Here is a 43,455-nt window from a genome sequence, read left to right as displayed (position 1 = left end):
GTCGTAGACAGTAGCATCCGGATCCGTCCGGGGAAAAATCGTCCCTCCACCGTCCCGCAGCCCTCCCGACCTGCTCACCCGCACACACGCCCAGAGCAGGACGTCCGGGCCCGGAAGCCACGGGCTACGGGTGTCGGGAGCGACCAGCCAGTGCGGCCCGGAATCACGCGAGGCGCAGGTCAGCGGCGGTACGGTCACCGCGTCGCCGGTGCCGTGGCAGAGCAGCGGCGGCACCGCGCTCCGCTGCTCGGCGGACCGCTCCGGACCGCCGGAACCCCACTCCTCCCAGGCCAGCAGCGAGGGCAGTCGCTGAGCCGTGCCCGGGGCGGCGAACAGCAGCAGCCTGCCCCGGTGGGTGGCGACCGGTCCGGTGCCGGGGCCCTCGGCCCAGAGCTGCTCCAGCATCCGGCGGCCGAAGAGCGCGGGCACGTTGACGACGTCGAAGGCGGTGCCGCACGGCAGCACGCCGGGCGCCGCGGGGTCGTCCTGCCACTGCGCGAGCGTGCTGCGCGGATACGCCGAGGCTCCCGCGAGCCACGCGACTCCGGCGGCGGTGACCTGGGCGGCCCGCTGCCCGGCCAGGTCCTGCGGCAGGGTGAAGAGGTCGACGCCGTGGTGCGCGGCGGCACCGGCCTGCGGGGTCGTTTCGTCTTTCAGCCATGCGCTCATGGAAAAAGGTCTACCGGGAGTGACGGAACTGATTCCGAGAGTTGCCGGAAACCGGGACACGGCGTGAGGGGAAGGGGTATCTTGCCCGGCGGAATATGCCAGGGGACCTGACCTCCGGACCGGCCCGGCGGCACCCTCCGCGCCCCCGGACCGGCGCGGGGACCGGCCCGGCCCCATCAGGCCCGGTCAGCCCGGTCAGGCCCGGTCAGCCCGGTCAGGTCCGCTCAGCCCTGTCAGGTCCGCTCAGCGTGGTCAGGCCCCGGGGCCGCCAGCAGGGTCCGGCCGAACTCGATCATCTTCTTCGCGTAGTCCTCGGTCCACTCCGCGCGCTCCGCCACGTCGGCCGCCGTCAGCCGGTCGAACCGGCGCGGATCGGCGAGCTGCGCCGCCGCCATCGCCTGGTACTCCACCGACCGGTCCGCCGCCGCCCGGAAGGCGTGGGTCAGCTCGGTCGCCCGGCTCAGCAGCTCGCGGGGGTCCTCCAGGGACTCCAGGTCGAAGAAGTGCTCCGGGTCGGCCGCCGCCTGAGACGGCTCGAAGAGCAGCGGCGCGGGACGCAGCCGCTGCCGTTCGTTCCGCTCGGACTGTGACATGGGCGTTCCTTCCTCGGGCGACCGGACGGCCACCCTCCATTGTCCAACCCCGCGCAAGAGGGCCCGGGGCCAGGGGGCCCGGCGATCCGGCCCGGCCCGGTCGGGGCCGCCGGTCAGGGCCGCCAGGCCACCCGGTGCTCGGCGAGGTGCGCGAGCACCGCGTGGTTCGCCTCCCACCCGTCGGGGAACTTCACCGTGACGCCCAGCCGCACCGGCTCCGTGGACGGATGCTCGTCCAGCAGGTCCGCGACCCCTTCCCGGCACACCACCACGCAGGCGTGCCGGTGGCGCGAGGCCAGCACGCACAGCCGGCCGGTCTCCAGGTGGAACGCGGTCGCGTCGGGCCGGCCCGACAGCGGATGCAGGACCACCGTCACGTCGAACTCCCGGCCCTGGAGCCGGTTGGCCGTGTCCACGGCCACGCCCGCCACCCCCAGCTCCGCGAGTGCCGCACGCACCGCCGCCGCCTGGTCGCGGTGGGCCGTGCCGACCGCGACCCGGTCCGCCGTCACCGGCACCGGCTCCTCGGACCGCTCGCTCGTCGCGACGCCGCCCCGGTCCAGCAGCCGCCGGACCACCAGCGCCACCGCCCGCACCGCCTCCGGGTCGGTACGCGGGGTGCGGCGGGCGGGCAGCTCCAGCAGGCCCCACCCCGAGGCGGCGGCCTCGTCCAGCACCCGGTCCGGCCCCGAGCCGTCCGACGCCGTCCCGAACGAGAGCCGCCGGTCCCCGTGGTCCGTACCGCTGCGGAACGGGGTGTACGGGTAGAACGCGGCCGACACCAGCGGAGCCGCCGACGCGGGCAGCCGCCAGGACACCGGCAGCCGGTGCTGCGGCAGCTCCGGATTGTGCGCCAGCAGCGTGGAGACGGCACTCGCCGACGGGTCGTAGCTCAACCCGGCCCACTGGTCCGCGCCCACGATCGAGAACGGGTCCAACTGGCCCGGGTCCCCGACGAACAGCGCCCGCTCGAACAGCCCGGCCACGGCCAGCAGCGCGTCCGACCGCATCTGGTACGCCTCGTCGACGATGGCATGGCCCCACGGCTCCACGTTCTTCACGTGCGCCCACTTCGCGGCCGTCGAGATCACCACGGGCAGCCCGGCCAGATCGGCCGCCTTCGCCGACGTCACGACCTGGTCGAGGCCGTCGAGGATCTTGTCGTACGGGTCGGAGTCGCTGCTGTGCAGCCGGCCCACCGGCAGCTCCGGCTCCTTCTCCGCGAGGCGCACCACCAGGTCGTCGACCTGCGCGTTCGTCTGCGCGACCACCATCAGCGGACGCCCGGCGGCGGCCAGCTCCAGCGCCGCCCGCACCACCAGCGTCGACTTCCCGGCGCCCGGCGGCGAGTCCACGACGATGCCGCGCGCCGTGCCGCGCAGCGTGTCGTCGAGGATCGCGGCCGTGGCCCGCCCCGCTGCCGCGCCCGGATCGAAGACGGTGGTCACAGCAGGTCCTCCGGGGTCACGGGGTCGGGGTGCTCCGCGCGGGCGGCGTCCGCGCCCGGCGGGCCGCCGTGGGTCCACGGCGTCTCCTCCGGGTCCGGCAGCTTCGGGCCGCCGCGCTGGTCGTGCTCGAACAGGGTCCACGCGATCCGCTCGCCGGGCTCCGGCAGCGAACCGGGCGCGGGTTCCCTGCCCCGGCCCATCCGGTCCAGGATCCGCAGCACCAGCAGAATCTCGCCGCTGCCGCTGCTGTCGGGGGCCTCCTCCGCGTACCGCACGAACTCGGCCGCCTGCGGCTTGCCGTCCAGCGAGCGGTACACCCGGGTCCGCTCGCCCAGATGCGGGCGCTCGTCCGTGCGGAGGGTCACCAGCGGGCGCGGCGCGGGCCGCTTGGACTCGCTGTACGCCATCTCCACCTCCGTCACCCGGCCGAGGAACGCCTCACCGGCCAGCCGCCGTCCCGCCAGCACCAGCGGATCGTCCAGCGCCTCCTGGGCCTCCAACTGGGCCTGGGCCGTCTCGCGGGAGGCCAGCTTCTGCGCCGCCGTCACCGCGTCGTCGCGGCGCGGCTGCGGCGGCTCGCCCGCGGCGACCCGGTCCCGGTGCGCGGTGAACGACCAGCGGTCCCGGGTCCACCGGTCCGCGGCCCTGGCGCCCTCGGGCAGCTCCCGCAGCAGGTCGAGCCCCCGCCACACCGCGTCCCAGGTCGGCAGCATGACCTGCGCGAGCAGGGAGCGGATCTCCCGCTCGGCCCGGCTCAGCTCGCCCAGCCGCGCGTCCGCCGCGAGCCCGTCCTCGGCCGACGCCAGTGCCGAGCGGGCCCGGTCGTAGCGCTCGATCGCGGGGGCCAGCAGCCGGTTGTCGAAGTCCGGATCGGTGGCCGGTCCGGCCGGCGGGCACAGCAACTGGCCCTCCGGGTCCCGGGCCAGCTCGGCCCGCAGCGCCGCCTCGGCCCCCGAGCCGCCGTCCGGCGGGTCGATCCAGGAGAGCAGCGCGCCCAGGTGCTGGTCCTCCAGGCTGCTCTGGCCGGTGGCCCAGTGGCGGTTGAGCAGATCGGTGGCGGCCAGCAGCAGCGAGGAGCCGGGCACCCGGGCCCGCTCCCCGTAGTGCGTCAGCCAGCGGCCGAGCAGCGGCACCCGGCGCGGAGCCGGATACGGCGTCTGCGGATCGTCCTCGGCGGTCCGCCGGAACCGCATCGACCGCCCGAGCAGCCGGACGAACTCGATGCCCGCCCGGCTCGGCACGACCAGCTGCGGCGCGTCCGCGCACAGCTCGACCTCGACCTTGGTCCTGCGGCCCGTCGCCGGATCCGTCTCGTTGCGCTCGGCGGCCTCGACGACGTCCGCGTACGCCTCGATGTGCGGCAGCACCGCCTCCGCCAGCTCGGCCAGGAACGCGAACCGCAGGTCGCGGTCGCGCGGCTGCGCCACCGCCAGCAGCCGGGGCGACGCGCGGTCCGTGCCGACCAGGGCACCGAGCGGCGCGCCCGCCTCCCCGGCGGTGGTCAGCGGCACGAGCACCAGCGGGCGGTCGGTGAGATGGCGGTGGCGGACTGTGGCCAGCGGCTGGGCGCGGCCCGTGTCCACCGCCTCCAGCCGGGCCAGGGTGGTGATCAGCGACATGCGGCGGCACCCTCCAGCGCCTCGGCGCGCAGTGCGGCGGCCCGGCGCAGCGCGGCGACCGTCGGATCGGCGGGATCGCCCTCCTTGCCCGCCGCGGCGGCCAGCACCCCGGCCACCGTGCTCAGCCCGCCCAGCTCGCCCCGCACCCCGCGGCCCAGCGTCTCCACCGCGCCCTCGGCCCGGGACTTCGCCCGGCAGTGGAACGCCAGCTCGCAGGCGGCCAGGCACTCCGGGGCGTACGCCGCCGCGACCGACCCGACGGCGGCGTCCAGCTCCCCCGGCGAGCAGGCGGGGTCGAACGTCGTCCCCTCGGGCAGGGCCGCGGCGATGTCCTCGACGCGCGTCAGCCGGGTCAGCTGACGGCGGGTGACCGCCCGCTGCTTGCGCACGTCCACGACCGAGGCGGTCGGCAGGTTGGAGAAGTCCTTCGGGCAGACCAGCAGCACCCGGTGGCCGACCTCGGCCCCCTCGGTCACCGCCGCCACCCGCTCCAGCGCCAGCACGTACACCGCGGCCTGCCGGGCCGCCGCGCCCACCTTGGCCGCGTCGGCGGACGCGTCGATCATCGGAAAGGACTTGATCTCGACCACCGTCCACCGGCCGTCGGGATGGACCACCACCGCGTCCGGCTCCAGATAGGCGGGGGAGCCGGCCACCTCCAGGGCCAGCATCGGGTGGTCCAGCAGCGCCCAGCCGCCGACCGCCGTCGCCTCCCGCAGCGCGAGCGCGGTCCTGGCGGCCCGGCCCTCGGGCCCGGCGGCGCTCAGGTCGGGCGTCGGCACCGCACCGGCCGGTGCGGGCGCCCCGTCCCCGAGGCGTTCGTACAGCAGGCGCAGCAGCTCCGCGCCGCCGTCGGCCTTGACCTTCGCCTCGAAGGCGTTGCCCCGCATGAAGGCGAACTGCGACTGGCCGAACGGGGCGGGGGAGCCGAGCGCGGTGGCGAGCACACCCTTGTCCACTCCGGCGCCGTCGAGCAGGGCGCGGCGCTTGCAGCCGGGGTTCGCGGCGAGGGCGGCGAGGGCGCGCGCGTCGAGCGGGTGCGGTGCGACGGAGGGGCCGCGCAGCTCAGCGAGCCGCTGCCGGAGCGTCGTCGCTCGCTGCGGCGCCTCGGGCGGGCGGGCCGCCGGCAGCCGCGTCGGGGGAGTCTGCGGAGGAGGTCCGCTGGCCGGGGATTCGCTCACCCGCGGAAGTCTTGCATCCGGCACTGACAATCGGGGACTTCACCGGTCGGGACGTGCGGCGGACGGCGTCCGCGGCGGTCCGCGCACGGTCCTTGATCCGGTCGGCCAGTCGCATGACCGGCCTGGTCAGAAGGGCTCCGAGGCCCATCACGGCGGCTCCGGCGACCGCGTCCAGGAAGTAGTGGTTCGCGGTGCCCATCACGACGACCGTGGTGATCAGCGGGTAGGCGATACCCGCGGCCCGTATGAGGGGGTGGCGGCCGTACCGCCACAGCAGGATTCCGCACCACAGCGACCAGCCGACGTGCAGGCTGGGCATCGCCGCGTACTGGTTGGTCATCCCGCTCAGACCGCGCGGGGCGCTGGCCCCCGTGCCCCACCAGCCGTAACCGCTGTACTGCGCCATCGTGTCCACGAAACCGTGGCTCGCGTCCAGCAGCCGGGGCGGGCAGGTCGGCATCAGCGTGAAGCCGACCAGACCCAGCAGGGTCGAGTTCATCAGCCAGGTGCGGGCCGCCCGGTACAGGGTCGACCGGCGGCGGAACATCCACACCAGGACGGCCGGAGTCACCAGGTAGTGCAGGGAGGCGTACGCGAAGTCGGCGGGTATCCCGAGCGACGGGGTGCTGGTGAAGAGCCGGTTGAGCGGGTGCTCGGCGTTGAGGTGGAGAGCCTGTTCGAGCCGGAGGATCGCCAGCCCGTGGTCGACCGCCGTCGACACGTCGCCGCGCACCAGCAGGCGGCCGAGCGAGTACAGGCCGTACACCACCGCGATCAGTGGCAGTTCCGTCCACCATCTGGGCCGGTGACCGGTCGCGGGCGGCGCGGTGGCGTGCGGCATCCGGTGGCTCTCCCCATGTTCGTTCGGCCGACGGCGGGCGTTCAACCGTACGGCGGGTGAGGGCCGCCGACTCCCCCGGGGGTCCTCTTCCGGACGTCCCGTACGCGGTCGCCCCGCCGCGGTCGGTGACGCGGCGGGGCGGCTGCTCCAGGAGGGACGCGCCAGCCGCCCCGAAGGTTGACCGCCGGGCCCGTGCGGGATGATGGAGCGGACGTTCCGGCCGTCGCCGTCCGGGGCCGTTCATCGCACCACCGTTTCAGGGAGAGCCGTCATGGCACCGCGAATCCTGCTCGCCCGGCATGGCCAGACCCAGTGGTCCGTCCAGGGCAACCACACCGGCCGGACGGACATCCCGCTCCTGGACGCCGGCCGCGCGGGCGCGAAGCTGCTCGGCGAGCGGCTGCACCGCGCGCCGTGGGCGGGCCTGCCCGGCGTCGAGATCCGCACCAGCCCGCTCGTCCGGGCCGCCGAGACCTGCGCGATCGCCGGGTTCGGGGACCGGGCCGAACCGTGGGACGCGCTGATGGAGTGGGACTACGGGGCGTACGAGGGGCTGACCCCGGCCCAGATCAAGGCGGACCGGCCGGACTGGCTGATCTGGCGCGACGGGGTGCCGGAGGGCGAGTCCACCGCGCAGGTCGCCGCCCGCGCCGACGAGATCGTCGCCTGGGCGCGCTCGGCCGACCGGGACGTCCTGGTCTTCGCCCACGGGCACATCCTGCGGGCGCTCGGCGCGCGGTGGCTGGGCGAGGACCTGTCCTTCGGCGCGCGCGTCCGGCTGGAACCGACCTCGCTGTCGGTGCTCGGCTGGGCGTACGGGATGCCCGCCGTGGAACGCTGGAACGACACGGGCCACCTGGAGCGTTAGCCGCGCGCCCGCGCCGCGTCGGCCCCGCCCGCCCGGCTGCCGTCAGCCCGCCCGGCTGCGGTCAGCAGGCCCGGTGCGGGGATGGCGGCGGCGGCGCGGACTCCCGGTGGCGGGCCAGGAAGCAGGTGACGCCCGCCGTCTCGTCGCGCCCCTCCAGCACCCGGGCGGCTCCGGCCAGCATCGCGCGGATGCGCGAGGACTGGACCCGGCCCAGCAGGTCGAGCACCTGGTGCCCCGTCGCCGCCGCCTCGTCGGCCAGCCCGGCGCGGGCCAGGTCGCCCGTCAGCTGCGTCCGGTACAGCGCCAGGTTCCGGGTGAAGTGCGGGTCCTGGAGCGCGACGGCCCGCCGCCCGTGCCGCGCGGCACGGGCCCAGTCGCCCAGCGCCGACCAGCACTGCGCCTCCAGCAGGGCCAGTTCGGCCTCCCGGAAGAAGCTCATCCACTCCGGATCGGCCGCCGCCGGCCCCCGTTCGAACGCGGCACGGGCCCGTCCGATCGCCCGGTCGCACCCCGTCCGGTCGCCGAGCCCCGCCCGGCCGCCCGCCTCGCGCAGCGCGAGCAGCGCCATCAGCCGCGGCGAGCCCAGGGTGCGGGCCGCCCGCTGCCCGGCCTCCGCCGCCCGCACCGCCTCGCGGGGCCGCCCCGCGTCCCTGGCCAGGAACGACGTGTTGCAGAACGCGTGCGCCTCCAGCGCCGCGTCACCGGACAGCCGCGCCGTGGCCAGCGCCTCCGCGTAGTGCGAGCGCGCGTCGTCGAAGCGGCCCGAGTCGTGGGCCAGCCAGCCCACCGAGATCGCCAGCTCGCCCGCGCCCGCGTGCAGCCGGTCCGAGGTGGCGCGCCGGGCGGTGGTCCCGGCGTCCAGCATTTCGTACGCCGCGCGCAGCGGCTGGGCGGCCCGCCGGTACAGGCCGTCGGCCCCGTGCCGGTCGTCCAGCACGCGGATGTCCCGTACGGCCTTCTCGACGGCGCTCACCTCCGCCTCGCCGACCCGGCGCTGCACCGGCAGCGAGACGGACGCGGCGGACGCGGACGCGCCGCCGAGGCCCAGGTACGCGGACGCCACCGTGGCGGTACCGCCGGTCATGAACACGCGACGCAGCACGTCGCTCTCCTCGTGGATGTCGCTGGGGAGCGTGGGGGTCGGGAAGGGGGACGGGGGTGCGCCGGAGCCCGGCGGCGGGAGCGCGGGCTCCGCCGCCGGGGGAGGCTCCGAGACGACGCGGGCCGCCCGGCCGCGCACGCTCTCGCGGGCCGAGAAGCCCAGGTCGGCCAGGGAGGCGCCGGGGAACATGTGCCGGAAGACCCGCTCGTAGGCGTAGTTGGGGCAGCGGATCTCCCCGGACTCCACGCGTCCGACGTACCGGGCGTCGCACGCGACCTGCTCACCGATCTCGCGCGCCGCTCTGCGGACGGCCGCCGCGAACTCCCCTGCGGAGCGCTGCCCGCGCAACTGGCGGAAGACGAGGTTGGGAACTGCCCCTGTCGACACCATGGCCGGCCCCTCTCTGGTGCAGCCGGGTTGTCGCTGTCCGGTGTCCCGGCGAGCAAGAACGTACCTGTTGTGACGGGTCCCACACGCGGCGATTAGTCGTAAAAAGGGCATCTCCCCCTTGATCCGCCATGAACTGCCACCCTTTGCGGCGGTGTGCCCCCGTAGCCCTTGACGCACCCACGGCGTTGGTCCATGTGGAGACGGAGTGTGACTCCGTCCGGCGATGAGAGGAGGGGTTCCCTTGCTGCATCCCGGCACGGAAACCGGCTCACGGACGACCGCGACGAACCCGACGACATCCCCCGCGACCCCGACACCGCCCCCCGCGAGTCCGGTGGCGCCTCCCGCGAGGCCGACACCGCCCCCCGCCGGGCCCGTGGCGGAGGAGGCGTCCTGCGACCTGGTCACGGTCCCGGCCCGGCAGGGCCTGGAGGCCGTCGACATCCTCCGCCGCCGCAAGGAGCCCGAGGCCGTCGGCCCGGTCCTGCACGACGGCACATGCGACACCCTCGGCTTCCTCGTCCCCCCGGGCACCGCCGACGCCTGGGACGTACCGGGCAGCGCCTGTACGCGCACCGACGCCCGCCGCCTGCGCATCCCCGCCGCACCGCCCGCCTGCGGCACCGGCTGGCTCCTGCCGCCCGCCGCGAGCACCCCCGTCACCGATCCGGCCGTCCTCCGGGCCGCCCTGGACCAGGCCGCCCGGCTGATCGAGGCGGTCGACAACTGCCGGTGAGCCCATAATGGCCGGACGGGCGGAACCTCCGCCGCCGCCGGTACCCCGGCCCCCACCAGCAAGGACCAGCGCACGTGGCACGTCGAGGAGCAGCGGACGGCGGCAGGGGCGGCGGGCGCGGGCGGGAGCGCCGAGGTGAGCGGGAGCCGGTCTCCGCGCCCGTCGACGGCGGCCTCGCCGAACTCATACCCGACCGGGAGCGGCCGGGCGGCTGGACGCTGCTGATCGACGGCGCGCCCCAGTCGCACGTCGATCTCGACGACCCCGCACACCTCTCGTTCGCCTACCAGCGCCGCCTGGGCCACGTCATCGACCTCGCCGCGCCCCCGCAGCAGCCGCTGCACGTCGTGCACCTCGGCGGCGGCGCGCTCACCCTCGCGCGGTACGCCGCCGCGACCCGGCCCCGTTCCACCCAGCAGGTCGTGGAGATCGACGCGGCCCTCGTCCAGCTCGTCCGCTCGGCGCTGCCGCCGGATCCGCAGGCCCGCATCCGGGTGCGGACGGCGGACGCCCGCGAAGGGCTCGGCAGGCTGCCGGAGGGCTGGGCCGATCTCGTCATCGCCGATGTGTTCGGCGGGGCCCGCACCCCCGCCCACCTGACCTCCGCCGAGTTCCTGGCCGAGGTGCGCCGGGTGCTGAGGCCCGGGGGCCGGTACGCCGCGAACCTGGCGGACGGACCGCCGCTCGCCCATCTGCGCGGCCAGGTCGCCACCGCCGCCGCCGTCTTCCCCGAACTCGCCCTCGCCGCCGACCCCGTGGTGTGGCGCGGGCGGCGCTTCGGCAACGCCGTCCTGCTCGCCTCGGACCTGCCGCTGCCGGTCGCCGAGTTCACCCGCCGGGTGGCGGGCGACCCGCACCCCGGCCGCGTCGAACACGGCCGCGCGCTCCTCGACTTCACCGGCGGCGCGACCGTCGTCACCGACGCGTCCGCCAAGCCGTCGCCCGCGCCGCCGCCTTCGGTCTTCGAACAGCCCTGACCGCCGGAGGTCGACCGCGTGCCGCCGGAGGCCGACCGCCTGACCGCCCGAGACCGGCCGACCGCCCGCCGGCTGAACTGCCCGATGCGTACGCACCGTTCATCTTCCGGCGTCCGCGCAGGCGATATCCGGACAGCGGACGGACGGGGCATGCCGGGCGCCGTTCCGGGACGCCCGGTCGCGGATCGCGGCCCGCCCGGCCGTCCGGCCGACCGCGTCCACCGCTCCCACCTGGGCGTTTACGCGCCGGGCCGGGTCGGCCCGCCGGCTGCCGCCGTGCGGGGCAAGACGTCGGACGGACACGTTCGCGTGACGTGATGGATACGCTCGCGCAACGGAAACGTCTTCAACTCTTGACACCTGCCCCCTTCAGGCAGGAGCCTTCCGGAATCGGCGCATGGGAGCGCTCCCACGTAGCGCGACGGGAGCCTCCCGTGCGACGGTTACCGCCCGTGCCTCCCCGTACCACCTGGCGAACCTCCGCCCCGCCCCACCGGCCCGCGGAACAGCGCCAGTCCCGCCCCGGAACAAGGAGTAGTGGAATGCGCATCACCCGCAGCGTTGCCGGTCGACGCCGTAGAACCGCGATCACGGCCACCACGGGCCTGACGGTCACCGCCCTGTTGCTCACCGGGTGCGGCGACTCGTCCGACTCCGGGAACGGGGCGGACGCCGACGGCAACATCACCCTGACCATCGCCGACTTCGGGCAGTTCGGGTACAAGGAGGCCGGGCTCCTGGAGAAGTACCACGAGCTGAACCCGAAGATCACGATCAAGGAGGACACCACCGCCGAGGAGAAGAACTACTACCCCAAGCTGCTCCAGCAGCTGAACTCGGGCGGTGGCCTCGCGGACGTCCACGGCATCGAGGTCGGCCGGATCAAGGAGATCGTCGACACCAAGGCGGACTCCTTCGCCGACCTCGGCAGGACGATCGACGTCGACGCGTGGGTGTCGTGGAAGGCGAAGCAGGCAACCGCCCCCGGCGGCAAGGTGATCGGCGCGGGCACGGACATCGGCCCGATGTCCCTCTGCTACAACCGGGAGCTGTTCGAGAAGGCGGGCCTGCCCACCGACCGGGCCGAGATCGCCAAGCGGACGGCGGGCGGCTGGGACGACTTCCTCGCGCTCGGCGAGGAGTACAAGAAGAACGCGCCCAAGGGCACCTACTTCATGGACTCCGCCAGCGCGATGTTCAACGCCGTGGTCAGCTCCAGCCCCGAGCAGTACTACGACGCCGAGGGCAAGCCGATCTACAAGGAGAGCGCCAGCGTCAAGAAGGGCTGGGACCTCGCCGCCGAGGCCGCGTCCAAGAAGCTCACCCAGGGCCTGGCGCAGTTCGAGGACCAGTGGCAGGCCGCGCTGCGCAAGAGCACCGTCGCCACGGTCGTCTGCCCCGCCTGGATGGCCGGCCAGATCTCCACGTACGCCGGTGACGCCAACAAGGGCAAGTGGGACATCACCAGCTCCCCGGGCGGCACCGCGGCCAACTGGGGCGGCTCGTTCCTCGCCGTGCCCGAGTCCGGCAGGAACGTCGAGGAGGCCGCGAAGCTCGTCCGGTGGCTGACCGCCCCCGAGCAGCAGGCCGCCGTGTTCAAGGCGATCGGCGTCTTCCCGTCCAACAAGGGCGCCTACGAACTGCCCGACGTGAAGGACGCGACCCTGCCGTACTTCAACAACGCTCCCATCGGGCAGATCTACGCCGACGGCGCCAAGTCCATCCCGGAGGCCGTCATCGGCCCGAAGGACGGCGTGATCAAGGACTCCATCTCCACCCAGATCAACAACATGGAACAGCGCGGCACGAGCCCCGCCGACGCCTGGAAGGCCGCCACGCAGACGGTCGACAAGGCCATCGGCTGACCTGACCTGACCTGACCTGACTCGGCCCCGGTGCGGGCGGCGGGGGAGCGGGCACCCCGCACCCCGCCGCCCGCACCGAACCGCCCGCCCGTCGGTCCGCGCCGTCGCGCCGCCCGCACCGGCCCGCCCCGTCGCGCCGCCGCCCCCGCACCAGCCGCCCACCCCCTGCCGCCCGCCGGCGCACCCCAGGGAAGGACTCCCGCCCGTGGCAACCTCGACCCCCACCCGGGATGCGTACGCTCCGCCGCCCCGCGATCCGCAGGACGAACAGGCCGCCGCCCGCAGGCAGGTGTGGCGCAGCCGGCTCTGGCGGTTCGACGACCGGGCGTCGCCGTACGCGTACATCGCCCCGTTCTTCCTCGTGTTCGGCGCGTTCGGCCTCTACCCGCTCCTCTACACCGGCTGGATCGCCCTGCACCGGGTGGAGATGACCGGGCTCGACTCCATGGAGTGGGTGGGCTGGGAGAACTTCGACAAGATCCTGCACGACCCCGAGTTCTGGACGTCGGTCGCCAACACCTTCCTGATCGGTGTCATCTCGACCGTCCCGCAGCTCCTGGTCGCCCTCGGCCTCGCGCACCTGCTCAACTACAAGCTGCGCGCCAGCACGTTCTGGCGCACCGTCGTCCTCACCCCGTACGCCACCTCCGTCGCCTCGGCCGCGCTCGTCTTCGCCCTGGTCTTCCGGGCCGACGGCGGACTGCTGAACTGGGGGCTCGGCCTCTTCGGCGTCGACGCCGTCAACTGGGCCAACGGGCACTGGACATCGAAGATCGCCATCGCGGTCATCGTGATCTGGCGCTGGACCGGCTACAACGCGCTGATCTACCTCGCGGCGATGCAGGCCGTGCCGAACGACCTGTACGAGGCGGCCTCGCTCGACGGCGCCTCGCGCTGGCAGCAGTTCCGCAAGGTCACCATCCCCTCGCTGCGGCCCACGATCCTGTTCACCATCGTCATCTCGACCATCGGCTCGATGCAGCTGTTCGGCGAACCGCTGCTGCTGGAGGGCGGCACGCTGGGCGCCACCGGCGGCAACGAGAACCAGTACGAGACGCTCAGCATCTACCTCTACAACTACGGCTGGAACCTGGGGCATCTCGGTCCGGCCGCCGCCGTGGCCTGGGCGATGCTCGCCCTCCTGCTCGTCATCGCCGCGGCCAACTGGCTGATCGGCCGATTCGTCCGCACGTCCGCGGTCTGACCGGGAGCGCACCCATGACCATGACCAGCCCCACCCACGCCCCGGCGCCGAAGAAGCCCGCGCCGCCGCCCGAACACCCGGCCGCGCGCCGCCCGAACCGCTTCCGGATCGGCGCGGGCCAGCAGATGAAGGGCGGCCCCTTCGCCTACCTCGCGCTGGCCGTCGTCGGCGTCGGGTCGCTGCTGCCGCTGTACTGGACCCTGGTGGCCGCCTCGCGCACCCAGGACGAAGTGCTCGCCCCCACACCGCCGTTCTGGCCGGGCGGCAGGCTCGTGGAGAACGTGCAGACCGCCTGGGAGCAGGCCAACCTCGGCAAGGCCATCTGGAACAGCTTCCTGGTCTCGGCCTCCATCACGGCCGCGACGCTCTTCTTCTGCACCCTCGCCGGATACGCGTTCGCCAAGATGCGCTTCCGCGGCCGGGGCTGGCTGATGACCGCGGTCATCGCCACCCTGACGATCCCGCCGCAGCTGAGCGTCGTCCCGCTGTTCATGATGATGTCCGGCCTCGGCTGGGGCGGACAGCTCGAATCGGTGATCTTCCCGACGCTGGTGAGCGCGTTCGGCGTCTTCTTCATGCGCCAGTACCTCATCGAGGCGCTGCCGTACGAGCTGATCGAGGCGGCCAAGATCGACGGCGCGAACAACTTCCGTATCGTGGTCAGCGTGGTGCTGCCCGTGGCGCGGCCCGCGATGATGGTCCTCGGGATGCTCACCTTCGTCCAGGCGTGGAACGACTTCTTCTGGCCCTACCTCGCCCTCAACCAGCAGAACCCGACGCTCCAGGTGGCCCTCGGCCAGCTCAGCGCCTCCTACACCCCCGACCAGTCCATCGTCATGGCGGGCGCGCTGATCAGCACGCTGCCGCTGCTGGTGGTCTTCGTGGTCTTCGGCAAGAAGATCGTCGGCGGGATCATGTCCGGAGCGGTCAAGGGCTGAGCCCGACGACCGTGCCCACCCCGCCCGAGCGGCGCCCACCCGGCCCCGCACCGTCCGGTCCGTCCGTACGGCCCGCGTCCCACCGCGCCGGCCGTGCGGCCCCGACCGTCCACCTCCTCACTCCTCACTCCTCCATCACATGGGAGCGCTCCCGTATGACTCTCGTACGACCCGACACCGCCCCGCGGCAGGCGTCCCCGGCCGCCACCCCCTTCCCGGCCGGCTTCGTCTGGGGCGCGGCCACCGCCGCCTACCAGGTGGAGGGGGCGGCGGCCGAGAACGGCCGCACCCCGTCCATCTGGGACACCTTCAGCCACACCCCGGGCAAGGTCCTGGGCGGCGACACCGGAGACGTGGCCGCCGACCACTTCCACCGCTACCGCGACGACGTCGCGCTGATGAAGCGGCTCGGCCTCAAGGCGTACCGCTTCTCCGTCTCCTGGTCCCGCGTCCAGCCCACCGGCCGCGGCCCCGCCGTCGAGCGCGGCCTCGACTTCTACCGCGGCCTCGTCGACGAGCTGCTGGAGGCCGGCATCACGCCCGTCGCCACGCTCTACCACTGGGACCTCCCGCAGGAGCTGGAGGACGCGGGCGGCTGGCCCGAACGCGCCACCGCCGAACGCTTCGCCGACTACGCGGCCATCATGGGCCGCGCCCTCGGCGACCGGGTCGGCCTGTGGACCACGCTCAACGAGCCCTGGTGCACGGCGTTCCTCGGTTACGCCTCCGGGGTGCACGCCCCCGGCCGCACCGAGCCGGCGGCGGCGCTGCGGGCCGCCCACCATCTCAACCTCGCCCACGGCCGGGCGATCGAGGCTCTGCGCGGCCACCTCCCCGCCGCCGCGCAGACCTCGGTCACCCTCAACCTCCACCAGGTGCGCCCGCTCACCGGCAGCGAGGCGGACGCGGACGCGGCCCGCCGGATCGACGCGGTGGGCAACCGGATCTTCACCGGCCCGATGCTGCGCGGCGCGTACCCGGCCGACCTGCTGGCCGACACCGAGCGCCTGGTGGACTGGTCCGCGCTGGTCCACGACGGCGACCTCGCGGAGATCTCCCGCCCGGTCGACGTGCTCGGCGTCAACTACTACACGCCCACCATCGTCTCGACCCCGTCCTCCGGCGCGGGCGACACCCGCGACGACGGCCACGGCAACAGCGACCACTCGCCGTGGCCCGGCTCCGAGCACGTCGCCTTCCACCTCGCCGAGGGCAAGCCGCGCACCGCGATGAACTGGGCCGTCGACCCCGACGGCCTCCACGCCCTGCTGATGGACGTCTCCCGCGAGCACCCGGACCTGCCGCTGATGGTCACGGAGAACGGGGCCGCGTTCGACGACGTCCCGGACGCCGACGGCCGCGTGCACGACCCCGAGCGCATCGCCTACCTGCACGGCCATCTCGCCGCGGTGCAGCGCGCCGTACAGGACGGGGCGGACGTGCGCGGCTACTTCCTGTGGTCCCTCATGGACAACTTCGAGTGGTCGTACGGCTATTCGAAGCGCTTCGGCGCGGTGTACGTCGACTACGGGACCCAGCGCCGCACCCCGAAGGCCAGCGCCCACTGGTACAGCGACGTGATCGCCCGCCACGCCCTTCCCCCGGCGGGCGAGGACGCTTCCTAGACTTCCTGGAGAGCGTCCGACCGCACGGCGAGAAGCCTTGACCGCACGGCGAGAAGCCCCGGCCACCGGCCGGGGCTTCTCGCGCCTACCCGCGCGTAGGGCACACTGAGAGCGCTCCCATTCCTGCCCGTCCATCCCCCGGGCAGGTGAGCGGGCCGGACGTGGATTGACTGTCCGGTTGTGAGGAATCGACCGGAAACGGAGAGGCGGCCATGGCGGCAGCGCGCGTACGGAGTGGTGGACGGCCCACCCTCGAAGAGGTGGCGGCACGGGCCGGAGTCGGCCGGGGCACCGCCTCCCGGGTCATCAACGGCTCACCCCGGGTCAGCGAACAGACCAGGGAGGCCGTCGAGGCGGCCGTCGCCGAACTGGGCTACGTCCCCAACCGCGCCGCCCGCGCCCTCGCCGGCAACCGCACCGACGCCATCGCGCTCGTCGTCCCGGAGCCGGAGACCCGCTTCTTCGCCGAGCCGTACTTCTCCGCCATCGTGCGCGGCGTCGGCTCGGCCCTCGCCGACACCGAGATGCAGCTGCTCCTCACGCTCGTCGGCAACGACCGCGAGCGCCGCCGACTCGCCCAGTACCTGACCGCGCACCGGGTCGACGGCGTCCTGCTGGTCGCGGTGCACGACGACGACCCGCTGCCGGATCTGCTGGAGCAGTTGGGCATGCCCTGCGTGATCAGCGGCCCCCGGCACGCCGCCGAACCGCTGGCCTCCGTCGACTCCGACAACTTCGAGGGCGCGCGGGCCGCCGTGGAGCACCTGGTCTCCCGGGGCCGCCGCTCGGTGGCCACCATCACCGGCCGCCTGGAGGTCTACGGGGCCCAGCGCCGCCTCGACGGCTACCGCGCGGGCGTCTCCGACGCGGGCCTGACCCCGGACGAGCACCTGATCGCGCCCGCCGACTTCACCGAGGAGGGCGGCGCACGCGCCATGCGCGAGCTGCTGTCCCGCCGGCCCGACCTGGACGCGGTCTTCGCCGCCTCCGACGTCATGGCCGCCGGCGCCCGCCAGGTCCTGCGCGAGGCGGGCCGCCGCATCCCGCAGGACGTGGCCCTGATCGGCTTCGACGACTCGGCCGTGGCCCGCCACATGCACCCGCCGCTCACCAGCGTCCGCCAGCCCATCGAGGAGATGGGCCGCCGCATGGCCCAGCTCCTCCTGGACGAGATCGCCGGCCCCAGCCCGGCCCGGGGCGACCGCCCCGCCGTCGTGCTGCCCACGGAACTGGTGATCCGCGAGTCGTCGTGACGGTAGCGAGACTTCCGTATTTCACGGGTTCTCCACGCCCTTGGGTTCCGAGGGCTAATGTTCGCGGAGTACGGCGATTGTGTGACGCACCACACACGTCACGCAGCGAGCTGCCCGGGTGCGTTCCGTGCGGCAGTGCATTTGGGGGGCCTCGTGCACGAGATGGTCAAGGGTGCCAACGTCAATCTGACGGCGTTGAGCGAGAACGTCGGCTCGGTCATGGTCAGCCTGGGCTGGAGCAGTGCCACGGGAGAGGGTGACGCTGATGTGTCCGTCCTTCTGCTCGACGGCAACGGCAAGGTCCGCAGCGACGTCGACTTCTGCTTCTACAACAACCCGGTAGCGGGCAACGGCAGCGTGCAGTTGCTCGGGAAGACCCCGACGGCCGACGGCAGCGAGGACCGGATCACCTTCGATCTGGACGCCGTGCCACAGGAGGTCGACAAGGTGGTCGTCGCCGCCAGCCGCTACGGGGGCTCCCGCTTCGGCGAACTGGACGACCTTCGTCTCACCCTGACGGACAGCGTGGGCGACGGTCTCGTCCGGTTCGCCGTCGAGAACGTCGACCAGGTCAGCGCGCTGATCTTCGGTGAGCTGTATCGGCGAGAGAGGGAGTGGAAGTTCCGCGCGGTCGGCCAGGGTTACGCCTCCGGACTGGCCGGCCTGGCGACCGACTACGGCGTCGACATCGACGACGACGCGGAGCAGGCTGAAGGTGGAGAGGGCGAACCGGAGCAATCCGCCCCCGCTGAGAAGGCCGAGGAACCGACCAACGCGCCGGGACAGGTCCCCGTTCAGACCAGAGGTGCGGATCCGGCGGACTCGGCCGCACCGGCTGCCATGCCCGGAGTTGCCTCCGCCCACCGGACACCCGCCCCCGACGTCGTTCCGAAGCCGTCCCGCCGCCCCCGTACGGCGAAGAAGAAGGTCACCCTTCCTCTGACGGCCAAGAAGTCGCTCGCCGACAACGACACGTGGCGTACGGCCCGCCTTTTCCCCATGTCGGCGCTCAAGAGCGACCGGGGAACGTGAGACGCGTGCCACCTCGGTCGTGCTCTCCGTGATGGCTCAGGTTCCCGAGTTCGGCCGACGCCTGACGGCCGGGTTCGGCGCACTGGCCGGGCGGATGGAGACGTACACGGAGGTGTCCCTGCCGCACGGCGAATCCCCCCGACGCCCCGACGGGATCGTCCGGGTCGAGCGGGCGGGCAAACTGTGGACCGCGCTCGTCGAGACCAAGACGAACGGCAACGCGCTCAAGCCCGACCAGGTGCAGGCGTACATGGACATCGCCGCCCGCCGGGGCTACGAGGCCGTGATCACGCTGTCCAACGATGTGGTGCTGGACGGCAGCCCGCTCGTCGACGTGCGGATCGACGGGCGACGCAAGCACAAGGTCGCTCTGTGGCACCTGTCCTGGGCCGAGGTCGTGCACCAAGCGCAGATGCTGATCCGCCACGAAGGTGTCGGCAACGCCGCGCACGCATGGCTGCTCCAGGAACTCCTTCACTACCTCCAACACGAGAACTCCGGGTGTCACGGCTTTCAGAACATGGGCGCCGCCTGGGTGCCGGTGCGCAGGGGCATCGACGACGAGACCCTGTGCCGGGGCGACCACCGGGCCCTGGAGGTCATCGAGAACTGGGAACGTCTCGTGCGGCAGGTCTGCCTGCGGCTCGGCGGCGAGCTGGGCCAGAAGGTCTTGCCGGTCCAGCGTTCCCGGCGTGGCGCGGACCCCCGCGCTCGCCGAACCGAGTTGGCCGATCAACTCTGCGAGCAGGGACGGCTGATCGCCGAGATCCGTATCGAGGGCACCCCCGGCGTCCTGGGCATTGCCGCTGACCTGCGCACCGGCAAGCTCCGCACCTCCATCGAGGTACCTGCCCCGGAGGGTGCCTACCCGCTCAGCCGGGCCAAGCGGCTGATCCGCCGCCTCTCCGAGGCTCCCGCGGACCTGCACATCGAAACGCTCGTCGACGGCGCGGGCGCCGGGCCGCGCGGCACTCTGGAGCGACTGCGCCCGGAACCGGCCGACCTCGTTGCCAAGGACGGGGCACAGATCACAGGCTTCCGGCTGTCACTGTTCAAGGGCATGGGCCATGGCAGGGGCAGCGCCGAGACCGGCTTCATCCGCAGTGTCGACGAGGCGGTGGACCGCTTCCACGCCCAGGTCGTGGCCCACCTGGAGACACCGGCCTCCCGTCGCACCCGAACGGAGGAACCGGCCGACTGACGCGGGCCCCAGTCGGCGAACAGGTCCCGGTCCGAAGACCGGGACCGATCCCCGCCGTCGCCCTACCCCCTGACAGGCCGGACGACGGCCTGCGGATCACCCAGCCAGACCTGGTGCCCCCGCTCCGTGACCGTCAGCCCGAACCGCTCGGCGTCGGGCAGGCGAAGGCTCTCGTACTCCCTCCACACCTGCTCGATCTCCTCCCAGAGGAGGCCGGGCCCGTACTGCCAGACGTCCTGCCCGGTCGCGGCCGTCGCTCCGGCCCCGTCCTCGCGGCTGGCCCATACCTGTGCGCCGTCCGGGGTGTTCTGATGGATCAGCCGCACTCCGGGCAGCCGGGCCCCGGCGTACAGGGCAAAGCCGAGTGTGAGGAGCCGCGCCGGGTCCACGCCGGCGGCACGGACCCTCCCCGTCCTCTCGACCTGATGAAGATCGGCCGCGCGGTGGGAGCGCATCGGCATGTACGTCGCCTCGCCGCGGAACGTCCCGACCGCGCTGCCGTCCTCCTGGACGCGGAGCCGGACCAGAGCACCGGACCAGAACGAGCGGGCGAGCGGGGCGACGATGATCCCGCCGGGCCTCACCTGCCGGACCAGCGCGTACGGAACGTGCCGGAGGGCGCAGGTGGAGACCAGCCGGTCGACCGGCCCCAGCCCGGGCCACGGCCGCTCGCCGTCCCCGACGCGCAGGTGCGGCCGGTACCCGGCCCCCGCCAGCGCGACGGCGGCCCGCTCGGCGACGACGGGGTCGACCTCGACGCTGTGGACCCGCTCGTCCCCGAGCCGTTCACAGAGCAGCGCGGCCACGTGCCCGGTACCGGTCCCGATCTCCAGCACCCGGTCCCCGTCCCGGACGTCGAGCAGCCCGAGCATCCGGGCGACCATCGACGGCATCGAGTTCGACGACGTGGCGGCGCCGGGCCCGTCCTCGGCCCCGTCGTCGAGCTGCGTGACCACCGGCTCGTCGCTGTTGACCAGCGCCAGCCACGCGTCCGTCCCGACGACCGGCTCGCACCGGTCGGGAAGCTGCCGCCAGACGTCCGCCGGAACGAACTGGCTGCGCGGCACGGCCTCGAACACCCGCCGCCACCGGGCATCGAGCAGCCCCCGGTCGGCCAGCTCCCGCACCAGAGCCGGGTACGTGGGGACCCGCTGTGCGGTGCTCATGCCTGCGGGGCGTACTGGGGGCGGCTGCCGTCCGGGCTGGGCTTCGGCTCCGAGGGCGGCGTCCACGGCTTGTCCGAGGGCGCTCCACCGTGCTTGCCGTCGTCGGCCTGTGCGGGGTTGCTCATGCTGTGTCTCCTTCGTGGTGCGGGAAGGTCGGCCCGCGACCGCTCCGGGCGACTGCCGGGAACGGGCGGGTGTGCAGTGATGCCCGGGGCGGTGGTCCTCACGAGGCGACCTTCCGGCACGCGCGGCACGCACAGGCGGGGAATTGGTTGGAGTACTCCGGGCTTTCGAGCGGGGTGACCTCAGACTCCGGGCGGATGACCCGGATGCGGCCCTCGCGGTCCACCTCGTACACCTTGATCGTCATCATCGCGACGAACATCCCTTCCGCTACGCTGAGTTGCCGAGCCGTCACTGCAACTACGAGAGTAGGGATCAGGAGAGGCCACTTGAACCGACTGCGGGTACGGATGCCTGGCCACGGTCGACGGGCAAAGGGGGACGCCATGGGCAACGGATCAAAAGCCACCCTGACCGGGAGTCGGGGAATGCCGCCGAGAAGTCGCGGCGGCCTGGTGTCCGGGTACGTCTTCCGTCTGATCCGTCAGCAACTGGGCCATACGCAGGAAGCACTTGCAGAGCGGCTCCGGCTGTCGTCCGACACGATCGCGGGGTGGGAATCGGGGCGTAGGCCCCTGTCGGCCGTGGCTGTCGGGCAGATGCTCACGTACCGCCACCAGTTCTTGCGGTGGGGGAGTGCGCCGGATCTCCTTTCGGTTCTGGAGCGGGCCATGGAGGCGGATGTTCTATTGGCCGGTGTCCTCCATGAGGAGATGACCGCTGACAGTAGCCCGATCGGCGCGTGGGTCATGCAGCGCGACCTGGTCGAGGTGTTGTGCTGGCCCCTCAGCGGCGTGGCCCCGGCGTCCCTTAAGGCACTGCCCGAAGCGCCGCGACCGCGACGGGGCCCCGTGCCGCGGGGTCCAGAGCTCCCTGCCGTCGACCGCAGGCGCTTCTTCTCCCACATGCGCCGGGCTGCCGAGCAGGCCCGAGGTGGGGACCGCTTCCTGCTACGCCGGCAGGCTCTCTACCTGGCAGGGTACGACGACGCCCCCGACACCTCGGCCTGGCTTGCCCGGCAGCAGCGGACCGAGCGCCCGGACGACTGGCTCACGGGATGGCTCAACGCCCGCTCGGCCGCGGCTGTCGCGGCCAGACAGGGCGACCGGGACCAGATGGGGCATTTCATCGCCACGACGCTCGCCGACCAAGACGCCGGTGAGTCGGCGAACCTCAACTATTGGGCGTACTGGATCGGAGAGGCACCGCACGTTCAGCTGTCCGACGACTTCATCGCCGACGCGAACCCCGGGCCTTGGCCCGGTGACAAGCTGATGAGTCACCTGGTCCGCGGCCTGACCCCCGACCATGGCTTCTTCGACCTGAATGTCCATACCCTGTGGGCCCTGCTCGCTGCCCGCCCGAACCTGCTGCGCCCCGGAACTCCTATCGGGAACGAGCTACGCGTAACCCTCCCCGTGATGTTGGATGGCCGTGAGCTGTCGGCGCGGGCGCGCCGGGAGTTGGAGGGCATTCGGTACGCAATCCGCCTCGCCGAGGCGTGAGAGGAGACGGTCGTGGCTGATGACCTGTCCGCAGTGGGACGCTTTCTGTATGAGACGGGCACGCTCAAGCAGACTCGGCGCACCGGATGGTGGATGGCGGGGGTCCGCGACCCCGAGAGCGTCGCAGAGCACTCATGGCGCACGTCGCTGATCGCCACGATCATCGCGAAGCTGGAGGGTGCCGACCCTGCCCGAGCGGCCTACCTCGCGGTCTGGCACGACACGCAGGAGAGCCGGACCGGGGATGTGAACCACGTCGGGAAGAAGTATGCGCCCGCCGGGGACCCGCAGGAAGTCACCGCCGATCAAATGGTGGGCATGCCCGACGTGCTGGCCTCGGCGGTCCGCGAGCTGGTAGCGGAGTACGAGGCCAAGGAGTCGCCGGAAGCGATCTGTGCCCGGGACGCGGACAAGCTGGAATGCCTGCTCCAGGGTATCGAGTACAAGGCGCAGGGCTACGAGAACGCTCAGCGGTGGATCGACAACAGTCGTGGACGCCTCATCACCGCCACCGCGAACCGACTGGCGGACGAGCTTCTGGCGCACGGCCCCCTCGACTGGCTGCGCACGGCCCTCGGAGAGGGCGGGAAGTAGCCCGGAGGCAGGAGAGCTTTCTCCGGCGTGGGCCGCCCGGGGGCTGCACCGGGCGGCCCGAAGCCACTGGCGTGCCTCCACTGCCTCGCGTCGCGGCCGGAGTTGTTGGGCCGTTTACCGTTCAGGACACGACAGAAGTAGTCGATCTGCGCGCCGGGCCAGGTGGACTTCGGTCGCCCGGGGGCCCCAGACCTGACCGCAGCGCGTCGTTTCATGCGCGGGTTCTTTCCGCCTCGCGAAGGAACGTGCCGGTGTACGACGAGTAGCCGAACTCGTCAGTCATCACCCAGCAGTTGTCCGTAGTCCCGAGGTTGTCCCGCCGTCGCCCGCAGTAGCACAAGGGTCACCGTCGATGATGGAATCGTCTCCATGGACGACCGGATCCGGCACCCCCTCGCGTATGCCCGCGCGCTTCGCGGCTGGTCCCAGACCGACCTCGCGGCCCGCATCCACCATGCTGCCGGGAACAGGCCCGAGGGGCTGCGCTCCGGCACCGACAAGGCCGCCGTCAGCAAATGGGAGAACGGGCGCAAGACGCCCAGCACCGAATCCCAGCTCCTGATCGCCGACGCCTTCGACGTCCCGGCCGGTGACCTGGAAGCCTTCGAGTGGCCTCACTGGCTTCCCGGCCAGGAACAGCCGGTGCCGCTCGGATCGTCGTTCACCGTCCACGCACTTCGAGACGCACAGAGGGCCGCAATGGACCACCGCCGCCGCACCTTCATGACCTTCAGCGCGCTCGCCCTGGCCGGGCTCTCCACCCAGTGGGCCGCTCTCGAACCCGGTCGGCTCACCACGTCCCTGAACGGCAAGCGGGTCGACGGCGAACTGGTCGATTGGCTGGAGGAGACCAGTGCCAGGCTGACCGCCCTGCCCACCGAACAGCGGCAGCACACCGCGAAGCTGATGGACGCCCAGCTCGACACGGTCACCGACTTGCTTGAGCAAGGCCGCTACACCGAACCCGTCGGCCGACGGCTTCACCTGCTGGCCGCCTCCCTGGCCGGCACCTGCGGCTGGCATCGCTTCGACCAGGGGCACCACTTCACGGCGGGCAAGCTCTGGAACGCGGCTCTCACCAATGCGCACGCCGCCCGTGATCGCGACCTCGGCGCCGGTATCCTCTCGGACTTCGCCTATCAGTCGATCTGGCTCGCTCAGCCCGCCGCCGCCGTCGAACCGCTCAGCCAGGCCCTCATTCACACCCAGCACCCCACCGCCCGTTCCCTGCTCCACCTCCGCCGGGCCCGCGCGCACGCAGCCCTCGGCGCCACGGCCGACTGCCACCGCGACCTGGCCGCTGCGGAGGTCGCCCTGCTGACCGACAGCCCCGACCCGGCACCGGCCTGGTGCCGGTGGATGAGCACGGCGGACCTGGCCGTCGACTCCGGTCAATGCATGCTCGACCTCGGCCGCACCGACGAAGCGCACGCCCGCATCGACGAGGGTATGAGCCTGCTCCCGCGCTCGCGCGACAAGACCCGCGGGATCTTCCTGACCTACGAGGCCCGCAGCCTGCTGAAGGCCCGTGAGGTCGAACAGGCCGTCGCCGTCGCGAACCGGTCCCTCGACCTCGCCACCCGGATCGGTGCTGAACGGTGCGTCACCCTGGTGCGCGAACTCGCTCCCGGGTTCAGGGCCTACGGGCAGGTCGACGGCGTCAGCGACCTCATGGACCGCCTCCGGGCAGGCTGAGCGGGAATGCGAACACCGCGTCGGGATGTAGTACGCGCCTGCTGCCGAGGGGAGAGCCGTGCCCGGAACGGGTGCCGACTCGGGTGACCATGCCCGAGCCCACCGGGATGATGCCCCGGCGGCCGATGCCGCCGGGGCACGCGCCTGCTCGCGTCAGGCGGACACGCGGTCCACAAGGTGTTCCGGCCGCATCTCCAGCAGCTTGCGGGCGTCCGGCGTACCCGAGGCCAGGGCGACCATGCTGGGCACGATGACTTCGCGCAGCTCCTTGTGCACGTCCTCCCAGGTGTGGGAGTCGTCCCTGCGAGGGTTCGCGCCGAGCGCCTCGTGAACGGCCTCGGCCACCTCGCCGGCCTTTTCCGCGGTGCTACGCGAGGGTGCCGGGCCCTCCGCGTCCTGACGTCAGAACGTCAGAACGTCAGAACATCAGGGCGTCAGGACGCGCGGAGCCGGCGCACCAGTCCGACGGCCATGTCGACGGCGAGGAACGCGGCCAGCGTGACGCCCAGCAGCGGCAGAGCCCACCCCAACGCCGCCACGGCCGGGACGCCGAGGACGAGGACGGGCAGCGGGAGCTGGCGCCAGGTCCCCCGCGCGGGCGCTTTGCCGAGGCGTGTGGAGCGGTCGTCACGTGTGGGCCTGCGCTGCCACCACATGCGGTAACCCCAGACGGTGACCAGGGTCAGGCCCAGGGCGATCAGGGCGAGCAGGATCTGGTTGGCGATCCCGAACAGCACGCCCATGTGCCCCTGGACGCCGAGCTTGGTCAGCTTGGCCAGCACCGGGTAGTCGGCCCAGCGCACATGGGAGGTGACCTCGGCTTGCTCGGTGTCCACCGCCACGACGTCGTAGTGGACCGGCCATACGTTGTCGGACTGGGCCACCACCCAGCCGCTGGCGGCGTCGGCGGGCGGGGTCAGGGTGACGGTGCCGCCCAGGCCGGCCTTCCGCGCGGTCTCCACAGCTGTGTCGAAGTCCGCCGGGTCCACCTCCGGGGCCTGACCGGACATGTCGTGACCGGCGTGTGCCGCGTCCTCGTCGCCGCCCGCCTCCGGCGTCGGCGCGGGAGCGTCCGGCAGCCGGGCGTCGAGTTCCGGGGCGCGGCCCTTCGCGGCGTCGAGAACCTGCCCGAAACGCTCGCCCGCGTACTGGGACCAGGTCAGACCGGTCGCGCTCAGGAAGAACAGCCCCAGGGCGAGCCAGACGCCCGTCGCGGCGTGGAATCCACGGGTGCGGCGCACTCCGCGCGCCTTGCGGTCGGGCAGCAGGACGCCACGCGCCGACGCGGCCCGCCGGCCACGGCTGCGGCCGATCCACAGGACGAGGCCGCCTGCGGCGATCACCCAGAGCCAGCTCGCCGCGATCTCGGAGTAGAGCCGTCCGAAGTCTCCGAGGTGCAGGTTGCGGTGCAGGTCGTCCAGCCAGGTGGTGGCCGGTGTGGAGCCGAACCAGGTGGTCAGTTCGCCCTTCACCTGGGCCGTGTAGGGGTCGACGAAGACGGTCCGTTGCTTCTCCCCCAGCTCGGGCAGGGACAGCACGACCCGGGTGGTGTCCTTGGGCCCGGGCGGGGTGACGACGGACGCCAGGGTTCCCCCGGGGTGGGCGGCCCGCGCCGCGGCTATCTGCTCGGACAGCGGAACGACCCGGTCGCCGACCTCCTCCACGCGCAACTGGTCACCGTAGAGGAGCTGGTCGATCTGCGGGGTGAAGGTGTAGGCGAGGCCCGTCAGGGCGGCGACGAGCAGGAACGGGGCGACGAACACCCCGGCGTAGAAGTGGAGTCGTACGAGCAGCGCGCGCACGCCGTGCCGCGACCGGCCCGGGGGGATCTCCTCGGGCGGGCCGGAAGGGTCTCTCGGTCTCGTCGTGTCGGTGGTGGAAGACATGGGTGTGCTCCAGGGGGACGTACGGAGAACCGCACCGGGCGCCCGCGGCGGGGCCGGTACGGGAGGGGGCCCGCCCGAACGGGGCGGGGTCACGATCAGGCGTACGTCGCCGAGGGAGGTCCCCGCCGGGTGCGGGCGCGTGCGAGCAGGGCACCGTGCGGCGCGGGGAGGGTGTCGTACGGTTCCGCGCGCGGGCACTCGGGCGGCACGGGGACGGTCGCCGACACGAAGGCGCGCCGCAGGGGCCGCACCAGCAGTGTGGACAGACGCTTCAGGACGCGCTCGCCGTGGATCAGGCACACCGCCGCGCCGAGCGCCGCGAGCGTGTGGGCCCAGGTCATCCCCGGGTCCATGGAATGCCCGGAGGAATGCCCGGAAGCGACCTGCGGACCGGCCGACATGCCGTGGTGCCCGGCGTGCCCCAGGGACTCCGCGTGTTCGGGGGAGGCCGCGTCCGCCCCGTGCGCGGCCGGAGCGGCCCCGTGGCCGGCGGTCATGGCGTGGAGGACGAGGTGGAGGACGCCCTGGGCGAGGCCGAGGGTCAGGGCGGTCGCCGCGAAGCGGTGGCGGCGAAGCGCGGACAGCGCGCCGCACACGGCCACCAGGACGGCGAGGAGACCGAGGAGACCGGCGAAGCCGGGGAGCCGGCCACCGGCGGCCATGTGTCCGAGGGCGCCGAGCAGCAGGCAGGCGGAACCACCGAGCAGACCCGCCCGGGTCCGCCTCAGCCAGTCTCCGGGTTTGCGCACGGCGACAAGGTAGCCCCGGCCGCGACCACCGGCATACGCCTCGTCGTCCGATGCCGCCCCTGCTCCAGCCACTCACGTACCGTCAGCGGCCGTCCCACGTAGGCGGGTTGACCGACGGAGGGCGGAGAGGCAGCCGTGCTGCCGCTGTGTCCCGGTGAGGTGGCTCACAGGGAGAACAAAAGGGCGAACGGTGCATGGTGGAGCATATTGCCTGATGGAGGGGGTGGAAGCCGGTCGGACGGCCCTTCCCGGGCCGGGCGTCCTCGCCGTCCGGTGAACGCCCTGCCCCGGGAGCCGTACCCGTGCCGGTCTCCCGTTTCCGCCGCCTGTCCGAACGTGGCCGAGGTGCGGTCGGCCGGCCGGCCCGGAGCACGAAGAAGCCCCTGACCTGCGTTTCCGCAGATCAGGGGCTTCCCTGGAGAGGGTGAGTAACGGGACTTGAACCCGCGACATCCTGGACCACAACCAGGTGCTCTGCCAGCTGAGCTATACCCACCATGTCGCCCGGTCGTTTCCGACCGGCCGAGAAAAAGTGTACAGGGTCCGGGAGGGTGCTCGCGCCCTTGTTCCCCGGGGCCGGCCAGCGGGCCCGATCGCGCCTGTGACCAGCGGTTCTTTACTGCTCGGCCGGGACCACGTGGCGCGCCGCGATCTCCTTGGCGCGCTCCGAGTCCGGGCCGGGCTGCGGCACGAACACCGCTTCCCGGTAGTAGCGCAGCTCCGCGATGGACTCGCGGATGTCCGCCAGCGCCCGGTGGTTGCCGTTCTTGTCGGGGCTGTTGAAGTACGCCCGGGGATACCAGCGCCGGGCCAGCTCCTTGACCGAGGACACGTCCACGATCCGGTAGTGGAGGAAGCCCTCCAGCGTCCCCATGTCCCGTGCCAGGAAGCCGCGGTCGGTGCCGACCGAGTTTCCGCAGAGCGGGGCCTTGCCCGGCTCCTTCACGTGCTCGCGGACGTAGGCCAGGACCCGCTCCTCGGCGTCCGCCAGGGTCGTGCCCCCGGGCAGTTCGTCGAGGAGGCCCGAGGCGGTGTGCATCTGCCGCACCACCTCGGGCATGGTCTCCAGGGCCGCGTCCGGCGGACGGATCACGATGTCCACCCCGTCGCCGAGCACGTTCAGGTCCGAGTCGGTGACCAGGGCGGCCACCTCGATGAGTGCGTCGTCCGCCAGCGAGAGCCCGGTCATCTCGCAGTCGATCCACACCATGCGGTCGTTCATGCGTCCCACCCTACGGGGCGCTCCGCTGTCCCGGCAGGGCCGTGCGCCCGGGAACGTACGCGTCGGGACCTGGGACGCCGTGCTCGGCCGAGCCCGCCGGAGCCGTCACGGAGACCGGCGCCGAGGACAGGGGCATACCGCGGCGGCCGGACGGCGAACCCTGGGTGGGCACGACCGAGTCCATCACCGGCGCGGAGCTCTCCGCCACTCCCTGCGGACGGCGGGCCCGGTAGGCGGCCCGGTACGCGGCGGGGGAGGAGCCGAGCTGGCGGCGGAAGTGCCCGCGCAGCGCGACCGGGGAGCGGAATCCGCAGCGGCCGGCGACCTCGTCGACCGAGTAGTCGGAGGTCTCCAGCAGCCGCTGCGCCTGGAGCACCCGCTGGGTGATCAGCCACTGGAGCGGTGCGCTGCCGGTGAGCGAGCGGAACCTGCGGTCGAAGGTCCGCCGGCTCATGTACGCGCGGGCGGCCAGCGTCTCCACGTCGAACTGCTCGTGCAGATGCTCCAGGGCCCAGGCCACGACCTCGGCGAGCGGGTCGGACCCGATCTCCTCGGGTAAAGACCTGTCCAGGTAGCGCTCCTGCCCGCCGCTGCGCCGCGGCGGCACGACCAGCCGTCGGGCGAGTGCCCCGGCGGCCTCGGTGCCGTGGTCGGTGCGGACTATATGGAGGCAGAGATCGATCCCGGCGGCCGTGCCGGCGGAGGTGAGCACGTCGCCGTCGTCGACGAACAGCTCACGCGGATCCACGTGCACCGACGGGTAGCGCTTGGCCAGCGTCGGCGCGTACATCCAGTGGGTGGTGGCCGGGCGGCCGTCCAGCAGGCCGGCCGCCGCGAGCACGAAGGCTCCCGTGCACAGGCCGACGATGCGGGCGCCTTCCTCGTGGGCGCGGCGCAGCGCGTCCAACGCCTCCGCGGGCGGCGGCGAGGTGATCGACCGCCAGGCGGGCACCACCACGGTGCCCGCCCTGCTGATCGCCTCCAGGCCGTACGGCGCGGTGAGTTCGAGCCCACCGGTGGTGCGCAACGGTCCTTCCTCGCCGCCGCAGACCAGCAGGCGGTAGCGGGGAACTCCCGCGTCCTGCCGGTCGATTCCGAAAACGGAGAGCGGGATGGAGCTCTCGAAGATAGGGCCGCCGCTGAACAGCAGCACGGCAACGACTTCCCGGCGTCGCCGCCCGGTCAGCTTGCGTGCGGCCTCCGTCGCGGCGGCGGAGTCCTGGCTCATGACGCTAAGCCCCCCTCGGTGTTCGCGTCTCCCTGGTCCTTACGGGCCTGTCGCTCCTGCACGTTTCCCCTCGGTGTTGCACGGGTCCCCAGTCTTCGATCCCCAAGATCGAATCTACTGCGTCCCGCGGTCCCGCCGTGACACCTTCCCCCGGCGGCACTATGTCGACAAGGAAACGTGGCGCGAAGCGTTCGATCACGAAGCGTTTCACCCGTGAAGCGCACAGGGAAGTGCCCTTCGCCAACGTGGCCCGTCCGCGTCGGGTGAAAGCGTACCGCGCGGTCTCTTCCTGCCTGGTGGGCAGTGGGTAGTTCGGCCATCCGACGGCAGGTTCGGCTGGGATGTGAAGTTGGCTGAAAAACGGTGGTTGCGAGCAGTGGATCAGGTCACGCGGGGCGCACAACCGACGCCGGAGAGCTGCGCCGGTGCGCTCCCCCGGATCGGAAAGCGCCGCCCGTCCGGGCCTCCGGGGCAGGGCGCGGCGGGCGGTCTCCGCGCGGTCGGAACCAGGGGCGGAGACCGCCCGGATACCGGCGGACGCCCCGAGGATTCCCGGAACCGGCGGTACGGACGGGCGGGCGCGGACCGTCCGGCGGACCGCCCCGTCCGCCGGGGCGTGCGCGCCGGCCCGGGTGGGCGAGCACGGCTGCCGCCTGCGGCCCGGCACAGCCTCCCTCCCGGCGCTCGCGGCTCGGCGGAGGTGTGGCCAGCGGAGGCCGTGTGGGCGGCTCCCGCGCCCTCTGGAGGGCGGCCGACGGACGACCTGGAAAACAGGGCGGACGGCACGGAAAATCGGGCTTCGGGGCCCCGGCGGCGCCCCGAAGGCCCGTGTACGACACAACCGGCATTGCCATCCGCGACGGCCTCGGGCATGCTCCCTGCAACGTCGCGCGCGCTTTTGCGGGGGTCTGGGCAGTGGAGGAGTGACGCCGTACCCTTAGGGGTATGGGGTTGGGAAGATGATTCCCGGACAGAGCTTCGCCACTACTGACGCACCGCTCGAAACCGCTCCCTCCTCACGAGGATTCTCTTCGCCGAGACACCGATGGCCGGTCACGAAATCCCTGAACCCGCAGACCGCAAGCAGGTAGCCGACCCCCGGTCGGAGCCGCAGACGGTCGACGACGCACGCCCGTCGTGCGATCCCGCCTTCCGGCACGGAGTCGTGGTCGGATTCGACGGCTCCACGTCCAGCGAGCGGGCCCTGGCCTACGCCATCGGCATGGCCGGCAGATCCGGCTCCGGTCTGATCATCGTCCACGTCGCCAACCGGCTCCCGACCACGGTCTGGGCGGGCTGCGAGCCGCCCGTCTTCGTCGACGTGCCCGACCACCGCACCGAGGTCCTGGGCCTTGAGCTGGCGTGCGCCGACTACCTCTCCGAGGTGCCCTGGGTGCTCGTCGAGCGCGGGGGCGACATCTGCCACGAGCTGGAGGACGTCGGCCGGGAGTACTCGGCGGACGCCATCGTCGTCGGCACCACCCAGGGCATCGTCGGCCGGATCTTCGGCTCGGTGGCCGGCCGCCTCGCCCGCCGGGCCCAGCGCCCCGTCATCGTCATCCCCTGATCCCCGAGCCCCCGATCCCCGACGGTCCGTCAGGACGCCCCGCACGGACGGGCGTCGGGCCCGTACGGACACGCCTCGGGCCCCGCTCCGCGGACCTTGGGTTCTCACGGTCCTCGCAACACCCGTGATCTGTGGGAGTTGCGAGGACCGTGGTTGTTGGACGTGATGATCTTTCGGGGTTGAGGGAGCGTTTCCTTGTGCGGCTGGATGCCGTGGGGAACGTGACTGTCGTGGCGGGTGAGCTGGGGGTGAACCGGAACACTGCTTTCGGCTGGGCCCGGAAGGCCGGCCGGAGCTCGGTGCGTCTGCCGCGGCGGCATCCCGGGCGCGACGAGTACGAGCGGCTTCGGACCGCCGGTTTCGCACGCCGGGTTGCGGCCCGGCAGGTCGGTGTGAACGAGCGGACGGCCAAGGACTGGGACTGGGGCGTCAAGAAGAGCGGCACCACGCGCACTTACGCCGACGGCCGCCGTGTCGACTACACCACCGGAACCGTCACGATGGGCGGCGTGACCACAGCACCGGTGGGCCTGCACGCCCTGGAAAAGCAACTACATCCGCGGTTTTTGACCCTGGCCGAGCGCGAACAGATCCGCGATCTGCGCGCGCTGGGCCGTTCACTGCGAACGATCGGACGTGCCCTGGGACGGCCGGCGAGCACGGTCAAGCGGGAGATCGACACGAACTCCGCCACCGACGGCTACCAGCCCTACGCTGCCCACCGGGCAGCCGCCGCACGCAGACCCCGGCCCAAGGAGCGCAAACTGCTGCGCGAGGGCCGGCTGCGCCGCTTCGTCCAGGAAGGACTGCGCCGGCGATGGTCACCGGAACAGATCTGCCACGCTCTCCTGAGAGAACATCCCGACGACGAGAGCATGCAGGTGAGCGTGGAGACGGTCTACCAGGCACTGTATTTCCAGGCCCGCGGCGGCCTGAAACGCGAGGTCCAGGCCGCCATCCGCACGGGCCGCACCCGCCGCAAACCACGCCGGGACCCCGACCGGCGCACCCCACGGTTCATCGACCCGATGGTGATGATCAGCGACCGCCCCGCCGCCATCGAGGACCGGGCCGTGCCCGGGCACTGGGAAGGCGACCTGATCATCGGCGCAGGCGGGCGCTCCGCGATCGCCACTCTGGTCGAGCGCAGCACCCGCTACACCATGCTGGTCCACCTGCCCGGCGGAGCCCACGACGCCGAGAGCGTCCGCGACGGCCTCGTCGCCACGATCCAGACCCTGCCCGCCCACCTGCGCGGCTCCCTCACCTGGGACCAGGGCAGCGAGATGGCACGCCACAAGCAGTTCAGCATGGCCACCGGCATGCCCGTCTACTTCTGCGACCCCGCCTCGCCCTGGCAACGCGGCTCCAACGAAAACACCAACGGCCTGCTGCGGCAGTACTTCCCCAAAGGCACCGACCTGAGCCTCCACAGCACCGAAGACCTCGAACACGTCGCCCAGGAACTCAACGGCCGCCCACGCAAGACGCTCGGCTGGCACACCCCAGCCGAGCGTCTACGTGATCTACTCACCACCTAAAACCAGATGGTGTTGCGACGACCCCTCGAACCCAAGGACGGGATGCGGGGCCCTGCGGCATGCGACGGCGGCGCGGTGGCTACTCGACCGTGACGGACTTCGCCAGGTTGCGCGGCTTGTCGATGTCCCGGCCCATGGCGAGCGCCGTGTGGTAGGCGAAGAGCTGGAGCGGGATGCCCATCAGGATCGGGTCCAGCTCGTTCTCGTTCTTCGGCACGACGATGGTGTGGTCGGCCTTCTCCTGGACCTGGTGGGCGACGGCGAGGATCCGGCCGCTGCGCGCCTTGATCTCCTCCATCGCGGCCCGGTTCTTCTCCAGCAGGTCGTCGTCCGGCACGATCGCGACGGTCGGCATCGCGGGCTCGATCAGCGCGAGCGGGCCGTGCTTCAGCTCGGAGGCCGGATACGCCTCCGCGTGGATGTACGAGACCTCCTTCAGCTTCAGCGACGCCTCGCGGGCCACCGGGTAGCCGCGCACCCGGCCGATGAACATCATCGACTTGGCGTCCGCGTACTCGGCCGCCAGCCGCTTGATCTCGTCCTCGTTCGCGAGGATCTCGCTGATCTGCTCCGGCAGCTTCCGCAGGCCGTCGATGATCCGCTTGCCGTCGGCGACCGACAGGTCGCGGATGCGGCCCAGGTGCAGCGCGAGCAGCGCGAAGGCGACCACGGTGTTGGTGAAGCACTTGGTGGAGACCACGCAGACCTCCGGGCCCGCGTGCACGTACGTACCGCCGTCGGCCTCGCGGGCGATCGCGGAGCCCACCACGTTCACCACGCCGAGGACCCGGGCGCCCTTGCGCTTCAGCTCCTGGACGGCGGCGAGCACGTCGTACGTCTCACCCGACTGGGAGACCGCGACGTACAGGGTGTCGGGGTCCACGACCGGGTTGCGGTAGCGGAACTCGGAGGCCGGCTCGGCGTCGGCGGGGATGCGGGCCAGCTCCTCGATCAGCTGGGCGCCGATCTGGCCCGCGTGGTACGAGGTGCCGCAGCCGAGGATCTTGATCCGGCGCACCCCGCGCGCCTCGCGGGCGTCCAGGTTGAGCCCGCCCAGGTGCACGGTGGAGAACCGGTCGTCGATCCGGCCGCGCAGCACCCGGTCCACCGCGTCGGCCTGCTCGGAGATCTCCTTGTGCATGTACGTGTCGTGGCCGCCCATGTCGTACGACTCGGCCTCCCACTCCACGGTGGTGGGCGTGGCCGTCGTGGTCGAGCCCTCCGTGGTGTACGTACGGAAGTCGTCGGCCTTCAGGGTGGCCATCTCGCCGTCGTCGAGGGTGACGACCTGGCGGGTGTGGGCGACGAGCGCGGCGACGTCGGAGGCGACGAACATCTCCTTCTCGCCGATGCCGAGGACGACCGGGGAGCCGTTGCGGGCGACCACGATGCGGTCGTTGAAGTCGGCGTGCAGGACGGCGATGCCGTAGGTGCCCTCGACCGAGCGCAGCGCCTCGCGGACCTTCTCCTCCAGGGTGTCGGCCTGGGCGCGGGCGATCAGGTGGACCAGCACCTCGGTGTCGGTCTCGGAGAGGAAGACGGTGCCCTCGGCGGTGAGCCTGACGCGCAGCTCGGAGGCGTTGTCGATGATGCCGTTGTGGACGACGGCGACCTTGCTCTCCGCGTCCAGGTGCGGGTGGGCGTTCTCGTCGCTCGGCGCGCCGTGGGTGGCCCAGCGGGTGTGCGCGATGCCGGTGGTGCCGGCGAACCGCTTGGGGACCTTGGCCTCCAGCTCGCGGACGCGGCCCTTGGCCTTGACCATCTTCAGCGCGCCCGGTTTGCCCGCCGCCGCCTTGCCGGTGATGACGATCCCCGCGGAGTCGTAACCCCGGTACTCCAGCCGCTGCAGGCCCTCCAGCAGCAGGGGAGCGACGTCGCGCTTTCCGATGTATCCGACGATCCCGCACATGGCTTTCTGCCCCTCCATCGACGTACACGTATCCGTTCGGCGCCCTGCACCAGGGCGCCCGGCGCTCAGCCGTAGACGATGCGGCGCAGCTGGCGGAGCGAGAGCTCCGGCGGCGCCACGGCGCGGTGCGGCAGCTCGGCCGCGATCCGCTCGAAGATCTCCGCGTTGACCAGGCCGCCGGACTGCAGTTCGCGGTGGCGGCGGCGGACGAAGTCCTCGGTGCTCTCGTCGAAGTACGCCAGCACGTCGAGGATCACCCGGGCCGCCTCGCCGCGCTGGAGCGCGGTGGAGCGTACGAGGTGGTCGATGAGGTCGTCGTGCGACGAGCGGCGTTCCAGCACCCGTCGATACTGCTTGCCGAAGGGCCTTTACGCAACAAATCTGCCCGATATCGGGCAGGAACGGGTCAGGGAAGATGGTGAGCGCCCGAGGGACCGTCCTCGGGCGCTCACCGGTCCCGCGGCGGCTCAGAACCCGGCGATCGGGTTCTTCAACCGGCCGACCAGCTGGAGCGCTCCGGCGGGGTCGCCGAGGTCGACCATCTGCTGGTTGTCGCGCAACTGGAGGCGGTTGAGGCAGGAGAGCGGGAAGTCCGGCGCGAACAGGTCGTACTGCCGGAACTTGTCCGCGAGGTAGGGCGCCGACTCCTGGTAGTCCCGTACGCAGGCGGCCACCGTCCGCCAGAACGCCTCCTCGTCGAGCACGCCCTCGGTGGCCAGTCCCGGGGCCAGGAAGCGGAAGAAGCAGTCGAAGACGTCGGTGAAGACCGACAGCAGCTTCATGTCCTCCGGCACGTCGGCGCGGATCCGGTCGACCGCGGGCGGCAGCACCGCGTCCGGGTCCATCACCGCGATCTCCTCGGCGATGTCCTTGAAGATCGTGCGGGTGACGACGCCGTCCTCCACGACCAGGATCACGTTCTCGCCGTGCGGCATGTAGACCAGGTCGTAGGCGTAGAAGCTGTGCAGCACCGGCACCAGGTAGGCGTCCAGGTAGTGCCGCAGCCACACCCGCGGGTCGAGGCCGGACTCGGTGATCAGCGCCCCGGCGACCGAGCGGCCCTCGTGGTCGGTGTGGAGCAGGGACGCCATGGTGGCGACCCGCTCGCCCGGCCCGAGGCCGTTGACCGGGCTCTCGCGCCACAGCGCGGCGAGCATCTTGAGGTAGGGGGAGCCCTTGGCGGTGGCCGCCTCGTACGCCCGGTGGTGGTAGCCGATCGCGGCCCGCTCCCGGATGATCGAGAACCGGGCGGCGCTCAGCAGCGCGTCGCGCTCGATCAGCCCGGCCAGCCAGTCGTTGATCGCGGGCGTGGCCTCCATGTACGCGGCCGAGAGCCCGCGCATGAAGCCCATGTTCAGCACCGACAGCGCGGTTTTCACGTAGTGCTTCCCGGGGTGGTCGGTGTTGAAGAACGTCCGGATCGACTGCTGGGCCAGATACGCGTCCTCGCCCTCCCCGAGCACCACCAGACGGCGTTCCGCCAGCTCGCCGGCGAAGGTGACGGCGAGCTTGTTCCACCACTGCCAGGGGTGCGCGGGCAGGAGGAGGTAGGCGGCGGGGTCCAGCCCCAGGCCGTGCAGGACGGCGTCGAACCGGGCCCGGGTCGCACCGCTCAGCTCGGCGGCGAGCAGGCCGTCGTACTCCAGACCGGCCCCCGCCGTGAACGTGGCGTTCTCGCGCCGCGCCGCCAGCCACACCAGCCGGATCTCCGAGGCCGCCTCGGGGGCGTACGCGCGGTACTCGTCCACGCCGAAGCCGAGCCGGCCGTTGTTGGCGACGAAGCACGGGTGGCCTTCGGTCATCCCGGTCTCGATCGCCTGGAACCCGGCGGCGACCAGCTGGGCGGAGGTGGCCGGTTCCTTGGTGAGCTTGTAGGCGGTTCCGGCCAGGGTGGAGGAGACTTCCTCCAGATAGACCGGCAGGACCTCCGCGGTGAGCCCCAGCGAGGTGCGCAGTTCGATGAAGAATTCCAGCGCGTCCAGCGGGAGTTCGCCTCCGTGCCGGTGCCGGGTGATCGACTCGGTGTCGACGTGCCAGTGGTCCAGGGCGAAGCGGCGCGCGGTGAAACGGTACTCCGTGGCGGCGTCGTCGCTACGCAGGGTGTAGCGGTCCTCGCCGAGAGGCGCGGGAGCCAGCAGCCGTTCGTGGCTGAATTCCGCCAGTGCTTTACGTACCAGCAGTCGGTTTGCGGTGGACCACAGCTCCGGGGAGAGGTGGGCGACACTGTCGGTGAGGGCGGCGGTCATCGGGTGTTACCTCCGGTTGCTGCTTCGAACTGCTCGCGCGTGCAGGCGCTGAGCAGCGCGTCCTTCTCCGGCTTGGCGATCTCGCGGAGCACCTCGAAGCCGACGGCCTTGTTGAGGGCCTGCACCGCGCTGTTGGTGACGTCCGGTTCGACGACCACCCGGTGTACGGAGGGATCGGCGAACAGGGCGCGCATCACGGCGGTGATCACCGCCCGGGTGAAGCCGTGCACCGGGGTGTCGGTCGGGGCCACCAGGAAGTGCATCCCGAGGTCGCCGGGCTCCGCCTCGTACAGCCCTTTCAGCTCGACCTCGGTGGGGTCGTAGCTCTCCATGAGGAAGGCCGGTGCGCCGCGGTGCAGCCCGATGAAGGCGTGGTGCCCCGGGTGGGCGGCGATCCTCCGGTACTCCTGCTCGACGTCCTGCCGGGTCGCGTCGCCCATCAGCCAGAACGCGGCCTTGGGGTGGGTCACCCAGCCGTGCACCAGCGCGGCGTCGCCCAGCGGGTCGAGCGGGCGGACGGTGAAGTCGCCCGGTTCGGCGGCGCGGCTCATACGGCGAACTCCTGGAAGGCGATGGATTTCTCGACCGGGTAGTACGGGCGGCCGAGCAGTTCGCCGATGATGTACGCGTTGCGGTACGCGCCCATGCCCAGGTCGGGCGAGGTGATCGAGTGCGTGTGCACCCCGGCGTTCTGGAGGAAGACGCCGCGGCCCGTCACGTCGATGCTGTAGTTGCGCGCCACGTCGAAGCGGCCCCGGCTGTCGTGGCGCAGCCGGCCGGTGACCGGGGCGAGGAAGGCGGGCGCCTCGTAGCGGTAGCCGGTGGCGAGGATCAGGCCCTCGGTGGTCAGCGCGTAGTCCTTGCCCTGCTCCTCCTGCCGCAGCCCCAGGCTGTACGCGCCGCCCTCCGCGTCGTAACGGGCGCTGACGAGAGCGGAGTTGGTCAGCAGCCGGGTGGGCGCGGGGCCGGCGAGGTTCTTCTGGTAGAGCAGGTCGAAGATCGCGTCGATCAGCTGGCCGTCGATGCCCTTGAACAGGCCCTTCTGGCCCCTCTCCAGCCGGTAGCGGGTCTCCTCGGGCAGCGCGTGGAAGTAGTCGATGTACTCCGGCGAGGTCATCTCCAGCGTGAGCTTGGTGTACTCCAGCGGGAAGAAGCGCGGGGAGCGCGTGACCCAGTTGAGCCGGTAGCCGTGCACGTCGATCTCGGAGAGCAGGTCGTAGTAGATCTCCGCCGCGCTCTGCCCGCTGCCGACCAGGGTGATGGAGCGCTTCTTCTGGAGCGCGGCCTTTCCTTCCAGATAACGGGAGTTGTGCAGGAAGTCGCCGCCCAGGCCGTTGCACGCCTCCGGGATGTGCGGCGGGGTGCCGGTGCCGAGGACCAGGCGCCGCGAGCGCAGGACCGTTCCGGCGGCGGTGCGCACGGTGTAGAGCGCGGAGCCCTCGTCGTACGTCACCGCCTCGACGGTCTCGCCGAACCGGACGCTGCCCAGCTTCGCGGCGGCCCAGCGGCAGTAGTCGTTGTACTCGGTCCGCAGCGGGTAGAAGTTCTCCCGGATGTAGAACGAGTAGAGCCGGCCGCGCTCCTTGAGGTAGTTCAGGAACGAGTACGGCGAGGTCGGGTCGGCCATCGTGACCAGGTCCGACATGAACGGCGTCTGGAGATGGGCCCCTTCGAGGAACATCCCGGCGTGCCACTCGAAGTCCGGCTTGGACTCCAGGAAGACGCCGTCCAACTCGTCGATCGGCTCGGCCAGGCAGGCCAGGCCGAGGTTGAACGGGCCGAGCCCGATCCCGATGAAGTCGTGGGGGTCAGGAAGCGCGGTCAAGGGAGTCTCCCAGGTACTTCTCGGCGTGGCCGGAGATCAGATCGAGGACCGCGGCGATGTCCCGGACGGTCGTCTCGGGGTTGAGCAGGGTGAACTTCAGGTACTGGCGGTCGCCCACCTCGGTGCCCGCGACGACCGCCTCTCCGGAGGCGAACAGCGCCTTGCGGGCGTGGAGGTTGGCCCGGTCGATGTCGGCCGGAGAGGCGGCGTCGGACGGGACGTAGCGGAAGACCAGCGTGGAGAGCTGCGGTTCGACGACCACGTCGAAGCGCGGATCGGCGGCGAGCAGCCGCCAGCCCTCGGCGGCCAGGTCGCAGACCTCGTCGAACAGCTCGCCGATCCCGTCAGCGCCCATCACGCGCAGCGTCATCCACAGCTTGAGGGCGTCGAACCGGCGGGTGGTCTGGAGGGACTTGTCGACCTGGTTGGGTATGCGCTCCTCGGCCATGCGGCGCGGGTTCAGATACTCCGCGTGGTACGTCGCGTGGCGCAGGGCGGCCCGGTCGCGGACCAGCACGGCCGAGGAACTGACCGGCTGGAAGAAAGACTTGTGGTAGTCCACGGTCACGGAGTCGGCGTGCTCGATGCCCGCCAGCAGGCCGCGCCGCTCGCGGGAGGCCAGCAGCCCGCAGCCGTACGCGGCGTCGACGTGCATCCAGGCGGCGTACCGCTCGCACAGGGCGGCGATCTCGGGCAGCGGGTCGATGGAGCCGAAGTCCGTGGTGCCGGCGGTGGCGACGACGGCCATCGGCACGGCGCCCTCGGCGGCGCACCGCTCCAGCGCGCGGGCCAGCGCGAGCGTCTGCATCCGCTTGGTGCGGTCGACGGGGACGGGGATCACGGCGTCCGGGCCCAGGCCGAGGAGTTTGGCGGACTTCTGGACGCTGAAGTGGCTGCACTCGGAGGTGAGGACGCGCAGCCGGGTGGGGTCCACCGGCCGGACCTTCGCCTCCTCCCGGGCCAGCAGCAGCGCCTGGAGGTTGGACTGCGTGCCGCCGCTGGTGAAGATGCCGTCGGCGGCCGGGCCGAGGCCGATGCGCTCGGTGGTCCAGTCGATCAGCCGGCGCTCGATGAGCGTGCCGCCCGCGCTCTGGTCCCAGGTGTCCAGGGAGGAGTTGATCGCGGTGAGGACGGCCTCGCCGAGGACGGCCGGGATGACCACCGGGCAGTTGAGGTGGCCCAGGTAGCGCGGGTGGTGGAAGTAGACGGCGTCGCGCAGATAGACCCGGCCCAGCTCGTCGAGGGCCGCCGAGGCGTCGCCCAGGGGCCGGTCCAGGTCGATCGTGTCGACGACGGAGGTGAGTTCGTCGACGCCGACGCCGCTGAAGGGGCGGTCGGTGGCGGCGAGTGTGGCCGCGACCCGTTCCACTCCTGCGGTGACGGTGCGCCGATAGTGCTCCGCAGTCGTGTGGTTGAGCAGGTGCGAACGCATGAGGGGTCCTCCCGGGTGAGGGGAACTTCATCGCGCCCTCCGGGCAGGAAGGAGGGACGAGGGACGCGATGTCGAAGTTAGGTTAGCCTAACCTAACTTCGACATGGCTCGCCTCGCCGGTCCCGCCCTCCAAAACCGACGCCTCGCCCCGTCCCGCCTACTCGGGCAGCCGGCCCCCGGCCTCCGCCACCAGGGACGAACCGGCCCCGGTCACCCCGCTCCCGGCCCCCGGCCCCCGGCAGAATCCGTACGGTGTTCTCGGAACCCACCATCGCGGCGAAGTCCGCCCGGCCGTCCCGGTTCAGGTCCCGCAGCCGCAGGCTGTAGCCGAACCGGTCGCCCTCCGCCGTCCCGCCGACGACTCCGGGAACCGTCTTGCCGAGCAGCGCGGACCGCGAGCCCTTGAGCCCGCCCGGACCGCCCCGGAACAGATACGCGCCGCCGACGTACTCCTTCGCGCCGACCGACTCGCCCGGCACGCCGACCGCGAGGTCCGCGTAACCGTCCCCGTCGGCGTCCCCGGCGGACAGCGACAGGCCGAACTCGTCGCCCGGCTCCGACGCGCCCGTGATCCCGGCGGTCGCCTGGCTGAACGTGACGCTGCGCGAGCCGGGCCCGGCGGAGCCGCCGTACCAGAGGGTCACCGCGCCCCGGTAGCCGCTGGCGTACGGGTTGCCGACGGCGATGTCCCCGTAGCCGTTCCGGTCGAAGTCGCCGATCGTCGCGTCCAGCCCCTCGTAGGGCCGCTTGCTGTCGATGACCTTGGCGGGGCCGGAGACCAGCCCGGCGGAGGAGCCCTTCAGGAACCACGCCTCGGTGCGGAACGCGCTGCCGATGCCCCGGACTCCGACGACCACCAGGTCGGTCTTCCCGTCCCCGGTGACCTTTCCGGCCGCCAGGCTGGAGCTGTACCAGCCCTCGCCCTCGCGGTCGTACCGGCTGACCTTGCCGAGGCCGCCGGACTTCGTGAACCCGCCCCGGTAGAGGTAGGTGTCGTGGTCGCTGACCGTGGCGACGTCGGCCCGCCCGTCCCCGTCGAAGTCGCCGGTCGCGATGTCCCGTCCGAAGCCGGCGTAGGCCGGGTCGCCTCCTCCCTTGCGGGGCAGGGCCGTTCCGCCGCTGAGGCCCTTCGACGAGCCCCACAGGACGGTGACTGAGCCGACGGGTGTGCGGCCCGACTCCTCGGCCGGGTTGCCCACGACGAGGTCCGCGTAGCCGTCCGCGTTCAGGTCGGCACTGGCCAGCGCCTCGCCGAAGTAGTCGTTCGCCTCGCCCGCCCCGGGCACTCCGGGCGAATCCTGGTGGACGAGCTGGGACGCGGCCGTGAGACCCTTCGGCCCGCCGAACGTGACGAGCACCGCGCCCCCGCGGAAGGACACCGCCCCGTCGTCCATGGACTGGTAGACGTACGGGACGGCCAGGTCGCGGTATCCGTCGCCGTTGAAGTCGTCGTAGTGCTTGGCGGCGGCGGCCGAGGCGGGCGCGGCGACGGCGAGCGGGGCCGCCCCGGCGGCGAGGGCCACCGCGACGGCGAGCGGGACGCGGACGCGGGAGGACCGGGCGAGGAGGGGGCGGCGCTGGGGCATGGGGGCGCTCCTGGAGTTCGGGCGGACGGACCCGGGGCAGGTCGCGGCCGGACGACGGCACATCGGAAGACCGCCGTGGCGGGCGAAGGGTTGTACGCGGCCGGCCCCCGGGGCACGCGCGTGTCACCTCGCGGTGGCCCCGGCTCCCCCCGACCGGCCCGACCCGGGGAGAGCGGTCCCGGGCGGGCCGGCCGGGGCGCGCCGGCCTCAGGCGTTGGGCAGGCCCAACTCCCGTGCGATCAGCATGCGCTGGACCTCGCTGGTGCCCTCGCCGATCTCCAGGATCTTGGAGTCGCGCCACATCCGGGCCACCGGGTACTCGTTCATGAATCCGTAGCCGCCGTGGATCTGGGTGGCGTCGCGGGCGTTGTCCACGGCCACCGTGGAGGAGTACAGCTTGGCGATCGCCGCCTCCTTCTTGAACGGCTCGCCCGCCACCAGCCGCGAGGCCGCGTCCCGCCAGCCGATGCGGGCCATGTGGGCGCGCGTCTCCATGTCGGCGATCTTGAACTGGATCGCCTGGTTCGCGCCGATCGGCTTCCCGAACGCGTGCCGCTCGGCCGCGTACTTCACCGACTCGTCGACACAGCCCTGTGCGAGACCGGTCGACAGCGCCGAGATCGCGATCCGGCCCTCGTCCAGGATGCGCAGGAACTGCGCGTAGCCCCGGCCCTGTTCGCCCAGCAGGTTCGCGGCGGGCACGCGGACGTCCGAGAAGGACAGCTCACGGGTGTCGGAGGCGTTCCAGCCGACCTTCGAGTACGGGGCGGCGACCGTGAAGCCCGGGGTGCCGGAGGGCACGATGATCGCGGAGATGAGCGGTGCGCCGTTCTCCTTGCGGCCGGTCACCGCCGTCACCGTGACCAGCTCGGTGATGTCCGTACCGGAGTTGGTGATGAAGCACTTCGACCCGTTGATCACCCACTCGTCGGTCTTCTCGTCCAGCACCGCCGTGGTCCGGGTGCCGCCCGCGTCCGAGCCGCCGTCCGGCTCGGTCAGGCCGAACGCGCCCAGCGCCTCGCCCGCGCAGAGCCTCGGCAGCCAGTGCCGCTTCTGCTCCTCGGTGCCGAAGCGGTAGACCGGCATCGCGCCCAGCGAGACGCCGGCCTCCAGGGTGATCGCCACGGACGAGTCGACCCGGGCCAGCTCCTCCAGCGCGATGCCGAGGGCGAGGTAGTCGCCGCCCATGCCGCCGTACTCCTCCGGGAACGGCAGCCCGAACAGGCCCATCCGCCCCATCTCGCGCACGATCTCGTACGGGAACTCGTGCCGCTCGTAGTAGTCGCCGATCTTCGGGGCGATCACGTCGTGCGCGAACTCCTCGACCGTGCGGCGCAGTTCCTCGTGCTCGGCGGTCAGCCGGTGGTCCAGGGACATGGTGGGGCTCACTCCTTGTGAGAGACGGGGGACAGGGCGCGGACCGTACGGGACGGACTGGGGCGCCCCAACTGCTCGGCGAGCCACACGCTGGTGGCGGTCAACTCGTCGAGATCGACGCCGGTTTCGATGCCGAGGCCGTCGAGCATCCACACGAGGTCCTCGGTGGCGAGGTTGCCCGTGGCGCTCTTGGCGTACGGGCAGCCGCCGAGGCCGCCCGCCGAGGCGTCCACGGTGGTGACTCCGTACCGGAGGGCGGCCA

36 protein-coding genes, 1 tRNA gene and 2 pseudogenes are annotated in these 43,455 nt (G+C 72.3%); 14 read left to right on the top strand and 25 right to left on the bottom strand.

The annotated features are described in order from the left end of the window. The 6 genes from EES43_RS09785 to EES43_RS09760 all read right to left on the bottom strand — a co-directional run. On the bottom strand, positions 1-669 hold a 669-nt coding region (locus tag EES43_RS09785), incomplete at its 3' end, for a bifunctional DNA primase/polymerase (RefSeq protein ID WP_124271872.1). A gap of 233 nt (positions 670-902) precedes the next feature. Continuing rightward, a complete protein-coding gene (locus EES43_RS09780; RefSeq protein WP_124268376.1) occupies positions 903-1,262 on the bottom strand; it encodes a hypothetical protein in 360 nt (119 codons plus the stop codon). Between the two features lie 113 nt (positions 1,263-1,375). After that, positions 1,376-2,710, bottom strand: a complete 1,335-nt coding sequence (locus tag EES43_RS09775; protein ID WP_124268375.1) for an AAA domain-containing protein — start codon at positions 2,708-2,710, stop codon at positions 1,376-1,378. Further along, a complete protein-coding gene (locus tag EES43_RS09770) occupies positions 2,707-4,329 on the bottom strand; it encodes a hypothetical protein (RefSeq protein WP_124268374.1) in 1,623 nt (540 codons plus the stop codon). The genes EES43_RS09775 and EES43_RS09770 overlap by 4 nt, the downstream gene beginning before the upstream one ends. After that, positions 4,320-5,510 (bottom strand): hypothetical protein, encoded by a 1,191-nt coding sequence (locus EES43_RS09765; protein WP_124268373.1) that lies wholly within the window; start codon positions 5,508-5,510, stop codon positions 4,320-4,322. Before EES43_RS09765 ends, EES43_RS09770 begins: the two co-directional genes overlap by 10 nt. Further along, entirely contained in the window at positions 5,395-6,351 is a 957-nt protein-coding gene (locus EES43_RS09760) for a phosphatase PAP2 family protein (protein ID WP_124268372.1), read from the bottom strand. Before EES43_RS09760 ends, EES43_RS09765 begins: the two co-directional genes overlap by 116 nt. Before the next feature lie 271 nt (positions 6,352-6,622). Between EES43_RS09760 and EES43_RS09755 the strand changes: the two genes are divergently transcribed. Continuing rightward, positions 6,623-7,219 (top strand): histidine phosphatase family protein, encoded by a 597-nt coding sequence (locus EES43_RS09755; protein WP_124268371.1) that lies wholly within the window; start codon positions 6,623-6,625, stop codon positions 7,217-7,219. A gap of 61 nt (positions 7,220-7,280) precedes the next feature. Here the strand turns inward: EES43_RS09755 and EES43_RS09750 are convergent, their stop codons facing one another. Next, the gene (locus EES43_RS09750) at positions 7,281-8,711 is read right to left on the bottom strand and encodes an ATP-binding protein (protein WP_124268370.1); all 1,431 of its coding nucleotides are present in this window, start codon (positions 8,709-8,711) and stop codon (positions 7,281-7,283) included. A 223-nt stretch (positions 8,712-8,934) separates the two neighbouring features. Between EES43_RS09750 and EES43_RS09745 the strand changes: the two genes are divergently transcribed. The 8 genes and pseudogenes from EES43_RS09745 to EES43_RS09710 all read left to right on the top strand — a co-directional run bounded on the left by EES43_RS09745 (position 8,935) and on the right by EES43_RS09710 (position 19,542). Beyond that, the gene (locus EES43_RS09745) at positions 8,935-9,447 is read left to right on the top strand and encodes a hypothetical protein (RefSeq protein WP_206430019.1); all 513 of its coding nucleotides are present in this window, start codon (positions 8,935-8,937) and stop codon (positions 9,445-9,447) included. A gap of 74 nt (positions 9,448-9,521) precedes the next feature. Then, positions 9,522-10,424 (top strand): spermidine synthase, encoded by a 903-nt coding sequence (locus tag EES43_RS09740; protein ID WP_124268369.1) that lies wholly within the window; start codon positions 9,522-9,524, stop codon positions 10,422-10,424. A 542-nt stretch (positions 10,425-10,966) separates the two neighbouring features. Further along, the gene (locus tag EES43_RS09735; RefSeq protein ID WP_124268368.1) at positions 10,967-12,289 is read left to right on the top strand and encodes an ABC transporter substrate-binding protein; all 1,323 of its coding nucleotides are present in this window, start codon (positions 10,967-10,969) and stop codon (positions 12,287-12,289) included. 205 nt (positions 12,290-12,494) lie between these two features. Continuing rightward, a complete protein-coding gene (locus tag EES43_RS09730; RefSeq protein ID WP_124268367.1) occupies positions 12,495-13,493 on the top strand; it encodes a carbohydrate ABC transporter permease in 999 nt (332 codons plus the stop codon). Between the two features lie 14 nt (positions 13,494-13,507). After that, positions 13,508-14,431: a carbohydrate ABC transporter permease gene (locus EES43_RS09725; RefSeq protein ID WP_124268366.1), complete on the top strand. Its 924-nt coding sequence runs from the start codon at positions 13,508-13,510 to the stop codon at positions 14,429-14,431. 155 nt (positions 14,432-14,586) lie between these two features. Then, entirely contained in the window at positions 14,587-16,056 is a 1,470-nt protein-coding gene (locus tag EES43_RS09720; protein ID WP_124268365.1) for a GH1 family beta-glucosidase, read from the top strand. 212 nt (positions 16,057-16,268) lie between these two features. Further along, on the top strand, positions 16,269-17,309 hold the full coding sequence (locus EES43_RS09715) for a LacI family DNA-binding transcriptional regulator (RefSeq protein ID WP_124268364.1): 1,041 nt from the start codon (positions 16,269-16,271) through the stop codon (positions 17,307-17,309). A 162-nt stretch (positions 17,310-17,471) separates the two neighbouring features. Then, positions 17,472-19,542: pseudogene (locus EES43_RS09710) on the top strand (TerD family protein). 62 nt (positions 19,543-19,604) lie between these two features. On the opposite strand, the gene EES43_RS09705 reads toward EES43_RS09710, so the two are convergent. The 3 genes from EES43_RS09705 to EES43_RS30575 form a co-directional block, all read right to left on the bottom strand. Continuing rightward, a complete protein-coding gene (locus EES43_RS09705) occupies positions 19,605-20,708 on the bottom strand; it encodes a methyltransferase domain-containing protein (protein WP_124268363.1) in 1,104 nt (367 codons plus the stop codon). Further along, positions 20,705-20,833, bottom strand: coding sequence for a hypothetical protein (locus tag EES43_RS31705; protein ID WP_277426052.1), 129 nt, complete (start codon positions 20,831-20,833; stop codon positions 20,705-20,707). The genes EES43_RS09705 and EES43_RS31705 overlap by 4 nt, the downstream gene beginning before the upstream one ends. Positions 20,834-20,931: 98 nt before the next feature. After that, on the bottom strand, positions 20,932-21,081 hold the full coding sequence (locus tag EES43_RS30575) for a hypothetical protein (protein ID WP_164493074.1): 150 nt from the start codon (positions 21,079-21,081) through the stop codon (positions 20,932-20,934). Positions 21,082-21,217: 136 nt separating this feature from the next. Here EES43_RS30575 and EES43_RS09700 point away from each other — a divergent pair, with 136 nt between their 5' ends. The 3 genes from EES43_RS09700 (at position 21,218) to EES43_RS09690 (ending at position 24,625) form a co-directional block, all read left to right on the top strand. Then, positions 21,218-22,336 (top strand): helix-turn-helix domain-containing protein, encoded by a 1,119-nt coding sequence (locus EES43_RS09700; protein WP_124268362.1) that lies wholly within the window; start codon positions 21,218-21,220, stop codon positions 22,334-22,336. A gap of 12 nt (positions 22,337-22,348) precedes the next feature. After that, the gene (locus tag EES43_RS09695) at positions 22,349-22,930 is read left to right on the top strand and encodes an HD domain-containing protein (protein ID WP_124268361.1); all 582 of its coding nucleotides are present in this window, start codon (positions 22,349-22,351) and stop codon (positions 22,928-22,930) included. 369 nt (positions 22,931-23,299) lie between these two features. Further along, positions 23,300-24,625, top strand: a complete 1,326-nt coding sequence (locus tag EES43_RS09690) for a helix-turn-helix domain-containing protein (protein WP_124268360.1) — start codon at positions 23,300-23,302, stop codon at positions 24,623-24,625. 153 nt (positions 24,626-24,778) lie between these two features. Here EES43_RS09690 and EES43_RS09685 read toward each other — a convergent pair whose 3' ends face one another. The 6 genes from EES43_RS09685 to EES43_RS09660 all read right to left on the bottom strand — a co-directional run bounded on the left by EES43_RS09685 (position 24,779) and on the right by EES43_RS09660 (position 29,710). Next, positions 24,779-24,970 carry a nucleoside triphosphate pyrophosphohydrolase family protein gene (locus EES43_RS09685; protein ID WP_124268359.1) on the bottom strand — a complete coding sequence of 64 codons (192 nt, stop codon included), beginning with the start codon at positions 24,968-24,970 and terminating at the stop codon, positions 24,779-24,781. A gap of 89 nt (positions 24,971-25,059) precedes the next feature. After that, the gene (locus EES43_RS09680) at positions 25,060-26,511 is read right to left on the bottom strand and encodes a PepSY-associated TM helix domain-containing protein (RefSeq protein WP_124268358.1); all 1,452 of its coding nucleotides are present in this window, start codon (positions 26,509-26,511) and stop codon (positions 25,060-25,062) included. A gap of 95 nt (positions 26,512-26,606) precedes the next feature. Continuing rightward, complete coding sequence (locus tag EES43_RS09675) at positions 26,607-27,260, bottom strand: hypothetical protein (RefSeq protein WP_241192362.1); 654 nt, start codon at positions 27,258-27,260, stop codon at positions 26,607-26,609. 423 nt (positions 27,261-27,683) lie between these two features. After that, a tRNA-His gene (locus tag EES43_RS09670) sits at positions 27,684-27,756 on the bottom strand. 120 nt (positions 27,757-27,876) lie between these two features. Further along, positions 27,877-28,482 carry an oligoribonuclease gene (orn, locus tag EES43_RS09665; protein WP_124268357.1) on the bottom strand — a complete coding sequence of 202 codons (606 nt, stop codon included), beginning with the start codon at positions 28,480-28,482 and terminating at the stop codon, positions 27,877-27,879. 10 nt (positions 28,483-28,492) lie between these two features. Continuing rightward, complete coding sequence (locus EES43_RS09660) at positions 28,493-29,710, bottom strand: helix-turn-helix domain-containing protein (protein WP_124268356.1); 1,218 nt, start codon at positions 29,708-29,710, stop codon at positions 28,493-28,495. Between the two features lie 1,045 nt (positions 29,711-30,755). Here EES43_RS09660 and EES43_RS09655 point away from each other — a divergent pair. Then, positions 30,756-31,277: a universal stress protein gene (locus tag EES43_RS09655; RefSeq protein WP_124268355.1), complete on the top strand. Its 522-nt coding sequence runs from the start codon at positions 30,756-30,758 to the stop codon at positions 31,275-31,277. Positions 31,278-31,777: 500 nt separating this feature from the next. Next, positions 31,778-32,818: an IS30 family transposase gene (locus tag EES43_RS09650; protein WP_164493331.1), complete on the top strand. Its 1,041-nt coding sequence runs from the start codon at positions 31,778-31,780 to the stop codon at positions 32,816-32,818. Between the two features lie 79 nt (positions 32,819-32,897). On the opposite strand, the gene glmS is transcribed toward EES43_RS09650, so the two are convergent. The 9 genes and pseudogenes from glmS to EES43_RS31235 form a co-directional block, all read right to left on the bottom strand. Continuing rightward, positions 32,898-34,727, bottom strand: coding sequence for a glutamine--fructose-6-phosphate transaminase (isomerizing) (glmS, locus tag EES43_RS09645; protein ID WP_124271868.1), 1,830 nt, complete (start codon positions 34,725-34,727; stop codon positions 32,898-32,900). Positions 34,728-34,792: 65 nt separating this feature from the next. After that, complete coding sequence (locus EES43_RS09640) at positions 34,793-35,068, bottom strand: hypothetical protein (protein ID WP_098010736.1); 276 nt, start codon at positions 35,066-35,068, stop codon at positions 34,793-34,795. A 126-nt stretch (positions 35,069-35,194) separates the two neighbouring features. After that, positions 35,195-36,973: an IucA/IucC family protein gene (locus EES43_RS09635; RefSeq protein ID WP_124268354.1), complete on the bottom strand. Its 1,779-nt coding sequence runs from the start codon at positions 36,971-36,973 to the stop codon at positions 35,195-35,197. Further along, a complete protein-coding gene (locus EES43_RS09630) occupies positions 36,970-37,524 on the bottom strand; it encodes a GNAT family N-acetyltransferase (protein ID WP_124268353.1) in 555 nt (184 codons plus the stop codon). Before EES43_RS09630 ends, EES43_RS09635 begins: the two co-directional genes overlap by 4 nt. After that, entirely contained in the window at positions 37,521-38,798 is a 1,278-nt protein-coding gene (locus tag EES43_RS09625; RefSeq protein ID WP_124268352.1) for a lysine N(6)-hydroxylase/L-ornithine N(5)-oxygenase family protein, read from the bottom strand. Before EES43_RS09625 ends, EES43_RS09630 begins: the two co-directional genes overlap by 4 nt. Continuing rightward, the gene (locus EES43_RS09620) at positions 38,782-40,230 is read right to left on the bottom strand and encodes a pyridoxal phosphate-dependent decarboxylase family protein (RefSeq protein ID WP_124268351.1); all 1,449 of its coding nucleotides are present in this window, start codon (positions 40,228-40,230) and stop codon (positions 38,782-38,784) included. Before EES43_RS09620 ends, EES43_RS09625 begins: the two co-directional genes overlap by 17 nt. 92 nt (positions 40,231-40,322) lie before the next feature. Continuing rightward, positions 40,323-41,816 (bottom strand): FG-GAP and VCBS repeat-containing protein, encoded by a 1,494-nt coding sequence (locus EES43_RS09615; RefSeq protein ID WP_241192361.1) that lies wholly within the window; start codon positions 41,814-41,816, stop codon positions 40,323-40,325. Between the two features lie 207 nt (positions 41,817-42,023). Beyond that, complete coding sequence (locus EES43_RS09610; RefSeq protein ID WP_124268350.1) at positions 42,024-43,193, bottom strand: acyl-CoA dehydrogenase family protein; 1,170 nt, start codon at positions 43,191-43,193, stop codon at positions 42,024-42,026. 8 nt (positions 43,194-43,201) lie between these two features. Further along, positions 43,202-43,455 (bottom strand): annotated as a pseudogene (locus EES43_RS31235) (hydroxymethylglutaryl-CoA lyase); the annotation flags it as partial.

Source organism: Streptomyces sp. ADI96-02 (genome assembly GCF_003846185.1).
Classification (GTDB): domain Bacteria; phylum Actinomycetota; class Actinomycetes; order Streptomycetales; family Streptomycetaceae; genus Streptomyces.
Note: the sequence above shows the minus strand (reverse complement) of the source record. Positions and strands in the feature narration are given on the sequence as shown.

What these genes read in the sequence shown, in the direction of transcription:
- EES43_RS09755 (WP_124268371.1), top strand. Translation starts at nt 6,623, where the DNA reads ATGGCACCGCGAATCCTGCTCGCCCGGCATGGCCAGACCCAGTGGTCC.
- EES43_RS09770 (WP_124268374.1), bottom strand. Translation starts at nt 4,329, where the DNA reads ATGTCGCTGATCACCACCCTGGCCCGGCTGGAGGCGGTGGACACGGGC.
- EES43_RS09745 (WP_206430019.1), top strand. Translation starts at nt 8,935, where the DNA reads ATGAGAGGAGGGGTTCCCTTGCTGCATCCCGGCACGGAAACCGGCTCA.
- EES43_RS30575 (WP_164493074.1), bottom strand. Translation starts at nt 21,081, where the DNA reads ATGATGACGATCAAGGTGTACGAGGTGGACCGCGAGGGCCGCATCCGG.
- EES43_RS09620 (WP_124268351.1), bottom strand. Translation starts at nt 40,230, where the DNA reads ATGCGTTCGCACCTGCTCAACCACACGACTGCGGAGCACTATCGGCGC.
- EES43_RS09635 (WP_124268354.1), bottom strand. Translation starts at nt 36,973, where the DNA reads ATGACCGCCGCCCTCACCGACAGTGTCGCCCACCTCTCCCCGGAGCTG.
- EES43_RS09705 (WP_124268363.1), bottom strand. Translation starts at nt 20,708, where the DNA reads ATGAGCACCGCACAGCGGGTCCCCACGTACCCGGCTCTGGTGCGGGAG.
- EES43_RS09750 (WP_124268370.1), bottom strand. Translation starts at nt 8,711, where the DNA reads ATGGTGTCGACAGGGGCAGTTCCCAACCTCGTCTTCCGCCAGTTGCGC.
- EES43_RS09690 (WP_124268360.1), top strand. Translation starts at nt 23,300, where the DNA reads ATGGACGACCGGATCCGGCACCCCCTCGCGTATGCCCGCGCGCTTCGC.
- EES43_RS09700 (WP_124268362.1), top strand. Translation starts at nt 21,218, where the DNA reads ATGGGCAACGGATCAAAAGCCACCCTGACCGGGAGTCGGGGAATGCCG.
- EES43_RS09615 (WP_241192361.1), bottom strand. Translation starts at nt 41,816, where the DNA reads ATGCCCCAGCGCCGCCCCCTCCTCGCCCGGTCCTCCCGCGTCCGCGTC.
- EES43_RS09655 (WP_124268355.1), top strand. Translation starts at nt 30,756, where the DNA reads ATGGCCGGTCACGAAATCCCTGAACCCGCAGACCGCAAGCAGGTAGCC.
- EES43_RS09630 (WP_124268353.1), bottom strand. Translation starts at nt 37,524, where the DNA reads ATGAGCCGCGCCGCCGAACCGGGCGACTTCACCGTCCGCCCGCTCGAC.
- orn (WP_124268357.1), bottom strand. Translation starts at nt 28,482, where the DNA reads ATGAACGACCGCATGGTGTGGATCGACTGCGAGATGACCGGGCTCTCG.
- glmS (WP_124271868.1), bottom strand. Translation starts at nt 34,727, where the DNA reads ATGTGCGGGATCGTCGGATACATCGGAAAGCGCGACGTCGCTCCCCTG.
- EES43_RS09650 (WP_164493331.1), top strand. Translation starts at nt 31,778, where the DNA reads ATGGGCGGCGTGACCACAGCACCGGTGGGCCTGCACGCCCTGGAAAAG.
- EES43_RS09715 (WP_124268364.1), top strand. Translation starts at nt 16,269, where the DNA reads ATGGCGGCAGCGCGCGTACGGAGTGGTGGACGGCCCACCCTCGAAGAG.
- EES43_RS09725 (WP_124268366.1), top strand. Translation starts at nt 13,508, where the DNA reads ATGACCATGACCAGCCCCACCCACGCCCCGGCGCCGAAGAAGCCCGCG.
- EES43_RS09680 (WP_124268358.1), bottom strand. Translation starts at nt 26,511, where the DNA reads ATGTCTTCCACCACCGACACGACGAGACCGAGAGACCCTTCCGGCCCG.
- EES43_RS09720 (WP_124268365.1), top strand. Translation starts at nt 14,587, where the DNA reads ATGACTCTCGTACGACCCGACACCGCCCCGCGGCAGGCGTCCCCGGCC.
- EES43_RS09780 (WP_124268376.1), bottom strand. Translation starts at nt 1,262, where the DNA reads ATGTCACAGTCCGAGCGGAACGAACGGCAGCGGCTGCGTCCCGCGCCG.
- EES43_RS09735 (WP_124268368.1), top strand. Translation starts at nt 10,967, where the DNA reads ATGCGCATCACCCGCAGCGTTGCCGGTCGACGCCGTAGAACCGCGATC.
- EES43_RS31705 (WP_277426052.1), bottom strand. Translation starts at nt 20,833, where the DNA reads ATGAGCAACCCCGCACAGGCCGACGACGGCAAGCACGGTGGAGCGCCC.
- EES43_RS09610 (WP_124268350.1), bottom strand. Translation starts at nt 43,193, where the DNA reads ATGTCCCTGGACCACCGGCTGACCGCCGAGCACGAGGAACTGCGCCGC.
- EES43_RS09760 (WP_124268372.1), bottom strand. Translation starts at nt 6,351, where the DNA reads ATGCCGCACGCCACCGCGCCGCCCGCGACCGGTCACCGGCCCAGATGG.
- EES43_RS09660 (WP_124268356.1), bottom strand. Translation starts at nt 29,710, where the DNA reads ATGAGCCAGGACTCCGCCGCCGCGACGGAGGCCGCACGCAAGCTGACC.